This window comes from Hellea balneolensis DSM 19091 (assembly GCF_000428525.1).
Taxonomy (GTDB): Bacteria; Pseudomonadota; Alphaproteobacteria; order Caulobacterales; family Maricaulaceae; genus Hellea; species Hellea balneolensis.
The window spans coordinates 115,344-167,447 of the sequence record NZ_AUAC01000008.1; the positions used below are offsets into that span (position 1 = coordinate 115,344).

Sequence of the window (52,104 nt, forward strand, 5' to 3'; positions counted from 1 at the left end):
AAGTCTCGCGCGATATTATTGCGGCGACTGTTGCGCGGAAGATGGACTTCCCGCTGAGGCCTGATGATTACGGGAAACTCGCGCGGGCGATTTTAGACGACCCTACACCAGCGCTTGTTGAGCTGATGGCAAATTTTGAACCGGCTAAAACGGCACCGGTATTTACGCGCCTTTTGCGTTCCGAAGATGGCCCAACCCTTTTTGCCGCATATCAAAAGCTCTTTGAGCAAGATCCTGAGACAGCCTTCAAGGCTTTAGTCGCTACGCTTTACGGATTGAAAGACGATCAGACAAAAGCCGCCTTTGCACTCTCTCATGTTTTGCGCGAGCGGCATAAAAGACGCGAAGATGGTTTCTACCTTAAATTCGCCAAAGATTTAGCAGAAGATTCAGAGATGAGCCTGATGGGCCGTCTGGCAGGATTTGATGCCATAATGCAAAGCGCAGAGGCTCCGCTGCTGTCTGAGCCGAGCCAATATTACAATGTCATGCAGCTCGCGCTACGAAGCTATCCCATTTTGCCTAAGGGTTATTTACGCAATATGCCCCAACAAGCAGGTGAAACCCCAGACCTTTGGCTAAGTGCATATTGGAATTATTTCCGCCGCAAAACGGGGGATCAAAAACTGGGTTTCGTGCGTCTCTTAGGCAAGTTTGAAAATAACGCCGCGACTAATATCCTTATTGAGGCCCTAAGCGACCCAGGGGATTGGCGCATTCTTCAAGCCGCCGCTCTGCCTTTGGGCCGCAATAAAACAGAGCGCGCCAAACCCGCATTAAACGCCTTAAAAGATCATCCAATAATGGCCGTTCAGGTTGCGACTCTGACCGCCTTAGACGGCATAGAAACTGGCTCTTTAAAAGGGCGCATGAAATATTGGAAAGCCTCTTTAAGTGCGGCTTCAGCCTATTGTTCAGCCGCAGCAAAAGACTTTAAGGATGATGCCAAAGCCCTTCCCTTTTTCGACCTTGTCGATTTGGGCTTTAAGGCCAGCGGAGATAAGCGCCGCTTTATCAGCACAATATCGCCCACAAAAAACGGATATCTTGTGGGCTTTGATGCAGGACGTAATGGCGGCGACTTACGCTATTATGACAATGCGTCGGGGGACAGCCTTCCGCTCAAACCTTTAATGTCAGGGCCGCTTGAAAACATCACAGCCATCATCCCCGTCACCCCGCCCCCGCTCGGTCAATATGCCAAAGCCTTTTGGGTGATAGCGCAAGATAACGGCCAAACGGATCAAGCCAAATTATTCCGTCTTAGCGGGCCCGAAGGAGCTTTTAAGCTCGCCTATCAAGCTGAACTTCCCCACCGCGTCACAGTATTGGCTCCACAGAAAAATGGTGATGTATTTATGAGTTTTTATAAGCCCAAAACGAAACGACAAGACGTCAATCCCCCACTCCTTCTCTCCCCCACTGGTGCTATTCGCCGCGCCTGTTCGAGCCCTGCTGACACGACTGAAGCTTTGCCGTAAGAGCGCCTTATGGCTTATTCAGAATCCGCTGCGCTTAAAGCGCTTTCCGAAATTCGTGACCCCCGCACAGGACGGGACATTGTCGCCTCGGGCATGCTTGCTGATTTGATTTTCAAAGACGGTCAACTACGCGCCGTACTCTCTATTGATCCTGCTTTGGCAAACGGCTTTGAGCCTGTTCGGAAATCGGCTGAAGATACGCTTGCCGCCTTGGAGGATGTGGAGACGGCTTCTGTCATTCTGACTGCGCATAAAGCTGCGCCCCAATTGGGTAAATCAGCGGCTCCAAAAAAGCGGGTCGTTCCCCACCAAGCCCGCCGTCCTGACGGCTATCAAGGCGACAGCCAGATTGAAACCGTCTTAGCTGTCAGCTCTGCCAAAGGCGGTGTCGGCAAATCGACAATGGCCGTCAACTTAGCTGTGGCTTTGGCCAAACTTGGAAAATCCGTCGGGCTGCTCGATGCAGACATTCACGGGCCCAGCGCGCCTATTCTCTTGGGCTTAAAAAACGTCATGGCCAAGACCGAAGAGTATGAAGGTCGCCGCCTAATCAAGCCCTTCACGGCTCACGGCATCAAAGCCATGTCGATTGGATTCCTCACTGAAGATAACGGACCGATTATCTGGCGCGGGCCGATGGTTCAGGGCGCGATTTCTAAAATGCTCTGGGATGTGAATTGGGGCAAACTCGACTACCTCATCATCGACATGCCGCCCGGAACAGGAGACGCGCAATTAGGCCTCGCCCAAGACATAAAACCCCAAGGCGCCATCATCGTCTCAACTCCGCAAGACCTCGCACTCGCTGATGCCCGTAAAGGCGTAAAGATGTTCGAAAAAGTTGATATCCCGATACTCGGCCTCATTGAGAACATGGCCGTTTTCATCTGCCCCGATTGCGGCAGTGCCCATCACATATTTGGTAAAGACGGCGCAAGGGCCGAAGCCGAAAACATGAAAGTCCCTTATCTCGGTGCAGCCCCGCTCGATATGGTGATAAGAGAAAGCGGTGATGCAGGTATTCCTGCGGCGGCAGATGACGGCAAAATCGCGGATATATTTGCGGAAATGGCCCAGGCCATTATCGCATAACTAATCCAACCATCCCGCCGCGATTTGTTTTTCGAAAGCGGTAATCGCATTTTGCATGAGGATTGCGACGGTTACAGGGCCGACGCCGCCTGGGACAGGCGTGACCCAACTGGCGACCTCTTTCACGGCATCTGTATCCACGTCTCCGACAATTTCGGTCCGGCCGTCTTTATGCGTGATTTGATTGATGCCGATATCAATCACGGCGGCGCCTGGCTTGACCATATCTGCGCCAATCAGGTGCGCCTTGCCAACTGCTACAACAACTACATCCGCGCGGCGCGAATGAGCGGCCACAGAGCGGGTCATGTGATGACAGACTGTTACCGTCGCCCCTTCGGCCATCAACATAAAGGCAGCGGGTTTTCCGACAATGGCGGAATGCCCGATGATAACAACTTCAAGCCCCTTTAGCGTGAGCCCCGTCTCTTTAATCAGTTCGACTGAAGCCGCCGCTGTACAGGGCGCAAGCGTCAAATCATCATAAACAATATTTCCGATAGAGGCTGGATTCATACCTTCAACATCTTTGAGCGGGTGAATAGCCGATTGCAGTGAGCGCACATTGATATGATCCGGCACGGGGCGTTGTAGAATAATCCCCAGAACATCGGGGTCATCATTCATGGCTGTAATCTTCGCCTTACAGGTCTCTTGGCTCAGGTCAGCGGGCCAGAACTGCGCGTCAAAGGGAATGCCCACGCGCTGCGCTGCGCGCTCTTGGCCGCGAATATAAATTGCGACATCATCCTCACCGCCAATGGAGATCGAGACCAGCCGGCCCATAGGCCGTTTTTCTGCTATCGCTTTAACCCGCGATTTCACATCTTTTAAAATACGCTTTCGAGCCTGTTGGCCTTTTAATAAACGGGGGTCAGACATAGATAGCTCCGCGCTGTTAATTAATTGGCTCCGCTATAAAGCGATAATGCCAAATGGCCATCATTAGAATTTGTTTTTAAGTGGAGAGTTTATTTTGGCAGGATTCAAGCATAGCCCTCAAAGTGTCCGCGCCTAATGTTTCAGTCAGCGCGATATTACGCTGCGGGATTGTTTCAGGGTTCGAGTAAGTTTTAAGCACAGCTTCAACACTGGCTTCGCGCAATATGTGGAGCATAGGGTAAGGCGACCTATTCGTATAATTCTGCGCATCATCCTCCCCTGTACCTTCAAAGCGGTAAGAGGGATGAAAACTGGCTAGCTGATAAATGCCTTCATAGCCTTGAGCCTGTATCATGCCGTTCGCCATATCCAGCAGGTCTAAATAATCATCAAAGTCGTCAAGCAATCGCGGGAAAATAAGCAGGGTTGTTTCAATAGCGGCGCTGGCGCCCAGCTTGGCGCATTCAAGCGCGAGGCGTTCCAATTGAAGCCCAACCTCTGCCGCCTCAATGACTTCATAATGAATGCGGCCCAAGTCAAATTCCCGCTTGGCAAAAGGGCAAAAATTGTGAGCTATCACGACCGAGGACAGCCATCTTTTTGTATGCCCAATAATGGCCGCTTCATTCGGCATTATACTCACCCCACGCGGCGTTTTGTGCCTTCCCAATAAGGTTCGCGGAGCTGACGGCGCAGAACTTTGCCTGAGGCATTACGCGGGAGCACCTCAGCAACATCGACCGATTTTGGGCACTTATATCCTGCGATACGGCTCTTGGCATAAGCGATAATATCTTCTGCCGCGGGACTGCATCCCGCTTTGCAAACTATAATCGCTTTGACCGCTTCTCCCCATTTCTCATCCGGCACGCCAATGACGGCGACATCCGCAATATCAGGATGGCCAAATAGCGCGTTTTCGACTTCGGCAGGATAGACATTCTCGCCGCCCGAGACGATCATATCTTTCACGCGGTCATGGATATAGAGGAATCCCTCCTCGTCAAAATAGCCCGCATCACCTGAGCGGAACCACCCGTCCTCTATGGCTTCGGCTGTCGCCTCTGGGCGGTTCCAATACCCCTTCATGACAAAGCCCGATTTAATGAGGATTTCACCGACTTCGCCTTGGGGAACTTCATTCCCGTCTTCATCGACACATTTAATTTGCGTCCCTGGATAAGGCACCCCGCAAGAGCGAAGCTTGCCCCGCGCAGGATCATGCGCTTCGGGGAGCATATAAGTCGCCCCGCCTGTCGTTTCGGTCAGGCCGTAAACCTGGGTAAATTGGCAGCCAAAAATATCCGCCGCCTCAAGGAGAAGGCTTTCCGCAATCGGAGATGCGCCGTATGACATAATTTTATAAGAGGAGAAATCGCGTTCCCGCACGCCCGGCGTTTGAGTCAGCATAAGAATAACAGCTGGCACCAAAAAGCCGTGGCGAATTTTTTGCTGCTCTATCAAATCCAGAATATGGATGGGATGAATTTCGCGCAGGATAACCGCCTTGGCCCCTTGAATGAGAGACAGCAAACCAATATTCACTCCCGCAATATGGAAGAGCGGCATGGCATCGAGAACAGGATCACCCACGTCGTAATGCGCCCAGATCAACTCAGCGGCTTGTTCGAAAAAACTCAGGAAATTATTATTTGTAAGCTGCACACCTTTAGGCAACCCCGTCGTGCCGGAGGTATAAAGTTGCAACACATCATCTTCGCCGTCATGGGAAAGCTTGGGGTCGGCAACGTCTTGACCATCGCGCCACGGCGTGAAATCCGTCCAATCGCTATGATCGCCATCAATCGCAATGACGGTTTTGAGGGTTGGGCACTCCGCCAAAATGCTCTCAATTATCTCATAATATTCGCGGGCGACAAAAAGCACGACAGCTTGGCTATCACTCAGAACAAATTGCAATTCAGGCGCCGCAAGACGGTTATTCATCGCCGCCAAAGCCGCCCGCGCTTTATTCGCGCCAAATAATATCTCGTAATAAACATCCATGTTTTTACCGAGATAGGCTACGCGGTCTTCGGGCTTCACGCCCAGCGCGATAAGGCCATTGGCAATTTGATTAGAGCGGCTATCGAGCTGCACGAATGTCGTTTCCTGCCCCTCAAACCACATCGCCGTCGCACTGCCGTAAAGCGCCGCTTGATGGCGCGGAATATCTGCCAGAAACGGCATGGCCTTTGTATCGATCACAATAAGTCTCCCCATATTTTTACAGAAGGTTACATTGCCAAACTGGAGATTGGCAAGGGTTACGACGCAGACATCACGCCGCATTGTTTTGCTATAAGCAGGATGGAACATTGCTATCATGAAAGCGAAGCCATTACATCGCGCAACAGCCCTTATACTGGGCCTATTTATTCTTACGCATTTGGCCGTTCATCTCTTTGCGCTTGGCGGCATAGAGGCGCACTTGAAAGCCCTTGATGCTGTCCAATGGATTTACCGCAACCCTCTCGGCGAGACCCTGTTAGTCATCGCTATTCTCACCCAGATAGTTACAGGGCTCAAACGCCTTAAAGCCAAACGGAAAAATAAAACGTTCTGGGCCAAAGCACAGGTTTTGAGCGGGCTTTATCTGATGGGTTTTCTGATTATTCATACGGGCGCCGCCATATTCACCCATAGCGTTTTTGGCCTTGAGACAGATTTTTATTGGGCGGCGGGGAGCATGAATATCAGCCCCATAAAGTTTTTCTTTTGGCCCTATTATTTCTTTGCGGTTCTTTCGTTTTTTGTACACTTCGCCTGCGCCTTACATTTTGGATGGCCTGGAAAGTTTGGAAGGGTAAAAAAGACATTGCCATGGCTCGGCGGCCTTATCGCCCTCACCATCATCCTTACTTTCACAGGCGCGTTTTATGACGTGCCTGTTACCGAAGATGTGCTGAACTATTACCGTAAGAATTTTGGAATATTGGGTGTTGAGTGATGATGAACGCAGATTAACCCCTTGCGATACCAAGCTCTAATAGGCAGGCTATAATCTGGTTAATTGGAACAGAAAATGAATAAAATTATAACGACAGTAGTTTCGAGTCTTTTTCTTTTCGGGTGCGCGAATGCAGAAGACAGTTATGATGAAGCTGTACCGATACCCTTAGTTATAAAATCTAATAGCACAGCCAAAATAGAGTATTCCCATACTAAAACCAAGGACGGTAAAACTAATACGGGGAATATCTCTGGTATATTTAAAGTAATTGAAAAAACTGAAGACGGTTTTCAAGGAAGCTGGACAACGCAATCAGTCAAAGTCTCAGGAATGACAATAACTAAGAAAAGCCCTCAGGCCGCAAGCATGTTAATTGGCATTCCGTTCTCCTTCATAGGCATTTCTGATGGGCAGCCTCTCAGAATAGATGATAAAGAAAACCTATTGTCAAAACTATCTGACTCTCCTGTTTTCGAAAATACCGACCCTGAAGTTTTAGCTAGCGTTATAGCAATATTTGAAGGAATGGATGAGGAGACTTTAGCACATGTAATGATCAAGATTCCGTCCTATATGTCTGTTTGTCAAAACAGTGAATTCCACATAGGCGAGCCTTTAGAGCAACAAGTGGAGGCTCCGAGCCCTTTCGGTGAAGGCGTTCTAATTTCGGATATTTCATATGAACTAAAGTCTATAGATCGCAAAAAGAATATAGGGATAATTGAATATAAATCAGGTTTTAACTCAGAAAGTTTGAAAAATTTGACTCTTGAGCTCTTCAAAAAAATTGTCCCAGATAAAACTCCTTCATCTGAAGAAATGGAAGCATTAGAAATTGACCGTCAAGATTACGCCAAATGCTCTGTAAACCTCTCTACTGGATGGGTTCAAGATATGACCTATCACACAATCGTTAAAGGCGACGGGGAAACGCAGGAAGAGTTTTTTGATATCTCAGTTGAGTGGTTGGATTAGCCTAAGCCTTCTTCTTCTGCATAGACCATCTCACCCACAGCCAGAAAATCTTTGGCCCTTCAATGAGGTAACGTTTCCACAGGCGTTTAGGTTCAGAGGCCAAACGGAATAACCATTCTAGGCGATATCTTTGCATCCACTTTGGGGCGCGTTTAATGCGGCCCGCGAGAAATTCCAGTGACGCCCCAACACAGAGGCCAAGACCGATACAATCGCCGCGCTCCAGCGCCGCTTTGGCGACCATTTCCTGTTGCGGGGACCCCACACAGATAAAGGTGTAGCGCGCGGGGTTATTCGCAATGAACTCTGCTGCGGCAGCGACCGCTTCAGGTTTATTGCGCAGACCAAATGGCGGCTCATGATGATTAATTGTCGTCAGGCCGTAAATCTCTTTCAACTTGGAAATGATCTCTTCATCTGCGCCAATCACATTGATAGGCTCGTCGCGCGTTATGACATTGTCAAAGAGCTGTCCTGTAAGGTCAGAGCCCGGTACAGCAGATAGCGGAATGCCCGAAACTTTGGCCAGTAATTCCAAAATGCGTGAGTCGCAAACCGACAGCCATGACGCCTCATAAAGCGGGCCGTAAACTTCAGGCTCATTATGCAAACGCACCAAGTGATCGACATTTGGCGTCACAATATAGCGAAAGCCATGATTAGGCGTGACCCATTTCGCCCGCGCCAAAGTCTGCATAGGCGTTAGCGGATCAAAAGTTGCGCCGATAAATTCATAAGAGCGTTGGTTCACACGCCAATCTTTTTGCTCGTGGCGCGGCTGGCTACGACGATCAACACCACGTGGTTGCGGCGGTATTGTTTTTTTAACAGCAGACATGTTGTCCTCAACTCTTTTCATTTCCCACACAATAAGTCGTTATCAGAAAGGCGTTTAGATTGGGTTACGAGGCTTGTAATTATCTCTTAACTGTCCCACATCGCTTTAATGCCGCCGGAAACGCCAGAACAGGAAAAAGCAGAGCAAAGTCTTAACGAGCAGTCGCTTCGCTATCAGCTTAAAAGTTTTTGGAGGCTCTGGCCTTATCTTTGGCCAAAAGACAAGCCCACCTATAAATTACGCACCCATCTGGCGATGATATTTACAATTGCTGGACAGTTTATTGTTGTTCTCGCGCCTTTCTTTTTGGGCCGCGCCATTGACGCCATGAATATACAAGTTGAGGAATTAGGGCTTGGGAATGCCATCGGCATGGGAATTATTTTGCTCATCCTCGCCTATGGCGGATTTAGACTCGCCTCGGTTATGCTTTCGGAAGGCCGGGAATATGTCTTCGCCCCCGTTGCGCAATATGCCAAGCGCGCGGTGGCGACCTCAACCTTTGCCCATTTGCATAAATTATCTTTGCGCTATCATCTTGAGAAACGCACGGGCGGTCTGTCCCGCATCATTGAACGCGGCATTCGTTCCATTGATTTTCTGTTCCGGTTTCTGCTCTTTAATATCGGCCCGACCTTATTACAGCTCGCCATCGCCGGAGCGGCGTTCTGGATTGCCTATAGCTGGGAATTTGCGCTTATCGCTGTGGCCGTCGTCATCACTTATATCTGGTTTACCGTGACGACAACAGAATGGCGACTGAAATTCCGCCGCGATATGAATAAGAAAGATACAGAGGCAAATGCCAAAGCCATTGATAGCCTTTTAAATTACGAGACGGTCAAATATTTCAACGCGGAAAAGTTTGAAACAGGGCGTTATGATAGCGCTATGGAAGGCTATCAAAAGGCCGCCATCCTCTCGCGCACCTCGCTCGCCACGGTTAATATCGGGCAGAGCTTTCTGATGAATTTGGGCCTTGTCGCACTCGTCCTTTTGTCGGCGCAGCGCGTGCTGGACGGGAGCATGACAACAGGGGACATCTTCGCCATCACAATGGTCATGATGCAGGTTTATCGTCCGCTCAACATTCTCGGCTTTGCTTACCGCGAGATTAAACAGGCCCTGACAGATATGGAAAAAATGTTCGCGCTATTGGACATTAAACCTGAAGTTCAAGACGCATCAAACGCGCAAGATATTCACGACGTTAAAGGCGCAATCACGTTTAAGAATGTCGCCTTTCGTTATGACCCAGACAGGCCCATCTTGAGGGATATGTCCTTTGATATAAAACCGGGGCAGACAGTGGCCGTTGTCGGCCCGACAGGCGCAGGGAAATCGACGCTCTCTCGCATCTTGTTTCGATTTTACGATATTGAGAGCGGAGCCGTGACCGTCGACGGGCAAAGTATTGCCGATATAACCCAAGACAGCCTTCGTAAATCCATCGGTATTGTGCCCCAAGATACTGTGCTGTTTAATGATACTGTTGGCTATAATATTGCTTATGCGCGGCCCGATGCCACGCAAGATGAAATCGAAGCTGCAGCCAAAGCGGCGCAGATCCATGACTTCGTCGCGGGACTGCCCAAAGGTTACGACACGATGGTGGGCGAGCGAGGGCTTAAGCTCTCGGGCGGAGAGAAACAGCGCGTGGCTATAGCGCGAACTCTTTTGAAAAATCCCGCTATTCTTATCTTGGACGAAGCCACTTCTGCACTCGACAGCGTCACGGAACGCGATATTCAAGCGGCACTTGATAATGCCGCCAAGAACCGCACCACCCTTGTCATTGCTCACCGCCTGTCAACCATAACAGGCGCAGATAAAATCATCGTAATGGAAGATGGCGAAATCGCAGAGCAAGGCACGCATAGCGAGCTGCTCAAGAAAGGCGGGCTCTATGAGACGCTTTGGGAACAGCAAGAAAAGAGTCCTGAACATGCCTAAGTCGATATTAGAGCCTCACAAAACCAGAGTATAGTATGATAATTAGAGCCGCCGAACTTTCAGACGCAGATGACATCGCAACAATATATAATCATTATATTTTGGAGACGATTGTCACCTTTGAAGAAAGTCCTGTGACGGCCAAAGATATTGCGCAGCGTATATCTGATTTAAAAGACCAAAATATTCCTTGGTTTGTAGCCGAAGATTCCGCACAAAATATCATGGGATATGCTTATGCGAGTAAATGGAAAGGGCGGTGTGCCTATCGTTATTCTGTGGAAGTCACAGTATATTTATCACCCACACATATTGGCAAAGGACTCGGGAGTAAGCTCTATGAAGTATTATTTGAGAGACTCAAGTCACTTAACTATCATGTCGTGATTGGCGGAATAACGCTTCCGAATGCCGCAAGCATTAAACTTCATGAAAAGTTTGGACTAAAAAAGTCCGGTCATTTCAAAGAAGTCGGATTTAAGTTCGGAAAATGGATCGACGTCGGATACTGGCAAGGTTTTTTAAATTAAAGCTCGCCAATCTTGCGCATGGCTTCAGCTAATCGTTCAATCGTTTGAACCTCTTGATCAATGCCCATTTCCAGCGCAATTAACTTACCCTTTTGCGTCAAATCCAAAGTCTTGCCATCATAATAGCGTTCCTTGATACGGTAATATTTCGACAGCTTTGTCTGGTGTTGTTCCATGCGTATGGTGAGTTGATCTTTCAGCGCATCTAAATCCATATTCTCCAGCGCATAGAATTTAACGAGCATGTCATCTTTGAGGGACGGTTGCCGCGCAGGTTTTTTAGACCACGCCCGCAGCGCTTTTTTACCCTCAGGCGTAAGCGTATGAATGATGCGATTGGGCTTGCCCTCTTGGCTCACCTCTTCACTAATCACATACCCCTTTTCCCGAAGGCGCCCGAGCTCACGATAAATTTGCTGATGCGAGGCGCGCCAGAAAAATCCGATAGAAGCATCGAAATTTTTCGCCAAGTCGTATCCACTCATGGGACGTTCGGTAAGGCAGACCAATATAGCTTCGGCTAGCGCCATTGTGAGTTTCCCTTGTAGATATGCAATTTGTTGCATAAGGTTATTTAAATCATAGGAAATAGGAAAATTCATGTCACTTCAAGGTAAAACCATCTTCATGTCTGGCGGGTCTCGCGGAATTGGCCTCGCCATCGCAAAGAGATGCGCCGAAGACGGAGCCAATGTTGCTATCGCCGCCAAAACAGCTAAGCCGCACCCAAAGCTAGAAGGCACAATTTACACCGCCGCCAAAGAGATCGAGGCTGCGGGCGGCCAAGCGCTCCCCCTCATTTGCGATATTCGTGATGAAGCGGCTGTTGATGCAGCCGTCGCTGCCTGTGTTGAGAAATTTGGCGGAATTGATATTTGTATCAATAATGCCAGCGCCGTGTCACCGACGCCTGTGACTAATACACCGATGAAGCGTTATGATCTGATGAATGAGGTCAATGCACGCGGTACATTCATGCTGAGCCAAAAATGTCATCCCTATCTTAAAAAAGGCGCGAACCCACATATTGTCAATATCGCCCCGCCTCTGGATATGTCGGCGCGTTGGTTTAAAAATCACACGGCCTATACTATGGCGAAATATGGCATGAGCATGTGCACACTCGGCATGGCCGAAGAGTTTCGCAAAGATGGTATAGCCGTTAATTCGCTTTGGCCTATGACCTCAATTGATACAGCGGCAGTGCGAAATGTACTAGGCGGGGACAGCATGGCGAAGATGAGCCGCACGCCCGCTATCATGGCCGATGCGGCTTATGTGCTGCTCAATCAAGACGCCAAAGACTATACAGGCCAATTTGCTATTGATGAATTTATATTAGCCTCTTCTGGCACAACAGATTTTAAGCAATATAATCAGCCCGGATATGATGGCCCCCTCGCCGCTGACTTCTTTATTCCGAGTGAATGGGTCGCAAGGTCGGCCTCTGATGTTATGGAACATCCCAGCTATAACGCATAACGACCGCATTTGGTTCGGGAAACCAAATGCAATGAGGCGCCGAAACCGCTAGCGGTTTCGGTCACCGATTTAGAAAGAATATTATATATGCCAACTCTCAACGCGCTCGACCCGACCCCGCAGCAGCTAAAAGATTTCCTCGTACATAAAGGCGCGGAAGAACCAGTCTTTATGCTCAACCTTTTAAAGTTTAAGGACCGGGCGACCTATAATGACGGGGAGGATATTTCGGGCCGCGAAGCTTATAGCCGTTATGCCTCTGCCTTTGCCAAGCTTGTAAAAGAGAGCGGCATAGATGGCGGGGCCATCTTTGGCGGAAATTTAAACGCCTGGATGATTGGCAAAGGTGACGGTGCCAATAATGAAAATGGGGAATGGGATTCGGTCGCGATATTTAAATATCCCAATGCCGCTATCATGATTGAAACTGTTAGCTCAGACGCTTACCGAAAAATACATAAGCACCGCCGCGCGGGGCTTGAGGGACAATTACTAATTAGTTGTGATGATGGAGGTGTCTTTTAATGACCCAAACACTGCTCGTAAATAAATCCGATTTTGCCGATGTCGCCCTTGTGAGCGCGAAAGAAGCCTCTCTGGCAGATGGGTTTATCCGCGTCGCCGTTGGCCCTTGGGCGCTGACCTCCAATAATATCACCTATATGGCTGTGGGCGAGCAAATCGGATATTGGAAATTTTTTGACCCCAAAGCTTATGGCATTGAGATGGACGACTCTAAGGTTTCAGAATGGGGCAGAATGCCCGTCTGGGGTTACGCCAAAGTCACAGAGTCAAATTGCGAAGACATCGCCGCAGGAACACTGATTTACGGCTTTCTACCCATTACCCAAAACTTTGATATGAAACCCGTAAAATTGACGCCTATTGGATTTCAGGACGGCAATGATCACCGCACCGAATTACACCCTGTTTATAATGGTTACACCTTTGTAGATAAAGATCCGAGCTTTGCAGCACATAGAGATTTGCAGCCTGTCTTGCGCCCTCTCTTTACCACAAGCTTTCTGATTGATGATTTTCTTGCTGATGAAAACTTTTTCGGCGCAGAGCAGGTCCTGCTCCTCTCGGCATCCTCCAAAACGGCGATGGGCACGGCCTATTGCCTCAAGCAGCGCGGCGGCGTGAAAGTTATTGGGCTGACGTCAGAAGGCAATAAAGCCTTCACTGAAGGCACCGGATTTTATGATGAGGTTTATACCTATGACACCATCACAGATATGAACCCTGACGTAAAAACTACCGTTGTCGATATGGCGGGGAACGGCAAAGTCATGGCCAATGTTTATGACCATTTTGAAGAAAATATTGTCTATAATTGCATGGTTGGGAAGTCCCATTGGAACGGCGCACCTCCGAGGCCCCCAAAACTCGGCGCTCCGCCCGCAATGTTCTTTGCTCCTGACCGTGTTAAGATTCGTATGAAAGATTGGGGCGGCGAAGGCTTTGCTAAAAATTTGGCGGCTCTCTGGCTTCCCTTTTGCGAGACCGCCAAAGATTGGCTGGACATCACAGAAAGCCATGAGGTTACAGAGCTTCTGAAAACCTATAAGGATTTCCTCAATGGCCATGCCAGCCCCGCCAAGGGCTATCTGTTTAAGATTTAGGAGCCTCATATGAGCTATAAATGTTTTGACGTCTCAATTGAGAATAATATCGCTCACATCGTGATGAGCCGCCCTGAAAAGCGCAATGCGATGGTCAAAGAGTTCTGGACAGAGCTGCCTGAGATCATCCGCGACATTGATAATAATTCAAAAGCGCGGGTGATTGTCATCTCGTCAACGGGGCCGGTTTTTTCAGCCGGGATTGATGTGGGCATGTTCAGCAGTGATATCGGGGCCATTCGTGATAAGAATGATCCTGCTTATGGCGTGAATTTCTATCATAACAGCGTTCTGCCTTTGCAGGATAGTTTTACAGCCATTGAGCAATGCCGTATTCCGGTTCTCGCGGCCGTACAAGGCGGATGTTATGGCGGCGGCGTTGATCTGATCACCGCTTGCGATATGCGCTACGGCACAGAAGACAGCTTTATTACAATTTATGAAATTAATGTCGGTATGGTCGCTGACGTCGGCACCTTTCCGCGTATCTTAAACCATATGCCTGAAGGCGTTGTGCGCGAGCTCGCCTATACAGGCCGGAAAATGCATGCCGGCGAATGCAAGGATCGCGGCCTATATAACGAGGTTTACGCCTCCCAAAAGGAGATGATGAGCGCCGTTATGGAGATGGCGGCAGACATTGCCAGTAAGCCGCCCCTCTCTGTCTATGGCTGTAAACGCATTATTTCTTATTCTCGCGATCACAGCACAGCGGACTCTCTAGACAACATTGCCGTCTGGAATATGTCCATGCTCATTCCCAGTGAGATGATGGAGGCTATGGTGTCCAAGGGTGAAAAACGGCCCGGTAATTATAAGGACCTACCTAAGAAAACGGGGTAACATATTTCATACACTTAACAGCGCTGTTCTGCGTATTTTCAATCTGAATTTATTTTACCTTGTCTTTTATGACATAAAATGCTTGTTATTTATCCAGGTGGATAGATATGGGCGTCTCTGAAAATATTCTTCATCCTCATTTATATATGACGGTGTCTTCAAATTATCTGGCTATTCAGATTGAACAGCTAGAGAATTTCGGCTTTCCACGTGAAAACGCTTTGGCCGCTCTGGGCATTGGTGAAGATATCCTTGCAAATCCGAAGGCTCGTATAGAGGCCGAGCGCGCAGAACACATGTATCAAGTCGCCGCCCAAGCGCTCTCCGATCCGCGGATCGGCATTCGTGTCGGGTATAAATTTCGCGTCAATGATTATCAAAAAACAGGCGCCATTTATTCCTATTGCGATAATATTGGCCAAGCCCTTGAGCTGAACCGCCGTTATCAATGTTTGGCCGTGGATGTCGGCATGCCCGAATACCGCATAGAAGATGGCCGACACTTTTTTCTATATAACCGTTATGAAGCTGCCAAAGACATGCATCATGTTATGGGTGCGGTTTTCGGGGCTTGGGCCACGATGCTAAGATGGCTCAGCTGGGCCGCCGGCCAAGAGCTCAAAGAAGCACATCTGATGCCCAGGGCGCCGGAGGATATTAGCTTTTACGAAGAAGTCGTGCAATGTCCTATCGTCTTTGGGATGCCGCGCAACCATGTTGAGTTTCATCCCGAATCCATTACCAAACCTCTCATCTCCCGCGACCCCGAAAAATTGGCGCAATGCGTCGCCCTTTTGGATAAGGTTTTAAATCTAAGCCATGAGATTGAGACCTTAAGAGCTGCCATAGAGGCGTCCATTCAAGGGGCAATGGCAGAAGGTTATGTCAACCTGACCGTCGTCGCGAGGCGAATGAACCTAGGCGAGCGGCAACTCAGAAAGATGCTAAGCCAACAAAATATAAGCTTCAGAAACCTGTTGGAAGACGAGCGCAAAAAGCTGTTCAAAGAACTCCACGCGCGGGATGAGAGCTTTGTCTCCATCGCGCAATCACTGGCCTATAATGATCAAGCCGCTTTTAACCGCGCCTTTAAACGCTGGTACGGAATAGCGCCCGGCCAATATGAAGCCACCCAAAGCGAGGCATCATGAGCCGAAAGAAAACCGTCGATGATTACCTTATAGATATAAGCCATTGGCAGGATGAACTTTTGGCCTTACGCCGCATCATCCTATCGACGAATTTAACGGAAACCATCAAATGGGGTATGCCTTGCTACACCTATGGCGGAAAAAACATCGTTGGAATGGCCGGGTTTAAATCTTATTTCGGCCTTTGGTTTCACCAAGGCGTGTTCTTAAATGATCCCGCTGGTGTTTTAATCAACGCGCAGGCTGAAAAGACCAAAACCTTGCGTCAATGGCGCATGACCGCTGCCGGCGATATCAAAGCTGAGCTTATAAAAGAGTATATTTCAGAATCCATTGAGCATAGCCTTGCGGGTAAAGCCATGCCCAAATCTGCGCCGAGACGCCTAAAGATGCCGCCCTTATTGGAAACCGCGCTTATAGATGATGCAGAATTACGCGCAAAATTCGAAGCCTTTCGGACCGCACAGCAATGTGATTTTGCTGATTATATTTCAAGCGCTAAACAGGCGGCGACAAAGCAAAAACGGGTTGAGAAAATAATTCCTCTTATCCAAGCAGGCACAGGACTCAACGATAAATATAAATAATTAGAAGCGATCTAATATGACAGCACCTCTCACCCTTTACGGCGTAAAAATTTCTATGTTTACAGGGAAGGTGAGAAGTTACCTCATTAAGCAGGGTATTCACTTTACAGAAGTCGCGCCCGTCTCAGAACAATTTACAAATGTTGTTTTGCCGCAAATCGGGCGGCGCATTATTCCTGTTATCGAAATGCCCGATGGCACAATAGTCCAAGATACGACGGATATAATCGATTACCTTGAAGGCCAAAGCCTCAGCGCAGAAAGTGCCTATCCTACTGATCCGCTCCGGCATTTATTGGCGCTTATTTTGGAGCTCTTTGGCGATGAAGGTTTGCTTCGCCCCGCCATGCATTACCGCTGGAACTTTCCGCAAGACACGAGCGGGTTTATCACTCACGGCTTTGGCGGCTGGCAAGGCCCTGACGCAACAGATGAGGCCAAAGCACAAATTAAAAAGACAATGAAAACCTTTAGCGGCTTCCTACCGGCGCTGGGCGTGACGCCCGAGACAATCCCCGAAGTCGAGCGCAGTTTTGACGCGCTAATGGATATTCTCGAAGCGCATTTTATAAGGACGCCTTATTTATTTGGGGCCGCGCCGACCATTGGGGATTACGGGATGATGTGTTCGCTATACGCGCATCTGGCCCGTGACCCTGTTCCTAGCGGCCTGATGAAAAATCTCGCGCCTAGCCTCTTTCGCTGGACGGAACGCATGAATGTCCCCCATGCTGATTATTCAGACATGCCTTATTATGCGCCAAGCCATGATCTGCCCGAAACCCTTTCGCCATTATTCAAATATATCGCTGATTATTTCCTGCCTGAAATGCAGATGAATGTTGATGTCATGAACGCCCTGCCCGGCGGGACTAGCGGAGACCCAGCGACGATGAATCCAAAAATGGCCGTGCTCGGTTTTGGTAGCTTTCAACATGGCGAGGCTACTATTCAATGCGCCGTCAGACCCATTCGGCTTTACATGCTGCAACGCGTGACTGATTATTTTGCGGGCATGAAAAAAGACGACCAAAAGGCCGTCTTATATTATTTAGAGCCGCTCGGCTTAACCCCATTACTAACGCTCACCGCCAAACACCGCGTTGCGCGTAAAAATCATATCGAAGTTTGGGAGTAATTATTTTACCAATCCCATCAATGCCGTGGTGCTGGCATCATGCTCACCTTTTTCGTCGGCCTCCATTTCTTCCAATATTGTAGATGCCAAAACCTTGCCGAGCTGAACGCCCCATTGATCAAAGCTGTTCACGTTCCAGATAACGCCTTGGACGAAGACTTTATGCTCATATAGCGCAATGAGGTGACCAAGCGCGAATGGCGATAATTCATCTAGCGTAATCGTTGTTGAGGGACGGTTTCCGGGGAATGTTTTCTGCGGCGCGATCGCATCCGCATCTGCGCGCTCTTCCAATTCCTCCCGCACTTTATATTCAGGCTTACCCAGCATCAGCGCTTCGGATTGCGCAAAGCAGTTAGCAAGCAATGCCATATGATGCTCAGGCCTAGCGCTGTGATCCTTTAATACGGCGACGAAATCCACAGGCGCGCCGGGCGTGCCTTGATGGAGCCACTGGAAGAATGCGTGCTGTCCATTCGTGCCTTCATCGCCCCAAATAATAGGACAGGTCAGCCCCGCCTCTTTACCGTCACGCGTAATGCGTTTGCCGTTGCTCTCCATTTCAAGCTGCTGCAAGAAAGCGGCAAGTTTGCGAATGCGGCGGGCATAGGGAATGACCGCTTGTGAGCTATAGCCCAGCACATTGCGGTTCCAGATACCTGTCAGCGCCATCATAACGGGCAGGTTATCTTGCAAAGGTTGATCGCGAAAATGCATATCCATCTTGGCTGCGCCTTTGAGGAATTGATCAAAGATTTTGGGCCCAAAGGCGATTTGTAGAGACAGGCCTACCGCGCTCCAGACGGAATAACGCCCACCGACCCAATCCCAGAAGTCAAAAATTTGTTCGCTTGGGATATCAAAATCCAATGCGCCGTCCCGGTTTGCCGTGACAGCAATGAAATTGGCGCCCGCTTTTTTGCCTAGCTTATCGGTGAGCCAACTACGCGCGGCTTCGGCGTTCATGCGCGTTTCTTGGGTTGTGAAGGATTTGGAGACGACAACGACCAATGTGGTTTTCGGGTCAAGGCCGTTTAGCGCATCATTGATAGACGCCCCGTCCACATTCTCGGCAAAGCGTAAATCCAAAGCCATTTCTCCGCTCGCTTGAAAGGCATCGGCGACCAAGCGCGGGCCAAGATCAGACCCCCCAATGCCGATATGGACAACGGCTTTAAACTTGCCCTCACCGCGAACTTTATCAGCGAAAATTGCCATACGTTTTTGCATCGCTTTGACATCTTTTTGAACCTCCTTGGATCCACCGACACCGCGCAGGGCCATATGCAGAACTGCACGGCCCTCGGATGTGTTGACGGTATCGCCTGCAAATAATTTCGCGCGCCATTCCTCAAGGTGACAGGCGGCGGCAAAATCCTGCAAAGCTTTCAAGGCGTTTTCACTGATCGCTTGCTTTGAAAAATCGGCTCTTAATGGCCCTTCACGCATCACAAAATTGTCCATACGTTTGGGTTCTGTTTTGAACAAATCCTGGATGGAGACGGATTTCCCCGCGAGCTCTTCGAGCTTAGCATAATAAGACGCGCGGTCTGTAAACTGTTCTGTTGGCATGAATATCTCCGTCTGTTTGCGCGGCTTTTAAAGGCTCTTGGTTTTGGCGCAATAAAAAACCCCACTGCCAAGAGGTGGGCAGCGGGGCGTCATGCGCTAAACTTACGTTAGCTCATATTTTTATAGGGCTATGATTTATATTTGACCGAGCAGCCATAGGGCGGCGTATCTGAGACAGCAACTGCGTTACCCGCTTTCAAATCATCCATTGCGGCCACGACATAGTTTTTTGCGCCTTCGACAGTCGCAGGACTGGCAGAACGGTTATCATCAATCGCGCCTTGATAGACGAGTGTTTGCGACTCATCGATAATATACATATGCGGCGTAGTCTTCGCGGCAAAGGCTTTGCCCATATCCCCGTCAGGGTCGAGCACGATAGCTGTTGAAGCCGCGCCTTGATCAGTTTTCCAAGCATTCGCTTCATCGCCGGATTTGTAGCCCTGCTTACCGGGCGCACTTGAAATCACAGACAACCAGACCGCACCCTCGGCTGTTGCCATGGCTTGAGTCTTTTGCATGTTATTCGTTGTGTAGTGTTTTTTGACATAAGGGCAGCCCTCATTCGTCCATTCGAGAACGACTTTTTTACCTGCAAAATCAGACAGATTATGCTGAACGCCATTTGAGTCTGTGACTGTCATGTCCGAGACATTTGACCCTGTTGCGATTTTGGCGGTGGCTGGCGCGGCCAATGCCAACGCGGAAACAGCAAGTGTAGAAAATAGAATTTTTGACATCGTCATTTTGAAGTCCTCTCTTAAAGTTAGCTTTAATACGCTGATTAAAGCTTTTGGGATTACTCCCCAGCAATAGCGTCTTTTATCACATCATAAGTTAGAACTTGAGGCAAAATAGCAGGGCTCACGGAATTGTTAGAATAGACCAAATAAAGCGGAACACCCGCGCGGCCATATTTTGCAAGCTCAGCTGCAATCACATCATCCTTATTCGTCCAATCCGCAATGAGAAAAGCCGTATTTGTCTCTGTAAATAATTTTTGCGTTTCCGCTTGATTTAAGACCAATTTCTCATTCACCTTACAAGTCACGCACCAAGCGGCAGTAAAATCAACAAAGATGGAACGACCTTCTGCTTGCAACTCCGCCACGCGGCTAGGTGACCAGCTTTCCGCATTGACTTTAGTCGATATAATTTCGGATGACGCCCCGCTTGTCGTAACGGTCAAAGGAAAGACTATCGCCGCTAATACTGCGGCTGCACCTATCACTTTACTGATAAGTGTCTTGCTTTTGAAACACCATACCGCAAGGCCAACGGCGAGCATCGCAGATAAAGCGATCAAGACGCCGTCTTCACCCGCTTGTAAGCTTAGCACCCAGACGAGCCATATAGCCGCCGCAAACATTGGAAAGGCCAAAACCTCTTTAAAGCGCACCATCCAAGGGCCGGGCTTAGGTAGCTTTGATAAGAGTCCCGGAACATAAGCGATTAAAAGGAAAGGCAGCGCAAATCCGATAGCCAATGCCAGAAAGACAACGAGCGTTACAAATGCAGGCGCGGCGAGAGCATATCCTACAGCTCCTGCCATTAACGGCGCAGTGCAAGGTGTGGCCACAATCACGGCCAAAGCGCCTGTAAAGAAAGACCCTGCAGCGCCTGATTTCTGCGTCAGTTCTGCGCCCGTATTTTGCAAACTAGAGCCAAATTCAAATGCGCCTAATAAATTAAGCCCAATGACAAAAAGTAGGACTGCAAGAGCTGCAACGACTTTAGGGGATTGCAACTGAAAGCCCCATCCAATTTCAGCGCCGCCCGCTTTAAGACCCAGAATAAATAGCGTCAGCAACATAAAGGTCGCGATTACGCCCGCCGTATAAAGCCAGGCTTCACGCTTTATTTTAGACCGCTCGCCATGGGCGGATTTGGCGATTGATAAAGCCTTTATGGAAATGACCGGAAAGACGCATGGCATCAGGTTTAAGATTAAGCCGCCAATCAAGGCGCCAATTATCGCGGTCCAAAGCGTCACGCCGCCCGCACTCGCTTTGGGAAGCGCTGCCGCGCCAATGTCAAGGGATTGCCCTACGGCCAAGGCAACCTCTGTGCCTTTAAGCTGTCCGCCCTCAATGTAGGTCAGCACGCCCTCAAACATATCCGGCACGTCATTATCCCAGATATAATCCGGTGTCGTTGTAAGCTTAAGACCGTCTGATCCCCGGGTGATAAGCTGAGGCTCACTATGCCCTAAAATACCTTGCTCATAGGGGAAGAAATAAGCCTTTGAAAAATCACCACTCGGAAGGTCTGTAAAACTCATCTCCAAGGCCGTGCCTGATTTTTGAATTGCGCCTTGAATATCACCGCGCTTGGGCGTTGCCGCAAGAGCCGCGTCAATTTCTGTTTTCCAGCCTATATCCTCAACAGATTCGCCAATAGCAATAGGTAGGCTAACGCTGCCCTGTTCAGGGATGCAAACATCCTTGCAGACAAGGTAGTAAAACTCAGACACAATCGTAATGACCGAGCCGCTCTCCACGCTAGGATCTACGGTGAATTTTACCGGAAAGAGCGGGGCCCCTTCAAAACCGTAATTAACAATGGGGCCGGTGGGGATGGTGCGCGGCAAAGGCCAATTTATCGCCCCTGCAGTCACGCCCTGAGGCAATTGCCAATTGATTTGCACAGGCTCTCCGCTATCGCCGGGATTGCGCCAGTAAGTATGCCAAAGGTCATCCAGCTCCGTGCGAAGCGCAACATGAAAAGATTGCCCGGGCGCAACACTGTCATGAGAACTAACAAGTGACGCCGTCACCTTACCCGTATCGACAGGTAGGGATTGGCTTGCCAAAGCAGGGGCGGCGAGGCACCAGGCCAGAAGGCTTAAGAAAAATGCGCGCATTAAGATCTCCGAATTCAGCCTGCTTATAACCCGCCCGCCTTAACAAATCTAACCCTCATAGGGCTCTATCACAGGGAATTGAGACGGCGTTATATTGAGTCTGAAACACCAAAACCGCTATACAAGCGGCGTTGGGCTTTGACTTTATAATTTGAGGGCGGTCTTTAAACTTAATATGCGGCTACCCATATCTATATCATGGGGAGTGATAAAATATATCGCTGGGAAAAGCGCCGCGCAAAACGATATGCGGCTGATAAATCCTTTCACTTAGATATTTTGGATTGGGTTACGTTGATATTGATCAGCGTCATGTTTTTCATTTCTCTGCGATTATTTTTCATCTTTGAAGTGACAACCGCGCCTTGCGTGGAAATGATTTTGACCATGGGGCAAAGCTCTTGGTGGCCATCTATATTTACTCTAACTTATTGGATATGCCTTTTTATGAGCCTATTTTGGTTTTGCGTATCAGTACACCGCGCATTTCACAGACCCGCCAGTTGGGCTTTGATAACGTGGCATGCTGTCTTATTTATTAGTCTCTTTTTCTTAGCCGCCACGAACCGCAACTTAACAGCTAGTTCTTATATCAACCCGCCCGATGGCGTTATGGTTGTCGAGAGCATGGTGCCCGAAATTACACAGATGGGAATTAACTGGTCGACCCCCACGGAGCTCAACTGGACGGAATATAAAAAAGGACAATGGTATGCCAGCGGCTCAAAAGCATGCATTTGGCTCGACGAAAGTAAAGTCAGTTTTAATGATAGGTTCGATTTAGAGAGGCCTTCAAATATGGCCTTTCAATTTGTAGCAAATAGCCACGCATTTGAGAAATTGAAGTCCCGACAAATGTACCGCCCATTAAGCAATTTTGAACGCGAGACATTCTCAAAGATGAAACAGTGTCAGGCTGACATGACTAAATATGGGCAACATCGATCTGTTTGCACATCTGATAATGTTTACCCCGTGGCGCCAGGAATAGAGCCTCCGCCAGAGTTTCTTGAGCTTTGGGGCTTGGACAAATAAAAAAGCCCGCTTCGATGAGCGGGCTTTTGTTTAAGTCTTTAAAGAGATTTTATTTCTTCTTTTTAGCGGCCGGCTTTTTCTTGGCCGGAGCTTTTTTTGCTGGAGCCGGAGCCGGAACATTATTAGCACGGCGGAGCGTCATGTTGACGAGACGCTGCCAGTTTCCAAGCGACACCATATGTGCGTGAGCTACAGCCAAATAGCCATTATCTGTGAACTCTTTCAATTTCTCAGCCGGAAGCGATTTCAGGCGCTCTTCGGTGATCGCAAAATAATCTGCAATCTTCTGACGCTCGGCCGGTGATCCGTCAGGATTCTGGCCTTGGAAGTTCATTTCTTTTTGCTCGAATAAATCAAGCTCTTTAAATGTATTGATCATTTGCTCAGTGGCTTGACGATCACGTTCAAAATTTTGCAAGAATTGAAATGCTTCTTGTGTGAATTGTGAGGTATCCGCGCCTTCAAAGAACTTTTGCTGAGGCGCTTTATTTGTGACGCATTCCGCAGACTCGTCAACGCAGACGACAAAACGGTCATTGGCTTGGTCACTGGCGAGCACGAAAGGATAGCGGCGGGCAAAAGCCGGCATGTAGAAATCCTGCTCAAACTGTCCTTCTTTGACGAAAAGGTTTTCACCTGAACGAATACCCATGACAGCCAAAGGTGAGCGGTCTTCTCCGGCAAAAATAATCGGGAAAGAAGCCGCTGCTGCGCCAAACTCAGGCGCTGTCAAAGGCAGGAAGTGCTGCTCAGCCATAAATTCAAACGGCTTATCCACTTGCTTGACCCCAAATTTATCATGCGTCTCTTTGGTCAGCGGCTGTGGGTTTTTATAGAACATTACGTTGCCGGAAACGGCGACGGGTGCTTGTGGTTCGGCCATGATGGTCCCTCTTTTCGTATTTAATGCCCCATATGAGGGCGTAATCCTGTAATTCAAGTCCGCCCTCTAGACAATTTTATGACCGCTTTCAACATCTGAATCCCTATTGGCGAATGGCGCGCCAGAGTCTAGGATAACACTATGAGCCATGACCATTCCCATCACGATATGTCCACATCTGAACGGGTTGCCGCTGCGCGCGCCACTTGCGAAGCGGCAGGCGAGCGTTTTACTGCACTGCGCGCCCATGTCTTTGAACTAATTATAGAAGATGGCGGAGCTGTTAAGGCCTATGACCTATTAGACCGCCTCAGCCCTGAGGTGGGTTCGCCCAAACCGCCAACAGTTTACAGGGCGCTTGATTTCCTCTCAAAACTTGGCCTTGTTCACCGCGTCGAAGCCCTGAACGCCTTTATCGCCTGTGACCATGGGCATAGCGGACACCTTGCAGAGTTTTTTATCTGCGAGGCTTGCGAAAAAGTCGAGGAGCGCCACGCACATGACCATGCGGATTGCAAACCGGACGGCTTTCAAATTGACCGTTCAGTTGTTGAGCATTACGGCACCTGCGGAAAATGCGCTGCATAACAGGTGGGCGGATTTTTAAAAACATGGGCTGGTGAATGTTCCGCTTGGGAATGTGATGGTCTGGGTCATTTAAATATGCGCCATTACATGACCAAGGTCATGCAAGCCCGACAAATGTTTTTCATACGCGCGGGACTACATGAAGCCTTCAAATCGAACGCTTTTTCGAGCGTTCGCGTGACTGACTTTCATATTAAATATCTCGGCGAGGCGCGGCCTGATAATCCGCTTTTTATTGAAACGGGGCTATTATCTCTGGGCGAGGAAACTGCGCGGCTCTGCCACATGATGTATCATGGCGATGGCCGCATTGCCGCGACTGTGGTCGAAAATGTTGAACACATATCCCTGCGGACGAAACAGGCCTTCCCGTGGCCGAAGCGGTTTGAAGCGGCGATTACCCCCTTTAAGGTCGAAGCGCCGCAGCCCTCCAAGCCGCGAAATCTTTCTTATGACACCATACCGTCAAAGCCGCGCGAGACGGATATTAAAAAACTTACCGCGAAGCATATCGGCTCAGGTGTTTTCCAGCCCTTTGAAATCGGTGTGGATGGCGGCGTGACGCCGCAAGCTTTTATGGGGCGCACAACGGAAACGATCTCTCACATGTCAGATGGTTACCCAGAATTTCTTGATACTGACTATCTCGCTAGCGGAAAATCAGGCGCTTTGCTTGAGGCGCAAATCTTCATTCACCGACCCGCAGAAGCCGGAGATGCCTATCATTTTTACTCCGGCCTGAAAGCGGGCAATGCCTATACACGGCAACTCGTTCACCATATTTTTGACGTCGTTACGGGCGAGTGCTTCTTTTCCATGATCGGGGATGGCTGCCTGTTTGATTTAAAGGCGCGTAAACTCATTAAAGCGAGCGACGCGCAAGTGGCGGCGTTACAAACTAATGTAGTTGAGGGATTACGGGTTTAACGCATCCCGCAACCGTGCCGTAGCATAATCCGGGTCATGCATCGGGAACATGTGGGCGCGGTTTTTATCAAAAATCACATTTTCCGCACCGATGATTTTGGCAAAAGCATTACGACCCGCACGGAAGCTGACTGCGCCATGTTTTCCAGCAAAGGTCACGTGAGAATTTTGGCGCGGGAGGTACGGTACAGCCTTAAAGACATTATGGCCTTGGGCGACGAAAATAGCTTGTTCCCAGAGTGGATCACAGGCGAGCTTAACCCCCTCCCCATCAGCAATCAGGCCGCCCGTTAAATAATCGCGCAGAGCCTCATCCGTAAAGCCTCGAAAAGCCCCGCGATTTTGGTAACGCTGAAAGGCCGCCTCAAAACTATCAAATTTTGCGCGGCGCCGACCCGCATTTCTGGCGATGGGCAGACGTTTTTTCATGGAGCTACGCCCCCAGGGCAGGCGGTTAAAGGCTCTCGCGGGCGCGGGCACTAAAACAGGGTCAAAGCCGACATAACCGCTGACCTTATCCTTAATCTTCGGCATGGCGAGCACAGCTGTCACTGCGCCATAGCTATGCCCCGCCAAAACAACAGGACCCTCAATATAACGGCTGAAAAACTCCACAATGTCATCGCGAAAAATATGCCAATTCCTAAGCGTGGCAACATCTGTCGACAACTCACTCAGGCCGTGACCGCGCAAATCAAGCGCAATAGCATGCGCCCCCAAAGGCTCCAAAATCGTCTTATAACTATAGCCATTAAATCCATTGGCGTTGAGCATAACGAGCTGAGGAGGTTTGGATGTATCCCCGAAATGAACAGCTGAAATCCGCCCATCGCGCAGCTCGTAGGATTTACGGGTTGGAGTGGGATTCATATCTATCGCCCAAACACGCTTGAAACTGAATTATACTCAGAAAACAAATCAGCAACTTTTCTCAGTGTCAAAATCCCTGTTTCCCACGCGCCTGTATCTAGAAAGTAGCGGTTTCCGACCCATCTTGGTGAATCCAAAGGAGTATGGCCATGAATGGTTATGTCAACTCCCTCCACATTATAGTCTATATTCCCACGTAATATGCGCCGTCCCCATAACATTGCGTTTTCACTGCGTGGGTTCTCACGACTGGCTTTCCAGTTCTGACCATCTGTTTCTGCGTGGCAAATACCAACCGCAAATTCTTCACATTGAAGTGTCATTGAGATTGGAAGCAGTGCTAACTGCTTTGCCCAACTTTCAACCTTTTCAGGAAGTATCCATTTTGTCCATGATCCGTAGCTATTCCACCAGTCATAACCTTCGCCATTTTTAACGGCATCTATCAGCATTTGTTCGTGATTGCCTCTTACAAGGTAGAACCATGGCTCATCCAATAAAGTTAAGCATTTTTCGCTGTCAGGCCCTCGGTCTATGAGATCACCAACAGAAAATAACCTGTCATTCTCTCTATTAAACCCTACACGTCTTAGTTCTTCTATTAAGAGGCCGTAGGCTCCGTGAATATCGCCAACGACGAAATCTCTACCATTTAAGTTTTGAGAAACATGTTCGTGCATTACCGATACAAACTACATCGCGTGGACTTTAGCGGGATCCAGATCGTCTTCAATTGCTTGATCAAGTATCGCAAAAATCTCTTTACGGCTGCGGAGTTTGGTCTCTTTAAAGGCTTTAGGATTTAATTGACCGAACATCTGTCCCACCATCGGTATCGCCATGGGCCATTGCTCGGCGGGGACGACGCGGTCAAAGAAACCGGCATGCATCGCGCCTTTGGGGCTGAAAATCTCGCCATTGATGACGCAGCGGTTAAAGTAATTTTTTGCAAGATGATATCGGCCCATTTCAATTCCGAAATTATGCATAGTCATGCCGATGAGGGTCTCATTTAAGCCGACTTTAAAATCACCCTCTTTAATCATGGAATAGTCACAAGCGAGTGCGAGAAAAGCGCCCATGGCAATGGTGTGACCCGGGGCCGCCATAATAACAGGGCGTGGAAATGCCATGAGGCGGCGTGCAAATTTTGAGCCTTTAGAAGTGAGTTCTAGCGCGTCTTGTGGTCCGTCGCCCATTTCTTTGAGATCAAATCCGCCGGACATCATGCCCTCGCGACCTGTGATTACGACAATCGCATCTGCGCTTTCCGCTTCGTCCAAAGCCGCATTTAAATCCGCCCACATCTGTGAGCCCAGGGCATTAGCTTTGCCGTCATCAAGCGCGATAACAGCAACGCCGTCTTTTATAGTAGTTGTGACTTTTGACATGATGGTCTCTTTCTTTTTTAGTGACTCCCTCTCCCATAGGGAGAGGGGGGACCGCGTAGCGGCGGGTGAGGGGCCCGATGTCAAAAGGGAGTGCCAAACGACAATCAAGGACCCCTCATCCGCCCTTCGTGCACCTTCTCCCCATGGGAGAAGGAGTCTATTTATCTAAGCCGCAGCTTTACGGCTGAACTTACTGTAAAATGTTTCACCGCTTTTTGACATTTCGCGAAGGAGCTTCGGAACTTCGAATTGCGGACCATAGCTTTCTAAGAGCTCATCAGCGCGGGCCACAAATGCCTTTGCTCCAATCGTGTCGATGAAACTTATCGCGCCGCCTGTGAAGGGCGCAAAGCCCCAACCAAAGATCGAGCCGAGGTCAGCTTCGCGCGGATCATGAATGATGCTCTCATCAAAACAGCGTGCCGCCTCAATCGCTTGGGCATACATCAACCGGTCTTTAATATCAGAAACATTTGGCTGTGGGTCTTGGAGACCATTGACCGCAAATTGACCGAGTTCTGGCCAAAGGTGCTTTTCGCGGCCTTCATAGACATAGAAGCCTTTGCCGTTTTTACGGCCATAACGTTCAGAGTTATACATCTTATCGATGATAACATCGCCTTTGCCTTCGACATATTGGCTGCCAAGGTCATGCTTGGTTTGTGTCATAACTTTATAGGCTAAATCAATTGCGACTTCATCTTGCAGACTTAGCGGTCCAACCGGCATGCCTGCCATTTTACCCGCATTTTCGATCAGCGTAGGTTTCACGCCTTCGGAGAGCATATTATAACCCTCTTGGATATAGCGCATGACGCAACGATTGGCATAGAAACCGCGTGTATCTTCAACAACAATAGGCACTTTGCGAATTTTAGAGACGAAATCAATGGCGCGAGAGATGGCATAATCAGATGTCTTCTCGCCTTTGATAATTTCAACCAACATCATCTTATGGACGGGGCTGAAGAAGTGAATACCAATGAAATTTTCAGGACGGCTAGAGGCACTCGCCAAATCCGTGATTGGAATAGTTGACGTGTTAGAGCCAAAGACGGCTTTGTCACCAATAACCTCTTCGGCCATTTTAGTGATCTTGGCTTTAAGCTCTGAATTTTCAAAAACAGCTTCAACAATAAGATCAACATCTTTGAGTTTGGAATAATCCGTCGTGGCTTCGATGCGGTTGATAATTGAATCGGCTTTTTCTTGCGTAGATTTCTTACGCTTCACCCGTTTCATTTGCTCATCAATCGTAAATTGCTTACCTTTATCCGCGCCTTCTTGATCTCGGTCGATCAGGACAACATCAAGGCCTGCCATGGCAGAGACATAAGCCACACCTGCACCCATAAAGCCTGCGCCAATCACGCCGACTTTTTTAACTTCGCCTTTTTCTTGACCTTCTGGGCGTGCTTCGCCTTTTTCCAAAGCTTGCTTGGAGAGGAAGAGTGAGCGGACCATATTTCCAGACTCGGGACGGAGCATCAGGTCACAGAAATAACGGCTTTCAATGCGAAGCGCCGCATCCATAGGGACTTGGCTGCCTTCATAGACACAAGCAACGATATTGCGCATGGCCGGATAGTTACCAAAACTCTCTTTGCGCACCATAGCATTGGCACCCGCAAACATTTGATAGCCTTGCGCCGTGTAAGGCGCGCCGCCCGGAAACTTAAAGCGGTCCATATCCCAAGGTTGCTTCGCTTTGGGATTATCAAGAACCCATTTTTTAGCTGTCGCAATTAATTCATCTGCTGGAACTGCGGCGTGGAAAATACCCATCGCTTGCGCCTCAGCGGCGCGGAGCTGTTTACCCTGCAAGAGAACACCAGAGGCCGCCATTAAGCCAACAAGACGCGGCAGACGCTGCGTACCGCCCGCTCCCGGCAACAAACCAATAAGGGCTTCTGGAAGTCCGACTTTGGCGCTCTTATTATCATTAGCCACGAAGCGGCCAGTACACGCCATCACAAATTCAAAACCACCGCCAAGGGCAAGACCGTTCAGCGCCGCTGCAACAGGCTTGCCGCAGGTTTCGAGGTCACGGAATAATTGATTTAACTTATAAACATTCTCAAAGAGAGCTTTTTTAGCTCCTTCTGGATCTTTGGCCATTTGCTCACGCGCACCTGACAGATTGCTGCCCATTTCTTCAAGGTCGGCCCCCGCGCAAAAGGCTTTTTTACCGGATGTAATGACGGCGCCTTTAATGCTGTCATCGGATTTAATCATATCCGTTAGCTCTGCGATTTCGCTCATTGAACTTACATTCAGCACGTTCATAGAACGGTCCGGCATATCAAATGTGACAAGCAACACGCCATCAGCATCTTTATCTAATTTGAAATTTTTCATTTTGTTAGTCTCCTAAAATCTTAGCCTTCGCGTCCTCACCCCATTTATGGGGGAGGTGTCTATGCGTTTCCTTGGAAACGCTAAGACGGAGGGGGAATTAATGTCCACCCTCAATATTGTTTCTTATTTGCTCAATAACCTCATCAAGCTGATCATAAATCTCATAATTCCAAAACCGCAGAACTTGCCATTCTTTGGCTTCTAAATACTTGGTTCTCTCTTCGTCGTAACTTTCATTTCCAATGTGGCTGTCGCCATCAAGTTCAATTATCAATTTTTCCGAGATACAGGCAAAGTCAACGATATAGGGTTTAATTGGGTGTTGCCGACGGAATGAAACGCCGAGTTGTTTACGCCTGATAGCTTCCCAAAGAATGATTTCCGCGGCAGGCATGTTTTTTCGATTATGTCTGGCATACTTTCTTTCCTTTTTATCGTCTCGTCTGCTGATAGAGATTCCCCCTCCGTCCTTCGGACACCTCCCCCACTGCGTGGGGTGAGGACACGCTTCGTTACACTCTTTCAATAATCGTGGCTGAGCCCATGCCGCCGCCAACACAAAGCGTAATCAGCGATGTCTCTTTGTCAGAACGCTCAAGCTCATCCACCATTGTGCCGAGGATCATTGCGCCTGTTGCGCCGAGCGGATGGCCCATCGCAATCGCGCCGCCATTCACATTGATTTTGTCATGGTTGATGTTGTGCGCTTGCATGAAACGCAGCACGACTGAAGCGAAAGCTTCGTTCAGCTCGTAAATATCAATATCATTGACGTCCATTCCTGCGCGTTTCAGCGCTTTGGTCGCGACAAACTCAGGACCTGTCAGCATGATAGTGGGCTCGGAGCCAATTTCCGCAAACGCTTTAATACGCGCACGCGCTTTAAGGCCAAGAGCTTCACCCATTTCCTTCGTTCCGATGAGAACAGCTGCCGCGCCGTCCACGATGCCAGAACTATTACCCGCATGGTGAACATGTTTAATGGATTCGATTTCGGGATATTTTTGCATCGCCACATAATCCATGCCGGGCATGACTTTCCCCATAGCTTCAAAAGCCGGGTTCAGCGAGCCGAGGGACTGCATATCTGTTTGCGGACGCATATGCTCATCATGATCCAAAATCGTTACGCCAAGCTGATCTTTGACGGGGATAATAGATTTTTTGAAACGGCCTTCATCCCAAGCCTTTTTCGCGCGCTTTTGCGATTCAACCGCATAGGCATCGCAATCGTCACGAGAGAAGCCATATTTCGTGGCAATCAAGTCGGCTGAAATACCTTGCGGCACAACGGCATGATCAAATGCGATTTGCGGATCAACACCCATCGCCCCGCCATCACTGCCCATAGGCACGCGCGACATATGCTCAATGCCGCCGCCAATTGTCATATCGGCCATGCCGGCCATAACTTTGGATGCTGCCATATTGACCGCTTCAAGGCCAGAGGCACAAAAACGGTTAATGGTTACGCCCGCTGCTGTCTCAGCATAGCCTGCCGTGATAGAGGCTGTTCGCGCAATATCCGCGCCTTGTCCCGCCACAGGTGACACACAGCCCATGATAATATCGTCAATCTTGGATGTGTCGAGGTCATTACGGTCGCGCACAGCTTCGAGCTGTTGTGTCAATAATGAGAGCGCCGTTATTTCGTGCAAGCTCCCGCTCTTTTTGCCTTTACCGCGCGGTGATCTCACCGCGTCAAAAATATATGCGTCAGCCATTATGGGCCTCCTTTGAAGGATTATTTAATTCGTTTATTTTATGTGTTCTTTAAAGTGAACGCGCAATCAGCAGCTTCATGATCTCATTAGTCCCGCCATAAATGCGTTGCACCCGACTGTCGCGATACATGCGGGCGATGGGGTATTCGTTCATAAAGCCGTATCCGCCATGAAGTTGGAGGCAGCGGTCAATGATTTCGCATTCTTTATCTGTTGTCCAGTATTTCGCCATAGAGGCCGTCACTGTATCTAGCTCTCCGCGAAGATGTTTCTCGGCGCAATCATAGACAAATGTTTTTGCGATCGTGACAAGCGTTTTACATTCCGCGAGTTCGAATTGTGTGTTTTGGAAATCTAGGATGCGCTTGCCAAAAGCTTTTCGCTCTTTGACATATTCGATTGTTGTTTCCAAAGCCGCTTCCATCTGAGCGACGGATTGCACTGCAATATTGAGGCGCTCTTGCGGAAGCTCGCTCATAAGCTGAATAAAGCCCATGCCTGTGTCAGAGCCTAAAAGTGCATCTGCCGGAACTTTCATATCGTCAAAGAACAGCTCAGCTGTGTCTTGCGCGTCCATGCCAACTTTATCGAGAATACGTCCGCGGCGGAAACCTTCGAGGTCATCCGTTTCAACCACGAAAAGTGACTTGGAGTGTTTTCCTTCGCCGCCCGTATCGGCCACAACGATAATCAGATTGGCGGTACCACCATTTGTGATGAAGGTTTTAGAGCCATTAATGACCCAGCCATTACCGTCTTTTTTGGCATTTGTTTTGACGCTTTGCAGGTCAGAGCCTGTTCCAGGCTCTGACATGGCAATCGCGCCGACAAGTTCACCGCTCGCCATTTTCGGAAGCCATTTTTGCTTCTGCTCTTCCGTGCCGTAATGCAGGATATAAGGCGCGACAATGGCATTATGCAGCGAGAGACCAAAACCATCGACTTTGGCTTTGACAAGCTCTTCCATGATAATCATTTCGTGGCGATAATCACCACCGCCCCCGCCATATTCTTCAGGGATAGCGCAGTTTAAAAGGCCCATTTCGCCGGCCATATTCCAATATTTGCGGTCCACTTTTTTATTCTTACGAAAGCTTTCCGAATGCGGCGCCATTTCACGGTCATAGAAGCCGTACACGGCCTCACGGAAAATATTGATATCTTCTTCGTCATACCAATCGGGGTTTTTAAAATCTATAACGGCCATTGTCTTTCCTCCAAATTATTAGGACCAGCCAAAGCTGATCCTCTGTTTTATGTAATTAATTAAAACGCAGCGGCTTCGAGCGCCATGAGCGGTTCCGCGCCTGTTTTGATTTTCGCCAAATGCGCGTCCATCATAGGGAGCATACGCAGCACGAAATATCGGCCTGTGATGATTTTATTTGTGTAATACTCATCATTAGACCCGGCATCAATTTGCGCTTGGGCTGTTAAGGCCATTTTTGCCCACATATAGGCGAGAGTCGTCAGGCCCATCATGTGCATATAGTCGACAGAGCCAGCCCCTGCATTATCAGGGTTGGTCATGCCGTTTTGCATCATCCACATTGTGCCTTCGGTCAGCTTTTTCTTGGCATCTTTCAGCCCGCCCATAAATTCTGCGACATTTTCATTATCGGCATTTTCGCCGAGGAAGGCATCAATTTCCGAATTAAGCGTCATAAGCGCACGACCGCCTTTGCGGGCGAGTTTACGGCCAACAAGGTCAAGCGCTTGGATACCGTTTGCGCCTTCATAAATCAGCGCAATACGCGTATCGCGCACAAATTGGCTCATGCCCCATTCTTCGATAAAGCCGTGACCCCCAAAGATTTGCTGACAATCAATTGTTGTCGCCATCGCTTTGTCAGTGAGGTAGCCTTTAATAACGGGCGTCAAAAGACCCAGATAATCATCCGCCTTTTCCCGGTATTTCTCATCCGGATGGACACCTTCGAGGTCTTCCATAAGCGCGGCCCAATAGACGAGAGCGCGGGCGCCTTCGTTAAAGGCTTTTGTTTCCAAAAGCATACGGCGCACATCAGGGTGAACAATAATCGGATCGGCGGGGCCATTTTCATTTTTTGGCCCTGTCAATGAGCGGCCTTGGAGGCGATCTTGAGCGTATGCCACCGCGTTTTGATACGCAACTTCGGATTGCGCAAGGCCTTGCATCCCGACATCGAGGCGGGCGCGGTTCATCATGACGAACATGACCTTCAGACCCTTATTCTCTTCACCGATAAGATATCCTTCGGCTTCATCATAATTCATCACGCAAGTTGAATTTCCGTGAATACCCATTTTATGCTCAATCGCGCCGCAAGTGACAGGATTGCGCTCACCCGCATTGCCCTCTGCGTCGAGTTTAAATTTAGGGACAATAAAGAGCGAAATTCCCTTCACGCCAGCCGGGGCGCCTTCGATACGGGCGAGGCAAAGGTGGATGATATTACCTGACATATCATGCTCACCCGCAGAGATGAAAATCTTCTGGCCTGTGATTTTATAAGACCCGTCAGGGTTAGGCACGGCTTTGGTTTTCAACATACCCAAATCGGTACCACAATGCGGCTCGGTTAGGTTCATTGTACCCGTCCACTCCCCTGAGATCATTTTTGGCAGGAATGTGTTTTTCTGATCATCTGAGCCGCCAATTTTAATCGCAGCTACCGCGCCATTTGTGAGGCCTGGATACATAGCAAAGGCCATATTTGCAGCAGATTGCATTTCACCTGCTGCGATGTGCCAGACGCCTGGCATACCCATGCCGCCATATTCGGGGTCTTGCGCCAATCCCATCATGCCGCCTTCAACGACTTGCTGATAAGCCTCTTTAAACCCTGTCGGCGTTGTGACGCTGCCGTCTTCATGGCGCTTGCACCCTTCTTGGTCGCCAACGATGTTCAGCGGCGCAAGCACTTCGGACGTAAACTTCGCGCTTTGCTCAAGAATAGCGTCCAGCGTATCCGTATCCGCTTCGGCATATTTTTCATAATCCGTTAGCTGCCCGACATTGAGCATTTCTTGCATGACGAATTTCATATCCCGCACGGGAGCATTATAAACAGGCATGATTTATCCTTTTAGATCTAATGTTTCGGCAGAATAATCATCTGCCAGTGTTTGTTTAAATTTAGCGTCATAAGCCGTAGCCAGATCGAAAACGCCGTCACTATCCGGCACATTTTCCACATTTTGAGAAATGATCGCGCATATTTCAGACATATTTCTCGAAATCACATCTATATCCTCACGGCGGCGTTTTAAGGACCGAATAGCAGATTCGAAGTTTTTCTTACGGCGCAACAGCTCAACACGGTCTTTAATATGACCATCCGTCACTTCGAGCACTTCTTTAATGTCATCCAGTGTAAATCCTATACGTTTGGCGCGCATAATACGTTCGAAACGAAGATAGTCCTCGGCATCGAAAACACGCACTCCGGCATTCCGCGCAGGCTTTAAAAGACCTTTATCCTCGTAAAACCGGATCGTTCGCGGCGTCACGTCAAAGATCTCCGCAAATTCGCGGATTCCCCAACTCGCTTCGCCGAGCGACATATGGTTGTTTTTTGACATGATAGCCACATAGTTGACGTTGACGTCAACGTCAAGTGATTTGAATGTAATTTATCAGAGCTCCATATTGCCGGCGGGCTGTGAAAAGTCCCATAAAAAGGGACAAAAAAGTTAACGTTTTAACGCGTCATTAACCACAATCACCTTCTATTGCACTTGAGTAAGCCCGTGCAACCGCATGTGGGCCAATGAGGCATTTGAAAAGGCTTTTGGGGAAATGACAAAATCTACGCCAAAAACAAACGCTTCCCAGACTGTAAGCCGCAAAACGGCTGCCAAAAAAAACTCCGCCTCCTCTCCCCAAGAGCTTTTAAAACAAATCTCAAGTCTTGAAACACGTATGAAGCGGGCTGACACTTTGACGCGTAAAAGCGTAAAAGCCCTTGAAAGCACCGTGGCTTCTCTGGATGAACGCACCCGCAAAGACAGAACCGCCGGTAAGGCGGCGCTAACGCGTAATGTAAATCAGCTTTCCGCCAAGCTGACGGATATGATGGCGCAAACACAGTCTCAAGTGAATGCGGGACTTAAGACCGCTTTAGCGAATCCGACCGTCGAAAATTTAAATGCTGCTTTGTCACAAGCTCAGCAACGTATGGATGTCGCCGAACGCGCTCAGGCTGCCGCAATTTCGAAAGTTAATCGCCATCTTTCAGCCATCGCCACTGCTGTCGAGGCGCGGATTGAAGAGGAAGCCAAAGCCCGCCAAGCCTCAATATCTGAGTTAAGAATACACACCGAAGATAATCATAAGGCCCTCAGCGGGCGCGTTGATACAATCGAAAAAGATACGGCGCAGGCTTTGGCCCGTGTTGGCGATAAGATTGCTGAGCTTTCGGGTGAGCTGACACAGCGTAACACGGCAAGCGAGCTGTCCATTCGGGAGAAAGTCTCCGAAGTTGCCCTGCAAACGCAAAGAGAATTTGAAACATACCGCGCAGGGCTAGAGCGCCGCATTGATAATGTCGCCGTGAATGCCGCTCAACATGATACTCAACACCTTGAGAGAACCATTGAAACCCTGACCGCGCGGCTCGAAGGTTTGGAATATGCTGTCGCCAACCCGCCTGAAATGCCCGAGCAAAATTATCAAAGCCACAGTCATGAGGCCCCGATAGACCCGCCCATGGCCGCCTACGCACCCCAGCTTAGTGTTGTTTCTGCCCAAGACATATCTGAGGACTATACCCCGCCGCTAAACCGCGCGCAGGATCTTCACAGCGAGGACGCCTATAGGTCTGATGCCTATAATATGACTGCACCAGATGCATTTTCTGTTGTTCCTGATGCCCCAATGAGCGCTGAAGCTATTCCTCCGAACCCTTATTTAGCCTCTCAATTCAACGAGTCTCAAGCGCCTGCCGCAGAGGCGCATATTCCAGTGGAGTTTAACCCCGCAGATTACGCACAGCCTGCAAGCGCCCCGCAAACTGCTGCCTCCTCGCAAGCTCAAGGAGCTGCGGAGCCAATGGCGGCCAATTTTCCAATCCGTGATTTTGAAACTGTTGAGACATCAGCCCCGCCTCCGCCGCCTGTGAACGCCGAACTTGACGTCCTGCCATATGCGGATCCGGCCTATGCAGAAAATGACCCTACAATGGACCGTATGCGTATCGGCGGAGAGAGCGAGACTAAATCCGCCCTGCCTAAACTAACGGGACGAAACTTGCGCGTTGCGGCTCTTGCAACGGGTATCGCAGTAATTGGACTTGTAGCCGCAAAGGGTGTCTTTGGTGGAGATAACACCCCGAATGCGCCGCAACAAATGGCTCAAACTCAACAAGCGGCCACAAAAACAGCGCCTGTTTCAATTCCTACGCCTGATACATCCGCCGCGCCAATTGGTGATTATGCCGATAATAAAGCCCCTGAGGTCAAAACGGGCTCCTCTGAAGCGAAAACACTTAACTCTGCCGCAGCAGCAGGAGATCCTGTCGCGCAATTCCAGCTTGGGCTTTCTTATCTTGAAGAGGGGCGCACCAATGAAGGTGTCGCGCTAATACGAAAATCCGCCAATCAGAACCAACCTGCCGCGCAATACCGCCTCGCAAAACTTTACGAAGTTGGCGAAGGCGTTTCGCAAGATTCCAATATGGCAAGGCAGCTCACAGAACGCGCGGCAACCAATGGCAACCGTATCGCTATGCATGATCTGGCTCTTTATTATGCCGAGGGACGGGGAGGCGTTGAATCAGACCTACCTATTGCGGCCAAATGGTTTGAAAAAGCGGCTGAGCGCGGCGTTGTGGATTCACAATTTAACCTCGGCGTCTTATTTGAAAGCGGCCAAGGATTGCCCAAAAATGTCAATGAAGCTTTTGTCTGGTATTCCATCGCGGCAGCTCAAGGTGACCAATTTGCCAAAACCCGTGTTGAGACCCTGACACCAACTTTAGATCAAACAAATCTGGTCAGTGCGGCGGCGCGCATTAAAAAATTCCAACCCAGAAAAATTGATGAAGCGGCCAATGGCATCTTCCGTAATGTGGCATGGAATAGAGCTAATAAGACTTCCGGTAGTCAAGTCTCTCAAGTTAAGCAGGTTCAAACACTGTTGACCGATTTGGGTTACGATATTGGCGGGGCTGATGGGTCAATAGGACCCAAAACACGGGCTGCCATTATGAGTTTTGAGCGGGCCAATAGTCTGCCTGAGACGGGCCGGGTGAATACGGCCTTACTTGACCGCTTAGAACTTGCGGCAGGCGCATAAGGAGAAACACCGCGTGATCTCACGTGAAGTTATATGTGTTGCCAAGACGTCTGAAGACATTGCTTCTGTCAAAGCCATATTCCTGGAATATATGCATTTTATTGAGGACTATCTTGGCGAATCTCTGAACTTTCAAGGCACAGAAAAAGAATTTGCCGATTTTCCAAACACATATGATGCCCTGTTTCTGGCCAAGCTTGACGGCGCTCCCGTCGCCGCCTGTGGTTTGAAACCGTTTAAGCCTGGCATTTGTGAATTAAAGCGCCTTTACAGCCGTCCCGCAGGGCGCGGGCATGGTTTCGGCGAGAAACTAACCCGCGCAACAATAATAGACGCCCGCAAAAGAGGTTATGAAAAAATCTATCTGGATACAGATGCGGGTCTAACCCATGCCAACCGCGTCTATGAAGAGTTGGGCTTTAAGGATATCGAACGATATTACGACAATCCCATGGGATGTTCCCGCTATATGGCGCTGACACTTTAATCAGATGACACAACCTCTTTTGAGGCTGACTTTCCATCAAACGTCTTAAAATTAAGGACTCAAGAGAATCGTCTCTCAGGGGAATCACTTTGCTTTGGCACAGCTGTTGCAGTGTTGTTTGGCAAATGTATCAAATTGAGAGGTGGGTTATGTCCCGTATTTTTACTACTGTTGCCGCGATCGCTGCAACCACTCTAATGTCTAGCGCAGCATTTGCAGGCTGTAATTCCGGCACATATTGTACAAGTTCGGGCCATAGCTCTACGCTTCCGTCGCTTTCAAGCTGGTCTGGGCCAAGCTATGCTACGAATAATGCGTCAAGCTACGCATCGGCCTCGTCATATTCATATGGGTCATCCAATAGCTATTCCGGCAATAGCTATTCTGGCACAGTGTCATCGTCATATGCAGACAGCACTTACGGGACAGGATCAATCAGCAACGCTTATGCGGGCGGCGATGTGCAAATGTACGGCTTTTCTGGATCGACAGCCTCTGTCCCAGGTCTTGGCGCAAACGAATCTTTGCAAGCCACTTCCTGCCCCGTTAGCGTTCATAATCCGAGCGGCGCAAAAGTTCTTGGCTGTTACAATGTTGTGAAGCCGGTTCCGCAAACGACTTATTACCGCGTTGTACGCCCCGTTGTTTATGTGCGTTATCCTGTACCTGTTGCAGTGCCTTATTGGTCGGGCTGCACAGTCGTGACACATACATCCCGTTATGGTGACCGTTGGGGCCAAAGTGGTTATCAGGGCGGTCATTACGGACGCCGCTGCGGTTAAAGACTTCGGGCTGTTACACTCACAGCTCTTATAGACCACATAGTGAAGACCTCTCGCTTTCAGCGGGAGGTTTTTTATGCACGCATATTCGCCAATACATTCAAAGCGGCCTGACGCGGGTTCTCAGAGGCGGTGATCGGGCGGCCAACGACAATATGCGAAGCTCCGCCGTTTAGCGCAGCCCACGGCGTTGCAATGCGCTTTTGATCGCCTTTATCTCCGCCCGGCATCCTAATGCCCGGCGTCACCACCAAAAAATCATCCGGCACACGCGCCCGAATTTTGCACGCCTCCAAGGGACTGGACACAACGCCGTCAATCCCCGCCTCTAAGGCTTGTTCAACGCGCCGCATGACCAGCTCTTCTGCGGAGTAGTTATAGCCAATATCTTCGAGCGCTTGCCGGTCAAGTGAGGTGAGAACGGTCACGCCCAATATTTTCAAGCCGCTATCCCCGCGCCCCGCCGCTGCTGACACCATGACATCCGGGCGCGCATGAACCGTAAGCAAGTCCGCTCCAAGACCGCTAATAGACCGCGCCGCTTTTTCAACCGTTGCGCCAATATCGTGAAGTTTGAAATCGTAAAATACATTCTTGCCCATCGCCTTGAGCTCTTGCCCAAATTGCGCCCCGCCAAGCGGAAGTAGTTGCAACCCGATTTTATAGCTGACAACCGCATCCTCTAATGTCTCAACCATGTCGCGAGCTTGCGCGATTGTCGGAAGGTCGAGCGCCACATAAAGCCGCTCATCCGGTAAAACATCCATTGCCATATCAATCAATCTTTCTGAACTTTTCAGAGTTTTTTGCCATTAGGCTCTGCGCAATGCTGTTAGGAAGCACTTTGCCCAAGGTCGCAATCGTCTTATTCACGCCGCCCGGCACAAAGACAGCGCGGTTACGTTCGCAAGCTTCGACGCCCATCTCGGCACATTCATCCGCCTCCATCATCATATAGGCCGGAAGTTTATTCATCGCCTCGCGCGTGCCGTTGACATCGTGAAATTCGGTATAAGTAAAGCCGGGACAAAGCGCCGAGACATGCACCCCGCTGCCGTCCAATTCCATATTCAGGCTTTGTGAGAATTTAATCAGAAAGCTTTTTACCGCCGCATATAATGTATGCCCCTTGGAGCCTGGCATATGCCCGGCCAGAGATGCCACATTGATGATACGGCCAAAGCCGTTTTCGACCATAGCCGGCGCGAGCTTACGCGCGAGTTCACATGGCGCTGTCATCATGAGCTGAATAAATTTGGCGTGGTCGTCCCATTCACTTTCCAAATAGACGCCAGGATGACCATACCCCGCATTATTCACAAGCCCGTCAATATGCAGCCCTTTAGCGCTCATCCGGGAAATTAAATTATCTGTTGCGTTGGGATCAAATAAATCAATTTCAAAGATATGACTTGTGGTGCCGTATTCTTGTTTCAACTCTGTCGCAAGAGCGACCATCGGCGCTTCCCGCCTTGCACATAGCGCCAGATCCCAACCTCTTAGAGCATATTCTTTGGCAATAGCTGCGCCAATACCCGCAGAGGCGCCCGTAATTAAACAAAGAGGTTTATTCCCGTTCTGGTCAGAGGACGCCATAATCTCACAAATAATTTAGGTGTTAATTTTCATATGTTTGTTACCTTAGGCCCGTATAAAAGTCTAAGGTGAATTATGCGCGAGCTCATTTTAATCACGGCCCTGCTTCTGACCGCTTGCGCAACAGCAGGGGCCGAACCGGAGCGTTATGCCGGTTTTGATTGTGCGCAACTCGCCGATTTAAAGCGCAGCTATACGCAATCTTCCGCGCGATATGATCTTTTCCAAGATAGCGATATCAATGAGCTTGAGCGCCGAAATGCCTCGAAGCGGAATCTGGCAGATGTCGGGCAATCCCGCCCTGATCTGCGCCCCTATGAGGTTGAGCAGGAAAAAGAAATTAATTCGATCCGCGCCGCGTCTCGCCTCAAGGGCTGTTAATGTGAGCGAAACCGTTCTGCGCCTGAGCATTTTTGCGGGCGCCTTAATTCTATTTTCAACCCTCGAAGCGCTCTTCCCCAGACGGCAAAGAAACCTGCCTCGCCAAGGACGATGGCTCACCCATTTGGGCATTACCGTGATCGACAGTTTGGCTGTGCGCATATTAGGCCCGATAACGGCGATAGCCACTGCAATTTGGGCCCATCAAAAAGGCGCCGGATTATTCAATTTTGCAGACTGGCCAATATGGTTTGAAATTACGCTCGCCTTTATCCTGCTAGATTTTGCCATCTATCTTCAGCACGTCATCAGTCACCGCGTGCCGCTATTTTGGCGACTGCACAAAGTGCATCATACAGACCGCGATCTGGACGCAAGTTCTGCTGTACGCTTTCACCCCGCCGAGATTATTCTCTCCATGATATATAAATGCGGTGTTGTTCTTATTATAGGGCCGGCAGCTTTGGCCGTCTTAATATTTGAAATATGTCTCAACGCTTCGGCCATTTTCAATCACGCCAATTTAAAGCTCCCTCTCGGGCTCGATAAAGCGCTACGTGTTTTTATTGTGACGCCCGATATGCACCGCGTACATCATTCGGTTATTGAAAGTGAAACCAATAAAAACTTCGGATTTAATTTTTCAATTTGGGACAAGCTTTTTGGAACGTATAAGGCCCAACCTGAAGCGGGTCATGACGGCATGATCATCGGCTTGTCAGAACATCAATCCGCCAGCCCTTCACAATTATGGTGGAGCCTTAAACTGCCATTTGCCAAAACGCCTAAATAATCATAACTTGAATCCCAAAAGGGGTTCCTATGGTTTTGATTATTCCGGCTATTATCTTGGCGCTGTTGATCGGCGCTGTTATTATTTTCAACAAGCTCGTGAGCCTTCGCCAAATGAGCGAAAATGGCTGGAGCGACATTGAAGTTCAATTAAAGCGCCGCGCTGATCTTATCCCGCGCCTTGTTTCAACCGTCAAAGGTTACGCGTCCCATGAGCGCAAACTGTTTGAAGATGTCACCGCCAAGCGTATGCAAGCCCTCGCCGCCGGGAATAATCCACGCGAGCGCGGCGTTGCTGAAAGCCGCCTCAAGCAGCCCGTCAGCCGCATCATGGCCTTGGCTGAGGATTACCCGGATCTGAAAGCCAGCGGAAATTTTTTGGAGCTCCAAGAGGAGCTTTCTGATACTGAGGATAAAATCGAAATGGCCCGCCGTTTTTATAATGGCGCTGTGCGTGAACTAAACACCAAGATTGAAACCATACCGTCCAATCTCGTCGCGGGGCCGATGGGATTTAAAACGCGCGACTATTTTGAAATAGATGTCATGGACGCCGCCGCACCCGATGTGGAATTTTCATCGTGATGCGTTTCTTTTTAAGTTTCTTTTTTGCTGTTTTAATTTCAAGCACAGCTTGGGCGCAGGAACGTATTACGAATTTCGATGTAACCATCGACGTCGATAAAAGTGGTGACCTTTTGGTTACAGAGGACATCACAATTCAAGATGCGCCAGGGCAGTCTCGCCGTGGTATTTTCAGAGAGCTTTACGCTAATTATGAATTTATGGGCGTTAAACAAGATTATGAGTATGAGCTCATATCCATAAAACGCGAAGGTAAAAGTGAAAGCTTCTCTCGCCAAACGAATGATGGGGCTGTTCTGTGGCGCATCGGGAACCGCGATATTTATCTCCCAAATGGAACGCATAATTATGAGATAAAATACCGCGTCTCAGATCAAGCCCGCCGCCATCTAGATGGGGGTGTCGCCGTAAAAGACGAAATTTATTGGAATGCCACGGGAACTTTCTGGCCATATCCCATCGAGAAAGCTTCAGCCACAATCATATTCCCAAAAGGTGCGGAAATTATTGAACAATACGCCTATACAGGACGGCGGGGAGCATCAGAGTCTAACTACGCCGCCGAAAAGCGTGATAATGTTGTGGGCTTTGAGACGACTCGAATCTTACAAACTAATGAAGGCTTGAGTGTTGCCGCCTCTATCAACCCTGGCGTTATTGACCCTATGAGCGCTGAGCGCATTCAACAGCTTAATTGGATACGCAAAGGCGGCCCAATACTGCTGGGGCTTGGCGGCTTGGGGCTCTTTGTCTATTATATCACCATGTGGGGCCGTGTGGGCCGCGACCCACAGAAACTTCCTGTTTTTGCGCGTTATGAACCGCCAAAAGGGTATTCCCCTGCAGCTGTGCATCACATTCATCATAAAGGTTTTAAAAAAATGGACGCGCTCACATCCACCTTAATGAGCCTGTCAATGAAAGACGTTTTGGACATTCACGCCACAAAGAAAAAAACGACACTAACATCTATGCTCATGAACCGCGATAGCGCGGCGCTCTTGGAGGATGAGCGTTATCTCTTAGATTTATTCTTCGGAAACCGCGACGGTAAAATTGTCATGGATAAAACAACAGATACGAGCTTTTATAAAAAAGTTTCAAAGTTTACACGCTACATAAGCAAAAACTATGGCCGCAGCTATCACCGCTCCAATGCGGGTTGGGGCCTTTTGGGCATGGCTATCAGCATTGCCATAATTATCTTTGTCATGAACCAGCCCGTTTCGACCAGTGGCCCTATATTTTTGGCAATTTTAGGCGCTATCGCGGCCATGAATATTTTGTTTTTCATACTCTTGCGTGCACCCACAAAAAGAGGTGCTCAAATCACGTCTGAAATTGATGGTTTTAAACTCTATCTGGAAACAGCCGAAAAAGACCGTATCAATACAGCCAACCCGTTAGGCGACAGACCGCCCATGATGACAGTTGAGCTTTATGAGCGCTTCATGCCTTATGCCGTAGCCTTGGGCGCAGAAAAACCGTGGACAAAACAGTTTGAAACGACCTTGCCGATTGAGGCGAAAAATTATGAACCCAACTATGCTCATGGCTCACTAATTGACAGCAAAGGCGGCGTACCTTGGAAAATGTCAGACGCTCTCGCTACAGCGATGACCGCTGGCGTCGCGGCTGCTGCGCCCGTCAGTCAATCCTCAAGCTCAGGCGGCTTCTCATCGGGGTCAAGCGGAGGCGGATTTTCGGGCGGCGGAAGCGGAGGCGGCGGAGGCGGTAGTTGGTAGCCGCCCTCTCCTGATAGTTAAGGCACATCCTTATCATCACCTTGCGGCGTTATGCCTTCAAAATCAAACAGCTCACCGTCCAATAAATGGGAGGGCCGTACTTGGCTAAGCGCTTTAAGCATACTAGCCTTTGTGCCGGGGGCTTGCTGCTCCCACTCTTCCAAACGCTTGGCCATAAGCTGTCTTTGAAGGCCGTCCTGGGAGCCGCAAAGATTACAAGGAATAATCGGACATCCCAGCGCGGCGGTCAGCCTTGCCAAATCACCCTCGGCTGTCTCAATAAGGGGACGCAGAACCGTGACATTCCCCTCATCATTTAATAGCTTTCCGGGCATCGATGCCAAGCGACCCCCCTTGGTGATATTCATCATAAATGTCGCCAAAGCGTCCTCGCGGTGATGGCCGAGGACAATTGCACTGCAGCCTTCTTCTCTTGCAACGCGGTAAAGAATTCCGCGCCGCAGACGTGAACATAAAGAGCAATAAGTTTTTCCTGCCGGAACTTTTTCTGTCACTATGGAATAAGTATCTCGCATTTCAATACGGTGCGGCAATCCAAGGCCCTCAAACCAACTGGGCAGTATATGCGCAGGGAAGTCAGGCTGTTTTTGATCCAGATTACAAGCCAATAAATCAACGGGCAGATCACCTTGTGCTTTCAGATCAAGCAAAATAGCAAGGAGCGCATAGCTGTCTTTTCCGCCCGATAAACAGACAAGCCATCTAGCATTTGTCTCTATCATCGAAAAGCGGGAGAGCGTTTCCATGACCTGCCGTTTTAAGCGTTTGCGAAGATGATTAAAATTAGACGAGGAGCCAGCCCTTGCAAAAAGTGTTCGCGCAGCTTTCTTATAATCCGCCGCAGCCTTATTGTCGGCTTTAATGTCTTTGCTTAAAACCGACATCGCCGATCTCTACTTAACCATCCGAACCACACGCTGCGGAAACGGAATTTCGACATTATGGGCTTTAAGCGTGCGCCAGACGATGAAATTCAGATCAGAGGTAAATTTATTCGGCCCGTCATCAATACCGGAGCACCAAAACTCAATCGCGAATTTTATGCCAAAGTCTCCAAATTCACGTAGCTCAAGGTCAGGCTTCTCGGGTTCTTGCAAGACACTTCTGTGCTCTGAAATGGCCGGAATAAGAATGTCTTCGAGCTTATCAATATCCGTATCAAATGAGACCGTGAAATAAACTTCATAGCGTTGACGCGGATCTTTATGTGTCCAATTTTCATAAGCACTTTCGGTGAAAACAGTGTTCGGAACCATGATGTCTTTGCCGTCTGTCGTCTCCACCGTTGTCGAGCGCATATTGATCGCTTCAACATGGCCTTCTTGTCCATCCGGCAAAACAACAAAATCTCCGACCTGAACGGTCCTATCGAATAAAATAATAAGCCCGGAAATAAAATTTGCCGCAATGGGCTGAAGGCCAAAACCAATCCCCAAGCCAACTGCTGAAAAGATTACGACAAGCCCAGAGAGAGGAATACCTGCAAAACTTAAGATGAGTACAAATAGAATGATAAAGAGGAAAATTTGAAAGAGCTTCGCAACGATTTCGCGAACGCTCATATCCAGACTTTCTTGTGCGCGAATAGCTGTCTGTCCTTTAGCGTTAGACAAATTGCCCAACCAAAAGAAAAGCGCCCCAAAAACGGCAAGCCTGACCATGGTCATAGCCGTGATCGGCGTATCGCCCATGGTCATCAGCTCGGCCCCGTTAAGAGCACCTAAAAGATTATCAAAATATCCAAAGACAATAATTAAAGCGAGGGGGATCAAAATCCACGTTGCTAGTTTGCGGATTAATTCATTTCCGATGAATGTTTTTATGGCCTTATAGAGCAAGAAAACAACTGCCAGACCCTGAGCTAATTTAACGAGCCAATCTTGTCCTGCAATGGGCACGGATTTTAGTATGACCGCGAATGCCGCCAACAGCGCCACCAATAATATCGCCCTTAGAAAATCTCTTAATCTGTAAATATAGTCACGAACAACTTTCAGCTTTATGCCGTCCTGAGGCTTGTCACGGAATAAAAAAATACGCTTGCGTAACACTCCCGAAATGATTGGGGACAAGAAATAGGCCGCAATAACCGCGCCTATTTGTGCCAAAAATGAGGGGCTTTTCAGTTTCTCAAAAAGAACATTCCATATTGATAAAAGCGCTGTTTTTAGCTCTTCAGCATTTTTGGGTATCAGAGATTTTTTGGGTGTATCAGAGGCCTCCCCTCTTTCTGCGGCTGCTTTTTCCTGTTGTTCTCTCAGGGCCCTCGCAATGGCCCGGTCTGCTTTCTCGCGCGCGTCCAAAGCTTTCGCGAGAGCGGGATCTGTTAAATCAACAGCGGGGTTCGTCTTCTTAATATCAGCCGGCTTTGAACTTTGCGGGACTTGCAGCGTCTGTTCGGCTTCGGGCGCGGCTGGTTCGGCACTGTCTTGGGCATAGGCTTGCGGAGCACATAAACATAAGAGCGCGAAGCACCATACAACAATAAAATGACAGATATTTTTCATAACCCTGTACTCCCCCCGAATAATAGAGCCTGTGTTAGTCATTAGTCTATCTTTTGTAAACGCTTTTGGGCTATAGCCTCACGCAAATTGCGGAGACTATCATGAGCACACCTAAAAAAGTCGTCCTCGCCTATTCCGGCGGATTGGACACTTCAATTATTTTGAAATGGCTACAGGAAGAGAAAGGTTGTGAAGTTGTCACCTTCACAGCTGACCTGGGCCAAGGTGAAGAGCTAGAACCCGCCCGCCGCAAAGCCGAAGCTGCTGGGGTTAAAGAGATTTTCATCGACGACCTACGCGAGGAGTTCGTACGGGACTTTGTCTTTCCCATGTTTCGCGCGAACGCCCTTTATGAAGGGCTTTACCTGCTCGGCACCTCTATTGCGCGGCCTCTCATTTCCAAACGCCAAATTGAGATTGCGCATCAAGTCGGCGCGGATGCCGTCTGTCACGGCGCTACGGGAAAAGGAAACGACCAAGTTCGTTTTGAGCTTGGCTATTATGCGCTCGATCCTGAGATCAAAGTCATCGCGCCTTGGCGTGAATGGGATCTAAACTCCCGGAACAAACTCATCGAATATGCAGAAAAACACAATATTGAAATTGCCAAAGATAAACGCGGCGAAGCCCCCTTCTCTGTTGATGCGAACCTCCTGCACACCTCTTCAGAAGGAAAAGTCCTCGAAGACCCTTATCAAGAAGCGCCCGATTATATTTATCAGCGCACGGTTTCACCTGAGGACGCCCCGGATAAAGCCACCTTTATCGAGATTGGTTTTGAACGCGGCGACGCTGTATCCATAGACGGCGAGGACATGTCACCCGCCACGATATTGACCAAGCTCAATGAGCTTGGCGGCACGAATGGCATTGGCCGCTTGGACCTTTTGGAGAACCGTTATGTCGGCATGAAATCACGCGGCGTTTACGAAACGCCTGGCGGAACGATCCTTTTAATGGCCCATCGCGGTATTGAACAAATCACGATGGATAAAGGTGCGAGCCATCTTAAAGATGAGCTTATGCCAAAATATGCCGAACTGGTTTATAATGGATATTGGTATTCACCCGAGCGTGAAATGCTGCAGGCCGCGATTGATAAATCCCAAGAACTTGTTACCGGAACTGTTCGCCTTAAACTCTATAAAGGGAATGTCGATATCGTTGGGCGTAAGTCCGAATATTCACTTTACAGCCAAGAGCATGTGACCTTTGAAGAAGACGATGTCTATGATCAAGCCGATGCCGGGGGCTTCATCAAAATCAATGCCCTACGCTTGCGCCTTTTAAAAGCACGTGATCGTAAGGCTGGAAAAAATAGCTGACTCTAACTTTAGGGCGCTTTTGCCTGTTTAATGGGCTTGGCCTCCGCCGGAGGTAAATCGGGCCGCTGTAATTGCATGGCACGGCGTTCAATATCTCTGAAGTCTTGTGAGCTTGTGTCTTGCAGCACATTTGTTATCACAAAATTACCGGCAAAAAACAGGGCCATGCCCGTGACCATCCCCATTATAAAGGGGCGAACTGTTGATCTTTTCGCCTTTTTAGGCGCCTCATTTGCGGGTGTTTCAATTATGTTTGAAGCCGCCTCTATTTCCCGCGCCTTGGCTTTGCGCACTTTAGCTTTACGGCCCCCTTTTATCGGGGACGACTTTTTGCCTGACACGTCCTCTTGAGCCGAACCGTCACTTCCCGGAGGTAGACCAAATACTGGCGCCGGAGGCATGTGATGAATCGGGGTTTGCGGCTGCATCAGTCCGCGGGAATCATCCCAGCTTGGAACAGGGCTTTCCACCGCAGATGCGTAAGTCTGTTCAGGATAGTTTTGCGCAACATAGGGCTGTAAGCCGCTTTGAGCTGACATGTTATCAGACGCAGCATATGCTTCAGCACTATATATTTCATATGGGTTCGTGCCCGCGTCCGAATACTCCTGCGGATAAGCAGACTGTTGCGGCGGATAAGCCTCTGGCTGGTCATAGTTTTTACTAGGATCATATAATTCAGCCATCATCACGCCTTTCTAACCGAAAGAGCTTGTTAAACCATAAATCTGAAAAAGCGTTTAAAGCCGCATTAAAGAAGTCTTCAGCATTTACCCGTCTAAGGAATCTATTGCTGCGGCTTTGGAGAACTTTGGCATATATTGCCCCTATTATTTCATTAGCCGTAACGCCATAAATCTTATAGCTTATAAACATCTCCCGTTTTAGAGAGTGATCATGACCCAACCTTCTCAAAAAGAACTCAATTTCCGCCAGAGCGTTGAGTTGATGTTTAACCGCGCTGCAAGCTTCACGGATGTCTCGCCCAAAATGATTGAGAAAATCCGCGTCTGTAACGCAACTTATACTGTGCGTTTTGGCGTTAAATTGCGCGGCGAAGTGCATACTTTTACGGGTTACCGTGCTGTGCATTCAGAGCACCGCGAACCTGTCAAAGGCGGCATTCGTTACTCGCTGGATGTCAATCAAGACGAAGTCGAAGCCCTCGCAGCTCTGATGACCTTTAAGACCGCTTTGGTCGAAGTCCCATTTGGCGGTTCCAAAGGCGGTCTTTGCATAAATCCCAAAGAATGGAATGAAGAAGAACTGGAACGCATCACGCGCCGCTTCACATTTGAGTTGGCGCGCCGCGACCTGATCCATCCATCGCTCAATGTTCCTGCTCCTGATATGGGAACGGGTGAGCGTGAAATGGCTTGGATGATGGATGAATATCGCCGCCTGAATAACACCAATATTGATAATATTGCCTGCGTTACGGGTAAGCCTGTCCACCTCGGCGGCATTGAAGGCCGCACAGAAGCCACGGGCCGCGGCGTTCAATATGCGCTGCAAGAATTTTTCCGCCATGCGGACGACAAAAAGAAAGCCGGTCTGCGCGGTGAGCTTGATGGCAAGAAAGTTGTTATCCAAGGCCTCGGTAATGTGGGCTATCACGCCGCCAAATTCCTGTCCGAGGAAGACGGCGCGAAAGTGACAACGGTCATTGAACGCGGCGGTGTCATTCGCAATGCCAAAGGCATCAATATTGAAGAGCTGTATCAACATATGAAAAGCGGCGAGCCGCTGAAAGAGTTTAGCGGCGGGGAATGGAGCGATAATAAAAATGCGCTTGAAGAAAAATGTGACATCCTTATTCCGGCCGCCATGGAAGGTGTAATCAATGTCGAAAACGCTCATAAGATTAAAGCTAAAGTTATTATCGAGGCCGCGAATGGCCCAGTGACCGCTAAAGCCGATAAAATCCTGCGCGATAAAGGCATCTTTATTATCCCCGACCTCTACGCCAATGCGGGCGGCGTGACCGTATCTTATTTCGAGTGGGTCAAAAATATCGGGCATATTCGTTTTGGCCGCCTTCAACGCCGCAACCAAGAGGGCAAGCAACGTGCCTTGATGGAAGCACTGAATGATAAGGGCATTAAGTTTTCCAAGAAATTTAAACAGGACTATATTGACGGGGCCGATGAAATTGACCTCGTGAGAGCCGGCCTCGATGACACCATGCGGGCCTCTTATGGCAATATCAAAGCTGCGCTTGAGGAAAAGCCCGAGCTTGAAGATATGCGAACAGCCGCTTTCTACACGGTTATCGAAGATATCGCGCTGCATTACCGCTCTATTGGCCTTTAGGGTTTTTAGCTTTAGAGGATTATCCTTTAAAACTAGACCATAAGCCGCTAAACCATGGCTTCGTTTAACCCTTATCGGAGCCCTCATGTCTTTACCCACTGCTTATCACCAAATGCTGTCCACCCTCTCTGAGGAGGCTGAGCTGCGCATGGAGCTTGTGGAGAAACCCTTTCCAACGCCAAAGGCCCATGAAGTTGTCATCCGCGTCGAAGCCACGCCGATTAACCCGTCCGACCAAGGCGTCATGTTTGGTTGGTCTAATATGAGCAGCGCCAGTAGTAACGGCAGCGGTGCAGACACAGTTTTGAAAGCCCCTGTCACGCCCCAAGGCATGGCTATTATGAAAGCCCGTATCGGACAGAATCTTCCCGTCGGAAATGAAGGTGCAGGCACCGTTATTGCCGCGGGTGACAGCCCGGAAGCCCAGGCCTTGATGGGGAAAACCGTCGCCGCTTTGTCCGGCGCTATGTATGCCGAATATTGCACCGTTCCCGCGATGAGCTGCTTGCCGCTTTTACCGGAACATAGCGCTAAAGACGGCGCCTCTTGTTTTGTCAATCCACTGACGGCGCTCTCCATGGTTGAGACCATGAAGCTTGAGGGACATAGTGCCCTTGTCCATACCGCCGCCGCGTCCAACCTTGGACAAATGCTCAATAAAATTTGCCAAGCTGACGGGGTTGATCTTGTCAATATTGTGCGCCGAGAAGAACAAGTCAAAATACTAAAAGACCTCGGCGCGAAATATATCGTCAATAGTTCCAGCGAGACTTATATGACCGACCTCACCGATGCGATTCACGCCACTGGCGCAACGCTCGCCTTTGACGCGACGGGCGGCGGACAACTCGCCTCGCAAATCCTGACCGCCATGGAAGGCGCCGCCGCGCGCACGCCTGGCGCTTATAGTATTTATGGCTCGATTCATCATAAGCAGGTTTACCTTTATGGCGGATTGGATGTGTCTCCGACGACGCTGACGCGTGGTTACGGCATGGCGTGGGGGGTTGGCGGGTGGCTTCTTCCGAATTTCCTTGCCAAGATTGGTATGGAAGCAGGGAATAAGCTTCGCATGCGAGTGGCCAAGGAATTAAAAACAACATTTGCAAGTCACTATACGGATGAAATTTCACTCACTGAAGCTTTGGACGCTGATATCGTCGCCAGATATTTCGCCAAAACCACAGGCGAGAAATTCCTTATCTGTCCGCAAAAGGATATTTAGGCCCTTTGAACTCACATCGTCATCACCCGGCTTGATCGGGTGATCGATATGGCGCGTAAGCGTTAAAGTCGTCATATTAACTTCCACTGTAAATTCACCGCATGGGTAGCCCGATCACGTCGGGCAATGACGCGTCTGGGGAATGCGGAATAAAGATACACTTACCCTGCGAACTGCCCCGACTTTTTTTAAATGAAAGCCAACATTTACCTCGTGCCCAAATAAATGGACGTCCGCAGGGTCGATGCCTTGAGGCACCTTCTTAAGATAATAAACACAAGGCACTAACCCTGCGGCGGTGATTTTATCGGCGGCGTCTCAAGTGAC

The 52,104-nt window shown here is 49.2% G+C and carries 49 protein-coding genes (1 of these 49 cut by a window edge); 26 read left to right on the forward strand and 23 right to left on the reverse strand.

Translation table 11 applies throughout. The annotated features are described in order from the left end of the window. Both F569_RS0113290 and F569_RS18145 read left to right on the forward strand, forming a co-directional pair. Window positions 1–1,481: the 3' portion of a HEAT repeat domain-containing protein gene (locus F569_RS0113290; RefSeq protein ID WP_026942597.1), read on the forward strand. It extends 439 nt beyond the left edge of the window; 1,481 of the gene's 1,920 nt are visible here — the last part of the coding sequence; the start codon falls outside the window, past its left edge; it ends in the stop codon at window positions 1,479–1,481. Window positions 1,482–1,490: 9 nt separating this feature from the next. Then, entirely contained in the window at window positions 1,491–2,573 is a 1,083-nt protein-coding gene (locus F569_RS18145) for an Mrp/NBP35 family ATP-binding protein (RefSeq protein ID WP_051279895.1), read from the forward strand. On the opposite strand, the gene F569_RS0113300 is transcribed toward F569_RS18145, so the two are convergent. From F569_RS0113300 to F569_RS0113310, 3 genes are all read right to left on the reverse strand, one after another. Next, the gene (locus F569_RS0113300; RefSeq protein WP_026942598.1) at window positions 2,574–3,455 is read right to left on the reverse strand and encodes a bifunctional 5,10-methylenetetrahydrofolate dehydrogenase/5,10-methenyltetrahydrofolate cyclohydrolase; all 882 of its coding nucleotides are present in this window, start codon (window positions 3,453–3,455) and stop codon (window positions 2,574–2,576) included. Window positions 3,456–3,531: 76 nt separating this feature from the next. After that, window positions 3,532–4,089 (reverse strand): DUF1415 domain-containing protein, encoded by a 558-nt coding sequence (locus tag F569_RS0113305; RefSeq protein WP_026942599.1) that lies wholly within the window; start codon window positions 4,087–4,089, stop codon window positions 3,532–3,534. Window positions 4,090–4,094: 5 nt separating this feature from the next. After that, window positions 4,095–5,678, reverse strand: a complete 1,584-nt coding sequence (locus tag F569_RS0113310) for a long-chain-fatty-acid--CoA ligase (RefSeq protein ID WP_084169032.1) — start codon at window positions 5,676–5,678, stop codon at window positions 4,095–4,097. Between the two features lie 103 nt (window positions 5,679–5,781). Between F569_RS0113310 and F569_RS18150 the strand changes: the two genes are divergently transcribed. Both F569_RS18150 and F569_RS0113320 read left to right on the forward strand, forming a co-directional pair. Then, window positions 5,782–6,405 carry a hypothetical protein gene (locus F569_RS18150; protein WP_051279896.1) on the forward strand — a complete coding sequence of 208 codons (624 nt, stop codon included), beginning with the start codon at window positions 5,782–5,784 and terminating at the stop codon, window positions 6,403–6,405. A 75-nt stretch (window positions 6,406–6,480) separates the two neighbouring features. Continuing rightward, window positions 6,481–7,383 (forward strand): hypothetical protein, encoded by a 903-nt coding sequence (locus F569_RS0113320; RefSeq protein WP_026942601.1) that lies wholly within the window; start codon window positions 6,481–6,483, stop codon window positions 7,381–7,383. A 1-nt stretch (window position 7,384) separates the two neighbouring features. Here F569_RS0113320 and F569_RS18155 read toward each other — a convergent pair whose 3' ends face one another. Further along, window positions 7,385–8,221, reverse strand: a complete 837-nt coding sequence (locus F569_RS18155) for a WecB/TagA/CpsF family glycosyltransferase (RefSeq protein ID WP_034388939.1) — start codon at window positions 8,219–8,221, stop codon at window positions 7,385–7,387. Window positions 8,222–8,329: 108 nt separating this feature from the next. On the opposite strand from F569_RS18155, the gene F569_RS0113330 reads away from it, so the two are divergent. Further along, a complete protein-coding gene (locus F569_RS0113330; protein ID WP_026942602.1) occupies window positions 8,330–10,174 on the forward strand; it encodes an ABCB family ABC transporter ATP-binding protein/permease in 1,845 nt (614 codons plus the stop codon). 35 nt (window positions 10,175–10,209) lie between these two features. Continuing rightward, window positions 10,210–10,704 carry an arsinothricin resistance N-acetyltransferase ArsN1 family B gene (locus F569_RS0113335; protein WP_233353673.1) on the forward strand — a complete coding sequence of 165 codons (495 nt, stop codon included), beginning with the start codon at window positions 10,210–10,212 and terminating at the stop codon, window positions 10,702–10,704. Here the strand turns inward: F569_RS0113335 and F569_RS18160 are convergent. Continuing rightward, window positions 10,701–11,270 carry a PadR family transcriptional regulator gene (locus F569_RS18160; RefSeq protein WP_233353674.1) on the reverse strand — a complete coding sequence of 190 codons (570 nt, stop codon included), beginning with the start codon at window positions 11,268–11,270 and terminating at the stop codon, window positions 10,701–10,703. The genes F569_RS0113335 and F569_RS18160 overlap by 4 nt on opposite strands. A gap of 34 nt (window positions 11,271–11,304) precedes the next feature. On the opposite strand from F569_RS18160, the gene F569_RS0113345 reads away from it, so the two are divergent. From F569_RS0113345 to F569_RS0113375, 7 genes are all read left to right on the forward strand, one after another. After that, entirely contained in the window at window positions 11,305–12,186 is an 882-nt protein-coding gene (locus F569_RS0113345) for an SDR family oxidoreductase (RefSeq protein ID WP_026942604.1), read from the forward strand. An 87-nt stretch (window positions 12,187–12,273) separates the two neighbouring features. Beyond that, entirely contained in the window at window positions 12,274–12,711 is a 438-nt protein-coding gene (locus F569_RS0113350) for a DUF1330 domain-containing protein (RefSeq protein ID WP_026942605.1), read from the forward strand. Continuing rightward, window positions 12,711–13,811 (forward strand): DUF2855 family protein, encoded by a 1,101-nt coding sequence (locus F569_RS0113355; protein ID WP_026942606.1) that lies wholly within the window; start codon window positions 12,711–12,713, stop codon window positions 13,809–13,811. The genes F569_RS0113350 and F569_RS0113355 overlap by 1 nt, the downstream gene beginning before the upstream one ends. 9 nt (window positions 13,812–13,820) lie before the next feature. Beyond that, window positions 13,821–14,654: an enoyl-CoA hydratase-related protein gene (locus F569_RS0113360; RefSeq protein WP_026942607.1), complete on the forward strand. Its 834-nt coding sequence runs from the start codon at window positions 13,821–13,823 to the stop codon at window positions 14,652–14,654. Window positions 14,655–14,761: 107 nt separating this feature from the next. Further along, the gene (locus tag F569_RS0113365; protein WP_026942608.1) at window positions 14,762–15,805 is read left to right on the forward strand and encodes an AraC family transcriptional regulator; all 1,044 of its coding nucleotides are present in this window, start codon (window positions 14,762–14,764) and stop codon (window positions 15,803–15,805) included. Continuing rightward, window positions 15,802–16,392 (forward strand): YdeI/OmpD-associated family protein, encoded by a 591-nt coding sequence (locus tag F569_RS0113370; protein ID WP_026942609.1) that lies wholly within the window; start codon window positions 15,802–15,804, stop codon window positions 16,390–16,392. The genes F569_RS0113365 and F569_RS0113370 overlap by 4 nt, the downstream gene beginning before the upstream one ends. A gap of 16 nt (window positions 16,393–16,408) precedes the next feature. Continuing rightward, entirely contained in the window at window positions 16,409–17,530 is a 1,122-nt protein-coding gene (locus F569_RS0113375; RefSeq protein ID WP_026942610.1) for a glutathione S-transferase family protein, read from the forward strand. On the opposite strand, the gene pgi is transcribed toward F569_RS0113375, so the two are convergent. The 3 genes from pgi to F569_RS0113390 form a co-directional block, all read right to left on the reverse strand. Continuing rightward, entirely contained in the window at window positions 17,531–19,102 is a 1,572-nt protein-coding gene (gene pgi / locus F569_RS0113380; RefSeq protein ID WP_026942611.1) for a glucose-6-phosphate isomerase, read from the reverse strand. Between the two features lie 128 nt (window positions 19,103–19,230). Continuing rightward, window positions 19,231–19,848, reverse strand: a complete 618-nt coding sequence (locus F569_RS0113385; RefSeq protein ID WP_034388941.1) for a redoxin domain-containing protein — start codon at window positions 19,846–19,848, stop codon at window positions 19,231–19,233. A 53-nt stretch (window positions 19,849–19,901) separates the two neighbouring features. Then, window positions 19,902–21,965, reverse strand: coding sequence for a protein-disulfide reductase DsbD family protein (locus tag F569_RS0113390; RefSeq protein ID WP_051279897.1), 2,064 nt, complete (start codon window positions 21,963–21,965; stop codon window positions 19,902–19,904). A 198-nt stretch (window positions 21,966–22,163) separates the two neighbouring features. Between F569_RS0113390 and F569_RS0113395 the strand changes: the two genes are divergently transcribed. Then, entirely contained in the window at window positions 22,164–23,000 is an 837-nt protein-coding gene (locus F569_RS0113395) for a hypothetical protein (protein ID WP_026942614.1), read from the forward strand. 49 nt (window positions 23,001–23,049) lie between these two features. On the opposite strand, the gene F569_RS18165 is transcribed toward F569_RS0113395, so the two are convergent. Beyond that, entirely contained in the window at window positions 23,050–23,883 is an 834-nt protein-coding gene (locus F569_RS18165; RefSeq protein WP_084169027.1) for a SapC family protein, read from the reverse strand. A 141-nt stretch (window positions 23,884–24,024) separates the two neighbouring features. On the opposite strand from F569_RS18165, the gene F569_RS0113405 reads away from it, so the two are divergent. After that, on the forward strand, window positions 24,025–24,471 hold the full coding sequence (locus tag F569_RS0113405; protein ID WP_026942615.1) for a transcriptional repressor: 447 nt from the start codon (window positions 24,025–24,027) through the stop codon (window positions 24,469–24,471). A 3-nt stretch (window positions 24,472–24,474) separates the two neighbouring features. Further along, window positions 24,475–25,398: a thioesterase family protein gene (locus tag F569_RS0113410; protein ID WP_026942616.1), complete on the forward strand. Its 924-nt coding sequence runs from the start codon at window positions 24,475–24,477 to the stop codon at window positions 25,396–25,398. Here the strand turns inward: F569_RS0113410 and F569_RS18170 are convergent. The 9 genes from F569_RS18170 to F569_RS0113455 form a co-directional block, all read right to left on the reverse strand. Next, window positions 25,387–26,268, reverse strand: coding sequence for an alpha/beta hydrolase (locus F569_RS18170; protein WP_051279898.1), 882 nt, complete (start codon window positions 26,266–26,268; stop codon window positions 25,387–25,389). The two genes, F569_RS0113410 and F569_RS18170, sit on opposite strands and share 12 nt — an antisense overlap. Window positions 26,269–26,270: 2 nt before the next feature. Next, window positions 26,271–26,948: a metallophosphoesterase gene (locus F569_RS18175; protein ID WP_051279899.1), complete on the reverse strand. Its 678-nt coding sequence runs from the start codon at window positions 26,946–26,948 to the stop codon at window positions 26,271–26,273. Window positions 26,949–26,960: 12 nt separating this feature from the next. Continuing rightward, the gene (locus F569_RS0113425) at window positions 26,961–27,659 is read right to left on the reverse strand and encodes a crotonase/enoyl-CoA hydratase family protein (protein ID WP_026942617.1); all 699 of its coding nucleotides are present in this window, start codon (window positions 27,657–27,659) and stop codon (window positions 26,961–26,963) included. 165 nt (window positions 27,660–27,824) lie between these two features. Then, a complete protein-coding gene (locus tag F569_RS0113430) occupies window positions 27,825–30,017 on the reverse strand; it encodes a 3-hydroxyacyl-CoA dehydrogenase NAD-binding domain-containing protein (RefSeq protein WP_026942618.1) in 2,193 nt (730 codons plus the stop codon). Between the two features lie 97 nt (window positions 30,018–30,114). Beyond that, complete coding sequence (locus F569_RS19990) at window positions 30,115–30,576, reverse strand: endonuclease domain-containing protein (protein ID WP_267879454.1); 462 nt, start codon at window positions 30,574–30,576, stop codon at window positions 30,115–30,117. Continuing rightward, entirely contained in the window at window positions 30,530–31,741 is a 1,212-nt protein-coding gene (locus tag F569_RS0113440) for an acetyl-CoA C-acetyltransferase (RefSeq protein WP_026942619.1), read from the reverse strand. Before F569_RS0113440 ends, F569_RS19990 begins: the two co-directional genes overlap by 47 nt. A 49-nt stretch (window positions 31,742–31,790) precedes the next feature. After that, complete coding sequence (locus tag F569_RS0113445; RefSeq protein ID WP_026942620.1) at window positions 31,791–32,948, reverse strand: acyl-CoA dehydrogenase family protein; 1,158 nt, start codon at window positions 32,946–32,948, stop codon at window positions 31,791–31,793. Between the two features lie 59 nt (window positions 32,949–33,007). Beyond that, window positions 33,008–34,798 carry an acyl-CoA dehydrogenase C-terminal domain-containing protein gene (locus tag F569_RS0113450; RefSeq protein WP_026942621.1) on the reverse strand — a complete coding sequence of 597 codons (1,791 nt, stop codon included), beginning with the start codon at window positions 34,796–34,798 and terminating at the stop codon, window positions 33,008–33,010. Window positions 34,799–34,801: 3 nt separating this feature from the next. Next, window positions 34,802–35,305, reverse strand: a complete 504-nt coding sequence (locus F569_RS0113455; RefSeq protein WP_026942622.1) for a MerR family transcriptional regulator — start codon at window positions 35,303–35,305, stop codon at window positions 34,802–34,804. 217 nt (window positions 35,306–35,522) lie between these two features. Here F569_RS0113455 and F569_RS0113460 point away from each other — a divergent pair, with 217 nt between their 5' ends. The 3 genes from F569_RS0113460 (at window position 35,523) to F569_RS0113470 (ending at window position 39,287) form a co-directional block, all read left to right on the forward strand. Further along, window positions 35,523–38,018 (forward strand): SEL1-like repeat protein, encoded by a 2,496-nt coding sequence (locus F569_RS0113460; protein ID WP_162143785.1) that lies wholly within the window; start codon window positions 35,523–35,525, stop codon window positions 38,016–38,018. A 13-nt stretch (window positions 38,019–38,031) separates the two neighbouring features. Continuing rightward, on the forward strand, window positions 38,032–38,505 hold the full coding sequence (locus tag F569_RS0113465; RefSeq protein WP_026942624.1) for a GNAT family N-acetyltransferase: 474 nt from the start codon (window positions 38,032–38,034) through the stop codon (window positions 38,503–38,505). 149 nt (window positions 38,506–38,654) lie between these two features. After that, window positions 38,655–39,287 carry a hypothetical protein gene (locus F569_RS0113470; protein WP_034388946.1) on the forward strand — a complete coding sequence of 211 codons (633 nt, stop codon included), beginning with the start codon at window positions 38,655–38,657 and terminating at the stop codon, window positions 39,285–39,287. A gap of 74 nt (window positions 39,288–39,361) precedes the next feature. On the opposite strand, the gene pyrF is transcribed toward F569_RS0113470, so the two are convergent. Together pyrF and F569_RS0113480 are read right to left on the reverse strand one after the other, a co-directional pair. Beyond that, window positions 39,362–40,054, reverse strand: coding sequence for an orotidine-5'-phosphate decarboxylase (gene pyrF, locus F569_RS0113475; RefSeq protein ID WP_026942626.1), 693 nt, complete (start codon window positions 40,052–40,054; stop codon window positions 39,362–39,364). A 7-nt stretch (window positions 40,055–40,061) separates the two neighbouring features. Continuing rightward, window positions 40,062–40,883: an SDR family NAD(P)-dependent oxidoreductase gene (locus F569_RS0113480; protein WP_034388948.1), complete on the reverse strand. Its 822-nt coding sequence runs from the start codon at window positions 40,881–40,883 to the stop codon at window positions 40,062–40,064. A gap of 75 nt (window positions 40,884–40,958) precedes the next feature. On the opposite strand from F569_RS0113480, the gene F569_RS0113485 reads away from it, so the two are divergent. From F569_RS0113485 to F569_RS0113500, 4 genes are read left to right on the forward strand one after another with little or no spacing between them, the layout of a single operon-like run. Beyond that, on the forward strand, window positions 40,959–41,264 hold the full coding sequence (locus F569_RS0113485) for a hypothetical protein (protein WP_026942628.1): 306 nt from the start codon (window positions 40,959–40,961) through the stop codon (window positions 41,262–41,264). Window position 41,265: 1 nt separating this feature from the next. Beyond that, on the forward strand, window positions 41,266–42,057 hold the full coding sequence (locus F569_RS0113490) for a sterol desaturase family protein (RefSeq protein WP_026942629.1): 792 nt from the start codon (window positions 41,266–41,268) through the stop codon (window positions 42,055–42,057). Window positions 42,058–42,086: 29 nt separating this feature from the next. After that, on the forward strand, window positions 42,087–42,641 hold the full coding sequence (locus F569_RS0113495) for a LemA family protein (protein ID WP_026942630.1): 555 nt from the start codon (window positions 42,087–42,089) through the stop codon (window positions 42,639–42,641). Continuing rightward, window positions 42,641–44,386 (forward strand): DUF2207 domain-containing protein, encoded by a 1,746-nt coding sequence (locus tag F569_RS0113500; RefSeq protein ID WP_026942631.1) that lies wholly within the window; start codon window positions 42,641–42,643, stop codon window positions 44,384–44,386. The genes F569_RS0113495 and F569_RS0113500 overlap by 1 nt, the downstream gene beginning before the upstream one ends. A gap of 17 nt (window positions 44,387–44,403) precedes the next feature. On the opposite strand, the gene ttcA is transcribed toward F569_RS0113500, so the two are convergent. Then, window positions 44,404–45,291 carry a tRNA 2-thiocytidine(32) synthetase TtcA gene (gene ttcA / locus F569_RS0113505; protein WP_034388951.1) on the reverse strand — a complete coding sequence of 296 codons (888 nt, stop codon included), beginning with the start codon at window positions 45,289–45,291 and terminating at the stop codon, window positions 44,404–44,406. Between the two features lie 9 nt (window positions 45,292–45,300). Beyond that, window positions 45,301–46,914 carry a mechanosensitive ion channel family protein gene (locus F569_RS0113510; RefSeq protein WP_051279901.1) on the reverse strand — a complete coding sequence of 538 codons (1,614 nt, stop codon included), beginning with the start codon at window positions 46,912–46,914 and terminating at the stop codon, window positions 45,301–45,303. Window positions 46,915–47,015: 101 nt separating this feature from the next. On the opposite strand from F569_RS0113510, the gene F569_RS0113515 reads away from it, so the two are divergent. Then, the gene (locus F569_RS0113515) at window positions 47,016–48,239 is read left to right on the forward strand and encodes an argininosuccinate synthase (RefSeq protein ID WP_026942634.1); all 1,224 of its coding nucleotides are present in this window, start codon (window positions 47,016–47,018) and stop codon (window positions 48,237–48,239) included. An 8-nt stretch (window positions 48,240–48,247) separates the two neighbouring features. Here the strand turns inward: F569_RS0113515 and F569_RS0113520 are convergent, their stop codons facing one another. After that, window positions 48,248–48,928 (reverse strand): hypothetical protein, encoded by a 681-nt coding sequence (locus tag F569_RS0113520; protein WP_154813751.1) that lies wholly within the window; start codon window positions 48,926–48,928, stop codon window positions 48,248–48,250. Window positions 48,929–49,136: 208 nt separating this feature from the next. Between F569_RS0113520 and F569_RS0113530 the strand changes: the two genes are divergently transcribed. Together F569_RS0113530 and F569_RS0113535 are read left to right on the forward strand one after the other, a co-directional pair. Next, window positions 49,137–50,552, forward strand: a complete 1,416-nt coding sequence (locus F569_RS0113530; protein ID WP_026942637.1) for a Glu/Leu/Phe/Val family dehydrogenase — start codon at window positions 49,137–49,139, stop codon at window positions 50,550–50,552. 85 nt (window positions 50,553–50,637) lie between these two features. Then, the gene (locus F569_RS0113535; RefSeq protein ID WP_026942638.1) at window positions 50,638–51,777 is read left to right on the forward strand and encodes a zinc-binding dehydrogenase; all 1,140 of its coding nucleotides are present in this window, start codon (window positions 50,638–50,640) and stop codon (window positions 51,775–51,777) included. Window positions 51,778–52,104: the final 327 nt, after the last annotated feature.

Coding starts and splice junctions, on each gene's coding strand:
- F569_RS18145 (WP_051279895.1), top strand. CDS start 1,491: ATGGCTTATTCAGAATCCGCTGCGCTTAAAGCGCTTTCCGAAATTCGT.
- F569_RS0113300 (WP_026942598.1), bottom strand. CDS start 3,455: ATGTCTGACCCCCGTTTATTAAAAGGCCAACAGGCTCGAAAGCGTATT.
- F569_RS0113305 (WP_026942599.1), bottom strand. CDS start 4,089: ATGCCGAATGAAGCGGCCATTATTGGGCATACAAAAAGATGGCTGTCC.
- F569_RS0113310 (WP_084169032.1), bottom strand. CDS start 5,678: ATGGGGAGACTTATTGTGATCGATACAAAGGCCATGCCGTTTCTGGCA.
- F569_RS18150 (WP_051279896.1), top strand. CDS start 5,782: ATGAAAGCGAAGCCATTACATCGCGCAACAGCCCTTATACTGGGCCTA.
- F569_RS0113320 (WP_026942601.1), top strand. CDS start 6,481: ATGAATAAAATTATAACGACAGTAGTTTCGAGTCTTTTTCTTTTCGGG.
- F569_RS18155 (WP_034388939.1), bottom strand. CDS start 8,221: ATGTCTGCTGTTAAAAAAACAATACCGCCGCAACCACGTGGTGTTGAT.
- F569_RS0113330 (WP_026942602.1), top strand. CDS start 8,330: ATGCCGCCGGAAACGCCAGAACAGGAAAAAGCAGAGCAAAGTCTTAAC.
- F569_RS0113335 (WP_233353673.1), top strand. CDS start 10,210: ATGATAATTAGAGCCGCCGAACTTTCAGACGCAGATGACATCGCAACA.
- F569_RS18160 (WP_233353674.1), bottom strand. CDS start 11,270: ATGCAACAAATTGCATATCTACAAGGGAAACTCACAATGGCGCTAGCC.
- F569_RS0113345 (WP_026942604.1), top strand. CDS start 11,305: ATGTCACTTCAAGGTAAAACCATCTTCATGTCTGGCGGGTCTCGCGGA.
- F569_RS0113350 (WP_026942605.1), top strand. CDS start 12,274: ATGCCAACTCTCAACGCGCTCGACCCGACCCCGCAGCAGCTAAAAGAT.
- F569_RS0113355 (WP_026942606.1), top strand. CDS start 12,711: ATGACCCAAACACTGCTCGTAAATAAATCCGATTTTGCCGATGTCGCC.
- F569_RS0113360 (WP_026942607.1), top strand. CDS start 13,821: ATGAGCTATAAATGTTTTGACGTCTCAATTGAGAATAATATCGCTCAC.
- F569_RS0113365 (WP_026942608.1), top strand. CDS start 14,762: ATGGGCGTCTCTGAAAATATTCTTCATCCTCATTTATATATGACGGTG.
- F569_RS0113370 (WP_026942609.1), top strand. CDS start 15,802: ATGAGCCGAAAGAAAACCGTCGATGATTACCTTATAGATATAAGCCAT.
- F569_RS0113375 (WP_026942610.1), top strand. CDS start 16,409: ATGACAGCACCTCTCACCCTTTACGGCGTAAAAATTTCTATGTTTACA.
- pgi (WP_026942611.1), bottom strand. CDS start 19,102: ATGCCAACAGAACAGTTTACAGACCGCGCGTCTTATTATGCTAAGCTC.
- F569_RS0113385 (WP_034388941.1), bottom strand. CDS start 19,848: ATGACGATGTCAAAAATTCTATTTTCTACACTTGCTGTTTCCGCGTTG.
- F569_RS0113390 (WP_051279897.1), bottom strand. CDS start 21,965: ATGCGCGCATTTTTCTTAAGCCTTCTGGCCTGGTGCCTCGCCGCCCCT.
- F569_RS0113395 (WP_026942614.1), top strand. CDS start 22,164: ATGGGGAGTGATAAAATATATCGCTGGGAAAAGCGCCGCGCAAAACGA.
- F569_RS18165 (WP_084169027.1), bottom strand. CDS start 23,883: ATGGCCGAACCACAAGCACCCGTCGCCGTTTCCGGCAACGTAATGTTC.
- F569_RS0113405 (WP_026942615.1), top strand. CDS start 24,025: ATGAGCCATGACCATTCCCATCACGATATGTCCACATCTGAACGGGTT.
- F569_RS18170 (WP_051279898.1), bottom strand. CDS start 26,268: ATGAATCCCACTCCAACCCGTAAATCCTACGAGCTGCGCGATGGGCGG.
- F569_RS18175 (WP_051279899.1), bottom strand. CDS start 26,948: ATGCACGAACATGTTTCTCAAAACTTAAATGGTAGAGATTTCGTCGTT.
- F569_RS0113425 (WP_026942617.1), bottom strand. CDS start 27,659: ATGTCAAAAGTCACAACTACTATAAAAGACGGCGTTGCTGTTATCGCG.
- F569_RS0113430 (WP_026942618.1), bottom strand. CDS start 30,017: ATGAAAAATTTCAAATTAGATAAAGATGCTGATGGCGTGTTGCTTGTC.
- F569_RS0113440 (WP_026942619.1), bottom strand. CDS start 31,741: ATGGCTGACGCATATATTTTTGACGCGGTGAGATCACCGCGCGGTAAA.
- F569_RS0113445 (WP_026942620.1), bottom strand. CDS start 32,948: ATGGCCGTTATAGATTTTAAAAACCCCGATTGGTATGACGAAGAAGAT.
- F569_RS0113450 (WP_026942621.1), bottom strand. CDS start 34,798: ATGCCTGTTTATAATGCTCCCGTGCGGGATATGAAATTCGTCATGCAA.
- F569_RS0113455 (WP_026942622.1), bottom strand. CDS start 35,305: ATGTCAAAAAACAACCATATGTCGCTCGGCGAAGCGAGTTGGGGAATC.
- F569_RS0113460 (WP_162143785.1), top strand. CDS start 35,523: ATGACAAAATCTACGCCAAAAACAAACGCTTCCCAGACTGTAAGCCGC.
- F569_RS0113470 (WP_034388946.1), top strand. CDS start 38,655: ATGTCCCGTATTTTTACTACTGTTGCCGCGATCGCTGCAACCACTCTA.
- pyrF (WP_026942626.1), bottom strand. CDS start 40,054: ATGGATGTTTTACCGGATGAGCGGCTTTATGTGGCGCTCGACCTTCCG.
- F569_RS0113480 (WP_034388948.1), bottom strand. CDS start 40,883: ATGGCGTCCTCTGACCAGAACGGGAATAAACCTCTTTGTTTAATTACG.
- F569_RS0113485 (WP_026942628.1), top strand. CDS start 40,959: ATGCGCGAGCTCATTTTAATCACGGCCCTGCTTCTGACCGCTTGCGCA.
- F569_RS0113495 (WP_026942630.1), top strand. CDS start 42,087: ATGGTTTTGATTATTCCGGCTATTATCTTGGCGCTGTTGATCGGCGCT.
- F569_RS0113500 (WP_026942631.1), top strand. CDS start 42,641: ATGCGTTTCTTTTTAAGTTTCTTTTTTGCTGTTTTAATTTCAAGCACA.
- ttcA (WP_034388951.1), bottom strand. CDS start 45,291: ATGTCGGTTTTAAGCAAAGACATTAAAGCCGACAATAAGGCTGCGGCG.
- F569_RS0113510 (WP_051279901.1), bottom strand. CDS start 46,914: ATGAAAAATATCTGTCATTTTATTGTTGTATGGTGCTTCGCGCTCTTA.
- F569_RS0113515 (WP_026942634.1), top strand. CDS start 47,016: ATGAGCACACCTAAAAAAGTCGTCCTCGCCTATTCCGGCGGATTGGAC.
- F569_RS0113520 (WP_154813751.1), bottom strand. CDS start 48,928: ATGATGGCTGAATTATATGATCCTAGTAAAAACTATGACCAGCCAGAG.
- F569_RS0113530 (WP_026942637.1), top strand. CDS start 49,137: ATGACCCAACCTTCTCAAAAAGAACTCAATTTCCGCCAGAGCGTTGAG.
- F569_RS0113535 (WP_026942638.1), top strand. CDS start 50,638: ATGTCTTTACCCACTGCTTATCACCAAATGCTGTCCACCCTCTCTGAG.